This window comes from Pseudomonas sp. ACM7, assembly GCF_004136015.1.
Classification (GTDB): domain Bacteria; phylum Pseudomonadota; class Gammaproteobacteria; order Pseudomonadales; family Pseudomonadaceae; genus Aquipseudomonas; species Aquipseudomonas frigoris.
On sequence record NZ_CP024866.1, the window covers coordinates 2,618,865 to 2,676,535 of the forward strand.

Below are 57,671 nucleotides of genomic sequence, written 5' to 3' on the forward strand. Positions count from 1 at the left end.
TTACATCAAGTCGGTGGAGGAGTGGATTCCGCTCCCGGGTTCGATCGAAGCCATCGCGCAGTTGAGCAAGGCTGGCTGGACGGTAGCGGTGGCTACCAACCAGTCGGGCATCGCTCGCGGCTATTACGACATCGCCACCCTGGACGCCATGCACGAGCGCTTGCGCGAGCGGGTGGCGGAGCAGGGCGGTGAAGTCGGGCTGATCGTATATTGCCCGCACGGGCCGGACGATGGCTGCGATTGCCGCAAACCAAAACCCGGGATGTTGAAAACCATTGCCGCGCATTACAACGTATCGCTGACCAATCTTTGGTTCGTCGGCGATACCCTTGGTGACCTGGAGGCCGCCAAAGCCGTCGATTCTCAGCCAGTTTTGGTAAAGACCGGGAAAGGCGAAAAGACTTTGGGCAAGACCCTACCGGTAGGCACCTTGATTTTTGACGATCTGGCGGCGATTGCCGCAGAACTTATCCACAACTAAGGCTCTTCTGACATCCTGGCCAAGGACTGATCGGGAGTGCGCTTGAATAGGCGGGCAGTGCCCGCAACGGTAAATGTCGCCATGTCGATACTGCAGGCCATCAGATCCTTCCTCTTTTACCTGCTGCTGGGCACCAGCTCCTTGCTCTGGTGCAGCCTGAGCTTTTTTATCGCGCCTTTTCTGCCGTTCAAGGCGCGGTATCGCTTCATCAATGTTTACTGGTGCCGCTGCGCCTTGTGGCTGAGCAAGGTTTTCCTGGGCATCAGCTACGAAGTGAAGGGCGCCGAGAACGTACCTGACCAGCCCTGCGTGATTCAGTCGAACCACCAGAGCACGTGGGAGACGTTCTTTCTATCCGCCTACTTTGAGCCATTGAGCCAAGTGCTCAAGCGCTCATTACTGTTTGTGCCGTTCTTCGGCTGGGCCATGGCCATGCTGCGACCAATCGCCATCGACCGCGACAATCCGAAAGCCGCGCTCAAGCATGTGGCGAAGAAGGGCGATGAACTGCTGAAAGACGGCGTCTGGGTCCTGATCTTCCCAGAGGGAACGCGCGTTCCTTACGGCACCATCGGAAAATTCTCTCGCGGTGGTACCGCTTTAGCCGTCAACGCCGCACTTCCAGTGCTGCCGATTGCGCACAATGCTGGCAAGTTCTGGCCGAAAACCGGTTGGGCGAAGAAGCAGGGCGTCATCACCGTGATCATCGGTGAGCCGATGTACGCCGTGGGCAGTGGGCCGCGCGCCATTGCCGATCTGAATGACCGGGTGCAGAGCTGGAATGAGCAGATGCAACGGGAAATGGGCTCGCTGCCAGCAGCCCCTGCGGCCCCCTCCGCCAACGATCAGGTTGCTGTCTGAGATTCTGTGGATAACCTGTGTACCGTTTTGTCGAAAAGTAGCGTTTTTTGTTTTTAAGCTTATGATTTATATACATATTTCCTAAACACATAAAACGCCGGAAATGGTGCATAAGTTTTTTTCGGGCGCAAAAAAACCGGCTGATATAGCCGGTTTTTTTATGCCTGCGATTTGCTGGATTTCAGGCTTCGAACAAACGGCACGTGGGGCCTGCTTTCACGGAATCGCAGAAATAAAAAAGGCCAACGCTGAGTGTTGGCCTTTTTCGTTTGGCAGGTTCGCTGGATCAGAAGTCCAGGTTGGAAACCGCCAGGGCGTTGCTTTCGATGAAGTCACGACGAGGCTCGACCGCATCACCCATCAGGGTGTTGAAGATCTGGTCCGCGCCAATGGCGTCTTCGATGGTCACTTTGAGCATCCGGCGCTGTGCTGGGTCCATGGTGGTTTCCCACAGCTGATCCGGGTTCATCTCACCCAGACCTTTGTATCGCTGGATGGTGTGACGCTTGGTGCTTTCGGCCATCAGCCATTCAAGGGCTTCCTTGAACTCGGTGACCGGCTTCTTGCGCTCGCCACGCTGGATATACGCGCCGTCGTCCAGCAAGGTGCTCAATTGAGCGCCCAGCGATACAACGGTCTTGTAGTCGTTACTGCCGAAGAAGTCGCGGTTGAAGGTGACGTAGTTCGACAAGCCGTGGGAGATCAGTTCGACCTCTGGCAGCCAGACGTTACGTTCACGGTCTTCACGCAGGCTGGCTTTGTAGACCAGGCCGGACTTCTCGACGGTGCGCAGGCGAACTTCGTACTGGGCCATCCAATCCTGCATCGCAGCGTGATCGGACAATTGCTCCAGGCTAACAGCAGGCAGGTAGATGAAGTGCTCGGTCAGCTCCTGTGGGTACAGGCGCGACAGACGCTTGAGGGTCTTCATCACCAGACGGAAGTCATTCACCAGACGCTCGAGGGCTGGTCCGGAAATACCCGGGGCTTCCTCGTTCAGGTGCAGGCTCGCATCTTCCAGGGCCGACTGCGTCATGTACTCTTCCATGGCGTCGTCGTCTTTGATGTATTGCTCTTGCTTGCCTTTCTTGACCTTGTACAGCGGTGGCTGGGCGATGTAGATGTAGCCGCGCTCGATCAGCTCCGGCAACTGACGGAAGAAGAAGGTCAGCAGCAGGGTACGGATGTGCGAACCGTCGACGTCAGCATCGGTCATGATGATGATGTTGTGGTAACGCAGCTTCGCGATGTTGTACTCATCGCGTCCAATGCCACAGCCCAGCGCGGTGATCAAGGTGCCCACTTCTTGCGAAGAGATCATCTTGTCGAAGCGCGCCTTCTCGACGTTCAGGATCTTTCCCTTGAGAGGCAGGATGGCTTGGGTCCGGCGGTTACGTCCCTGCTTGGCGGAGCCGCCAGCAGAGTCACCTTCCACGAGGTACAGTTCGGAAAGAGCAGGGTCTTTTTCCTGGCAGTCAGCCAGTTTGCCCGGCAGGCCGGCGATATCCAGCGCGCCTTTACGGCGGGTCATCTCACGGGCTTTACGCGCCGCTTCACGAGCGCGAGCCGCATCGATCATCTTGCCGACGACCAGTTTGGCTTCGTTCGGGTTTTCCAGCAGGAAGTCGGAGAAGTACTTGCCCATTTCCTGTTCGACTGCGGTCTTCACTTCGGAAGAAACCAGCTTGTCTTTGGTCTGGGAGCTGAACTTCGGATCCGGCACTTTAACCGAAATGATCGCGGTCAGGCCTTCACGGGCATCGTCACCGGTGGTCGCGACTTTGTGCTTCTTCGCCAGACCTTCGGCTTCGATGTAGGTGTTCAGGTTACGCGTCAGAGCGGAACGGAAACCCACCAGGTGAGTACCGCCATCGCGCTGTGGAATGTTGTTGGTGAAGCACAACAGGTTCTCGTTGAAGCTATCGTTCCACTGCAAGGCGATTTCCACGCCGATGCCGTCTTCGCGCTGGATGTTGAAGTGGAACACCTGGTTGACCGGGGTCTTGTTGGTGTTCAGGTATTCAACGAACGCACGCAGGCCACCCTCGTACTTGAACAGCTCTTCCTTGCCGCTGCGCTCATCCTTGAGGACGATGCCGACACCGGAGTTGAGGAAGGACAGTTCACGAATCCGCTTGGCCAGGATGTCCCAGCTGAAGTGGATGTTCTTGAACGTCAGGTCGGACGGCTTGAAGTGAATCTGGGTGCCGGTGCTTTCACTCTCACCGACGATTTTCATCGGTTCTTTTGGAACACCGTGAATGTAGGTCTGTTCCCAGATTTTGCCGCTGCGGCGAACGGTCAAGACCAGCTCTTCGGACAGGGCGTTCACCACCGACACACCTACACCGTGCAGGCCGCCGGATACTTTGTAGGAGTTGTCGTCGAATTTACCACCAGCGTGCAGCACGGTCATGATGACCTCGGCTGCCGAGACGCCTTCTTCTTTATGCACGTCTACCGGGATACCACGACCGTTGTCGCGAACGGTGATGGATTCGTCCGGGTGGATGATGATGCTAATGTCGTCGCAGTGGCCAGCGAGCGCTTCATCGATGGAGTTGTCGACTACCTCGAAGACCATGTGGTGCAGACCGCTACCATCGTCGGTGTCACCAATGTACATACCGGGACGTTTGCGTACGGCATCCAGGCCTTTCAGCACTTTAATGCTCGTTGAGTCGTAGGTATTCGTATTTTCTTCGCTCAATGCCTTCACTCCCGATGGTCGTGGGTCTGGGTGATACGGCCCTGTTCCACGTGGAACAGAGCGACTGGCGTATCCGTCTGCCAGCCTTCCCTCAATAATTCGTGATCTACACAGGTGATAAACACCTGGCAGCGTAAGTCTTCCAGCAAGCGGCAAAGCGCGCGGCGGTGGTGCTCGTCCAGTTCGGACGGCAGGTCATCCACCAGATAAATACACTGGCCTCGTCGGGCCTGGCTGACCAAGTGCCCTTGGGCAATCCGCAATGCACAGACCACCAGCTTCTGCTGACCGCGAGACAAGATGTCCGCGGCGTTATGTGCGCCCAATCTAAGACGCAAATCAGCACGCTGTGGTCCGGCTTGGGTATGACCCATTTGCTGATCCCGCTGAAGGGACCCGGCGAGCACTGCACTCAACTCGCGGTCTTTGTCCCAACCTCGGTAATAGCTGAGCGTTAAGCCCTCGAGCTCAACCAGTTCGCTCAAGGTCTGTTCAAAGACTGGTTTCAAGGCTTTGATATAAGCGCGGCGGTATTCATCAATTTCAGCGCTGGCCTGGCACAGCTCCCTGTCCCAAACCGCTTGCGAAACGGCGTCAAGTGTACCATGCCGCAGCCAAGAGTTTCTCTGGCGCAGGGCCTTCTGCAAGCGCTGCCAGGTGGACATGAATCGTGGTTCCACGTGGAACACGCCCCAGTCGAGAAACTGCCGACGAATCTTCGGTGCGCCTTCCAGCAATCGAAAACTGTCAGGGTTGATCAACTGCAGCGGCAGGATTTCCGCCAGTTGCGCCGCGCTGCGAGCATTCTGCCCGTCGATGCGAATCTGGAACTCCCCTTGACGGTCTCGGGAGATCCCCAAGGCGCTGTGCCCACCCTCGGCCATCTCCACCTGACCAAACACCGTACAGGCGAGCTGCTCGTACTGGATGACCGGTAACAGGCGGGTGCTACGAAACGAACGGGCAAGCCCCAGCAGATGAATGGCTTCCAGAACACTGGTTTTGCCGCTGCCGTTGGCGCCGTAAAGAATGTTGATTCGGGGGGAGGGGGAGAAGGTCACCGGGTGCAGATTGCGCACCGCGGTGACAGAGACACGACTTAAGGACATCTAGCTTCTGCTGAGCATGATTACAGACGCATCGGCATGACAACGTAGGCCGAGTCGTCGTTGTCGGACTCTTGCACCAGCGCACTGCTGTTGGAGTCGGACAGGATCAGACGAACCTGCTCAGTGGTCATGACGCCCAACACGTCGAGCAGGTAGCTCACGTTGAAGCCGATTTCCAGATTTCCGCCGTTGTACTCGACGCCCACTTCTTCTTCCGCTTCTTCCTGTTCCGGGTTGTTCGCCTGGATCTTCAGTTGACCATTGGCCAGTTGCAGACGGATGCCGCGGTACTTCTCGTTGGACAGAATCGCGGTACGGCTGAACGCTTCACGCAGGGCCTGACGATCGCCGAGTACCAGCTTGTCGCCGCCCTTAGGCAGAACACGCTCGTAGTCCGGGAATTTGCCGTCGACCAGTTTCGACGTGAAGGTGAACTCGCCAGTGGTCGCACGAATGTGGTGCTGACCCAGTACGATACTGACGATGCCGTCCGGCTCAGTCAGCAGGCGCGCCAGCTCAAGGATACCTTTACGTGGCACGATGACCTGATGGCGATCCGGCTGACCGATATCAGCCTGCATCGAGCACATGGCCAGACGGTGACCGTCGGTGGCCACGGCGCGGATGATGCCAGCCGAGACTTCCAGCAGCATGCCGTTGAGGTAGTAACGCACGTCCTGCTGGGCCATCGCGAAGCTGGTGCGCTCGATCAGACGACGCAGTTTGCTTTGCTCAAGGCTGCACGTCAGCGAGCCGGGGCCTTCTTCCACAGTCGGGAAGTCATTGGCCGGCAGGGTCGACAGGGTGAAGCGGCTACGGCCGGCCTTCACCACAAGCTTCTGCTCGTCGACCTTGATGTCGATCAGCGCATCGTTCGGCAAGCTTTTGCAGATATCCATCAGCTTGCGCGCAGGCACAGTGATGGAACCTGGATCGGCAGGCTCTTCGAGTTGTACACGACCGACCAACTCGACTTCCAGGTCGGTACCGGTCAGCGACAATTGCTGGCCTTCGACAACCAGCAGCACGTTGGAGAGCACCGGCAAGGTCTGTCGGCGCTCGACGACGCCTGCGACCAGTTGCAGGGGTTTCAACAGGGCTTCGCGTTGAATGGTGAAATGCATGGTCTAGTCCCTTGCCTTAATAAGCTGCGCTGGTGTTCATCAAGTGGTCAGTGTACGCAGCAGGTTCTTGTAGTCCTCGCGGATGTCCGCGTCGGATTCCTTAAGTTCGTTGATCTTGCGGCAGGCGTGCAAAACAGTCGTGTGGTCCCGGCCGCCAAACACGTCGCCGATTTCCGGCAAGCTGTGGTTGGTCAGTTCTTTGGACAACGCCATGGCGACCTGACGCGGACGAGCTACCGAACGCGAACGACGTTTGGACAACAAGTCGGAGATCTTGATCTTGTAGTACTCGGCGACCGTGCGCTGAATGTTATCCACAGAGACCAGTTTGTCTTGCAGTGCCAACAGATCTTTCAGGGATTCGCGAATCAACTCGATGGTGATATCGCGGCCCATGAAGTGCGAGTGGGCGATCACGCGTTTGAGCGCGCCTTCCAGCTCACGGACGTTGGAACGAATACGCTGGGCAATGAAGAACGCCGCGTCATGGGGCAGATCGACTTTGGCCTGATCGGCCTTTTTCATTAGGATCGCCACACGGGTTTCCAGTTCCGGCGGCTCGACGGCTACCGTCAGGCCCCAGCCGAAGCGGGATTTTAGGCGCTCTTCAAGGCCTTCAATTTCTTTCGGGTAGCGGTCACTGGTGAGAATGACCTGCTGGCCACCTTCAAGCAGGGCGTTGAAGGTGTGGAAAAACTCTTCCTGGGAACGTTCTTTGCGAGCGAAGAACTGAATGTCATCGATCAACAATGCATCCACCGAACGGTAGAAGCGCTTGAACTCGTTGATGGCGTTCAGCTGCAGGGCCTTGACCATGTCGGCCACGAACCGCTCGGAATGCAGGTACACAACCTTGGCATTCGGATTCTTCTTTAACAGGTGGTTACCCACAGCGTGCATCAAGTGGGTTTTACCCAAACCGACACCACCATAAAGGAAGAGCGGGTTGTAACCGTGCTTGGGATTGTCCGCCACTTGCCAGGCCGCAGCCCGGGCCAGTTGGTTGGACTTGCCCTCGACGAAGTTTTCGAAGGTGAAGGTGCGGTTCAGGTAGCTGGTGTGCTTGAGCGCGCCTTCGACCTGCACCGTACGCTGTTCGGCGCGAATCGGAGCTTGTTGCGAACTGGCCCCGGCCATCGGGTCGAAGCTGTCGCGCGATGGCTCTTCATTAACCTCGGCAACTTTTTGCGTCGCACGCTTGGTCGGAGCGGCTAACTGGGCTGGCGCCGGGGCGCTGACAGGTGCTTGAGCGGCCTGAGCCTGTGAAGCAGCGGCGGCCAACGGAGCATTCGGGGCGGCACGCGGTGCCGAACTGCGTTTGCTGCCTATTAATAAGGACAGCGCCGGCGCCATGCCATTGCCATGCTCATCCAGCAGTTCAAGGACGCGGCCCAGGTACTTTTCGTTGACCCAGTCGAGAACAAAACGATTCGGTGCGTAGACACGCAACTCGTCGCCTTCGGCTTCGACCTGTAGTGGACGGATCCAAGTGTTGAATTGTTGGGCAGGCAGCTCATCGCGCAAAAGCTCCACGCACTGCTGCCAAAGTTCCACTGACACGGATATCCCCTAAGTTGAAAGCCGGTGAGGCAAAAACAAGCCGCCATTGTAGCCGACCAAGCCCCGACTTATCCACACGAAGGTTGTGCAACTCCCATGAAGAATCAGTGATTTATACGAAAAAAAGACGACCAGCGGTCTGTGCATAAGCTCTGTGGATAACCGGGCCTAAGGTCGTTGTACAAGTGGGGGCGAAACCCGGTGGATAACCACGCTGTGGATAAGTACCTCTTTCACACACAGCTTATCCGACAGCGCAGCACAGGGTTACCACCGTTTTCCACCGTAGTTGTCATTCTCTGTACATCACGACTTTAAAGGGCTGATGGCAGTTATCCACAGATGATCGTGTCCCTAGCTTTTATAAGCTTTACAGAAAAGCTTTAAATACTTTCCTTCTTAATTTCTATATCTAGCCAAGGAGCTCGGCAGGAAAAACGTCTGGAGATCTATTTATAAGGAATCGCTGGTTGGAAATTGACCTAGAGGCTTGCTTTCTCTAGAATCCCCGGTCTCTTAAAACGGGGGCCATTCCGGCCCGTTGTGGACGAACCAGGTAACACGACAATGAAACGTACTTTCCAACCAAGCACTATCAAACGCGCTCGTACCCACGGTTTCCGTGCTCGCATGGCTACCAAAAACGGTCGTGCCGTCCTGTCGCGTCGTCGCGCCAAAGGTCGTGCGCGTCTGGCAGTTTGATAATCCGGCACTGGAGGTGAGTCAGGACTTCAGTCGGGAAAAGCGTCTGCTTACTCCCCGGCATTTCAAGGCAGTCTTTGACTCCCCTACCGGCAAGGTTCCGGGGAAAAATCTCCTGCTCCTTGCGCGCAACAACGATCTTGATCACCCCCGTCTCGGGCTGGTTATCGGGAAAAAGAGCGTAAAGCTCTCCGTCGAGCGCAATCGCCTCAAACGTCTGATGCGCGAATCGTTCCGTCTGAACCAGGACTCACTGGCCGGCTGGGACATCGTTATCGTCGCGCGCAAAGGTTTGGGTGACGTAGAAAACCCCGAATTGATTCAGCATTTCGGCAAACTCTGGAAGCGTCTGGCACGCAGCACGCCGGTACCAGCAGTCAAAACCGAAACTGTAGGGGTAGACAGTCCCGATGCGTAAACTGGCACTCGTTCCGATCCAGTTTTATCGCTATGCCATTAGTCCTCTGATGGCCAGTCACTGTCGTTTCTACCCCAGTTGTTCCTGCTACGCGTATGAAGCCATAGAAAATCATGGCCTTCTGCGCGGTGGCTGGCTGGCCTTTCGTCGTTTAGGTCGCTGTCATCCGTGGAATCCCGGTGGTTATGACCCGGTTCCATCTATCCCTACCTCCCGTTCTTCTTCGATGGCCGAGTAATCATGGATATCAAACGCACGATCCTGATCGTCGCCCTGGCAATCGTGTCCTACGTTATGGTTCTTAAATGGAACCAGGACTATGGCCAGGCTGCCCTGCCGACTCAGAATGTTGCTTCCAGTACTACCGCACCGGGCCTACCGGATACGGCGACTGGCAATAATGCTTCTGTCAGTGACGACATTCCACGCGCCGCAAGCGATACCAGTGCAACTGCACCTGCTGAAACTCCAGTAGCTGCAAGCAAAGACCTCATCCAGATCAAAACGGATGTGCTCAACCTGGCAATCGATCCACAAGGTGGTGATGTCGCGCAGTTGACGCTGCCGCTGTATCCACGTCGCCAGGACCATCCGGAAATTCCATTCCAGTTGTTCGATAACGGCAACGAGCGGACTTATCTGGCCCAGAGCGGTCTGATCGGCACCAACGGTCCGGACGCCAGTCCTGCCGGTCGTCCGGTTTACTCCTCGGAGAAGAAGATTTACCAACTGGCTGACGGTCAGGACCAATTGGTCGCAGACCTGAAGTTCAGCAAGGACGGCGTCAACTACATCAAGCGTTTCACCCTGAAACGTGGCCTGTACGACGTAACCGTTTCCTACCTGATCGATAACCAGAGTGCCCAGCCCTGGTCCGGTGCAATGTTCGCGCAATTGAAGCGTGACGCCAGCTCCGATCCTTCTTCCAGCACCGCCACCGGCACCGCGACTTACCTGGGCGCCGCCCTGTGGACAAGTAACGAGCCGTACAAGAAAGTGTCCATGAAGGACATGGACAAGGCTCAGCTGAAAGAAACCGTTAACGGTGGTTGGGTTGCATGGTTGCAGCACTACTTCGTGACCGCGTGGATTCCGGCGAAAGGCGAGAACAACCTCGTCCAGACCCGTAAAGACAGCAAAGGCAACTACATCATCGGCTACACCGCTCCGGCAATGACTGTCGCGCCAGGTGCAAAAGCCGAGACCAGTGCCGTTCTGTATGCCGGTCCGAAAAGCCAGGCCGTACTGAAAGAGTTGTCCCCAGGTCTGGAACTGACCGTCGACTACGGCATCCTGTGGTTCATTGCCCAGCCAATTTTCTGGCTGCTGCAACACATCCACGCGCTGGTCGGCAACTGGGGCTGGTCGATCATCTTCCTGACCATGCTGATCAAAGGGATCTTCTTCCCGCTGTCGGCTGCCAGCTACAAATCCATGGCGCGCATGCGTGCAGTGGCACCGAAACTGGCGGCGCTGAAAGAGCAACATGGCGACGACCGGCAGAAGATGTCGCAATCCATGATGGAGCTGTACAAGAAAGAGAAGATCAATCCGCTGGGTGGTTGCTTGCCAATCCTCGTGCAGATGCCGGTTTTCCTTTCGTTGTACTGGGTTCTGCTGGAAAGCGTTGAAATGCGCCAAGCGCCGTTCATGCTGTGGATTACTGACCTGTCGATCAAGGATCCGTTCTTCATTCTGCCGATCATCATGGGTGCAACCATGTTCATCCAGCAGCAGCTGAACCCGACTCCTCCGGATCCGATGCAGGCCAAGGTGATGAAGCTGATGCCAATCATCTTCACCTTCTTCTTCCTGTGGTTCCCGGCTGGTCTGGTGCTGTACTGGGTAGTGAACAACTGCCTGTCGATCGCCCAACAGTGGTACATCACTCGTAAGATCGAAGCGGCTACCAAAGCAGCTGCCTGATTTACACTGTGGATAACCACTCAAAACGCCCCCTAGTGGGGCGTTTTGCTATCTGTCACTTTTGTCTGGATAACGGTTTATGAGCGTTCCTCGTGAAACCATCGCCGCCGTCGCCACCGCTCAAGGTCGCGGGGGTGTGGGCATCGTCCGTATTTCCGGGCCGCTGGCGAGTGTTGCGGCCAAGGCCTTCAGCGGTCGTGAACTCAAGCCAAGGTTTGCCCACTACGGCCCGTTCCTCAGTGAAAACGATGAGGTGCTGGATCAAGGCATCGCCCTGTATTTTCCCGGCCCGAACTCATTTACCGGCGAAGATGTGCTGGAACTCCAGGGCCACGGCGGTCCGATAGTTCTGGATATGCTGCTCAAGCGTTGCCTGGAACTGGGCTGTCGGTTGGCCCGGCCGGGTGAATTCAGCGAGCGCGCGTTCCTCAATGACAAACTCGACCTGGCTCAGGCCGAGGCCATCGCTGACTTGATCGAGGCGAGTTCTGCACAGGCTGCACGAAATGCGCTGCGTTCCTTGCAGGGCGCATTCTCCGAGCGTGTGCATAACCTCACCGAGCAACTGATTGGCCTGCGCATCTATGTCGAAGCGGCGATCGACTTCCCTGAAGAAGAAATCGACTTCCTCGCCGATGGTCACGTACTGAGCATGCTCGACAAAGTGCGTGACGAGTTATCCACCGTACTTCGGGAAGCCGGGCAGGGTGCCTTGCTGCGTGACGGGATGACCGTGGTGATCGCCGGCCGGCCGAATGCCGGTAAATCCAGCCTGTTGAATGCACTGGCCGGTCGTGAAGCCGCGATCGTCACCGAGATCGCCGGTACCACCCGGGACATTCTTCGTGAACATATCCACATCGATGGTATGCCGCTGCACGTGGTCGACACCGCAGGTCTGCGAGATACCGACGACCAGGTAGAAAAAATCGGTGTCGAACGGGCGCTGAAAGCAATCGGCGAGGCTGATCGCGTGCTGTTGGTGGTCGATGCTACGGCTCCTGAGGCACTTGATCCGTTCGCGTTATGGCCTGAATTTCTGGAGATCCGTCCCGATCCGGCGAAAGTCACGCTGATCCGAAACAAGGCTGACCTCACTGGCGAAGCCATTGCCCTGGAAGTCAGCGAGGATGGCCACGTCACCATCAGCCTGAGCGCCAAATCTGCAGGTGAAGGGCTGGAATTGCTGCGCGACCACCTCAAGGCCTGCATGGGCTACGAACAGACCTCGGAAAGCAGCTTCAGTGCTCGCAGGCGTCACCTTGAAGCGTTGCGTCACGCCAGTGCTTCCCTTGAGCACGGCCGTGCACAGCTGACCCTGGCGGGTGCCGGCGAACTGCTAGCCGAGGATTTGCGACAAGCCCAACACGCTTTGGGTGAAATCACTGGTGCATTCAGCTCTGATGACCTGCTGGGACGGATCTTTTCCAGCTTCTGTATCGGTAAATAATCTTCCCCGTTGTCCACAGACAGGCCATTCGTGCCTGTCTGTTCCCTCCTTTTCTTGAATTCTCTTCCAGTGCTGAGCAGATTCTTTCTGCTTGAGCGGATTTCCCGTGCCCTGGATTTGCTTATTCAGCAGTTTTCTGTGGATTAAGCCCTGTGAATAACTGCCTCTAAGGGCAGTTGATAACAGTGCCCCAAAACTGAAGATAACCGCCCCTGTGGATAAGCACCCCTTTAATCCACAGGCTTAAACCGGTTATCCAAGGGCCTCCTTGGCACATGACCACAGGGTTTTGAATCTCTGTACACATTTAATATAAAGGCCTGTAGAGATCTATCCACAGAAATGTGCCTCAGTAGAAATAAACATAAAAACAAAGATTTAATAAATTTCTTTCTTTTTAATTTCTATAACCGCGACTTCTCCACAGCTGGTTAAATTTTGTGCAAAGGGTTCTTTAGGAAGGGCGAAGTCCCTATACTTGCCGCCCAGGTCCAAAAACCTGAGCTCAAACTATTCCTGATTACCTAACTGAAGCAGGCACGAGGTGCGTGGTGGATTTCCCTTCCCGTTTTGAAGTGATCGTCATCGGCGGCGGTCATGCCGGTACCGAGGCAGCACTGGCCTCAGCACGCATGGGTGCAAAAACCCTGTTGCTGACGCATAACGTGGAAACCCTCGGTGCCATGAGTTGCAACCCCGCTATCGGTGGGATCGGCAAAAGCCATCTGGTCAAGGAAATCGATGCCCTGGGCGGCGCGATGGCCATGGCTACCGATAAAGGTGGTATTCAATTTCGCGTATTGAACAGCCGCAAAGGCCCGGCCGTGCGTGCAACCCGCGCTCAGGCTGATCGGGTTCTGTACAAGGCCGCTGTCCGCGAAATCCTTGAAAACCAGCCGAACCTGTGGATATTTCAACAGGCCGCCGACGACCTGATCGTCGAGCAAGAACAAGTGCGCGGTGTTGTCACCCAAATGGGCCTGCGTTTCTTCGCGGACTCCGTGGTGCTGACCACTGGCACCTTCCTCGGTGGACTTATCCACATCGGCTTGCAGAATTTTTCCGGCGGCCGTGCCGGTGATCCGCCGTCGATCGCCCTGGCGCATCGCTTGCGTGAATTGCCGCTGCGCGTTGGTCGCCTGAAAACCGGTACACCGCCGCGTATCGACGGTCGTTCTGTGGATTTCTCGGTGATGACGGAGCAAGCCGGCGATACACCGATCCCGGTGATGTCGTTCATGGGTTCCAAAGAGCAGCACCCGAAACAGGTCAGTTGCTGGATTACCCACACCAACACCCGCACCCACGAAATCATTGCCGCCAACCTGGATCGATCGCCGATGTATTCCGATGCCGGGTTGATCGAAGGTATCGGCCCGCGTTACTGCCCGTCGATCGAAGACAAGATCCATCGCTTTGCCGACAAGGAAAGCCATCAGGTTTTCATCGAACCGGAAGGCCTGACGACCAACGAGCTGTACCCGAACGGGATATCCACATCCCTGCCATTCGACGTGCAACTGCAGATCGTGCAATCGATCCGCGGTATGGAAAACGCGCACATCGTTCGCCCGGGCTACGCCATCGAATACGACTACTTCGACCCGCGTGACCTGAAGTACAACCTGGAAACAAAAGTCATCGGCGGTCTGTTCTTCGCCGGGCAAATCAACGGCACTACCGGGTACGAAGAAGCCGGCGCCCAGGGTTTGCTGGCCGGGGCCAACGCCGCACTACGTGCTCAGGGCAAAGATGCCTGGTGTCCGCGTCGCGACGAGGCGTACATCGGAGTGTTGGTCGACGACCTGATTACCCTGGGTACCCAGGAACCGTATCGGATGTTCACGTCCCGCGCCGAATACCGCCTGATCCTGCGCGAAGACAACGCCGACCTGCGCTTGACCGAAAAAGGTCGCGAACTGGGTCTGGTGGATGACGCGCGTTGGGCTGCGTTCTGCATCAAACGCGAGAGCATCACGCTGGAAGAGCAACGCCTGAAAAGTACCTGGGTTCGCCCGGGCACCGAGCAAGGCGATGCGATTTCCGAGAAGTTCGGCACGCCGCTGACCCACGAATACAACTTGCTCAACCTGCTGAGCCGTCCGGAAATCGACTACGCTGGTCTGATTGCCGTGACCGGCGGCGGCGCAGAAGATCCACAAGTCGCCGAGCAGGTCGAAATCAAGACCAAATACGCCGGTTACATCGATCGTCAGCAGGATGAAATCGCTCGTCTGCGGGCCAGCGAAGACACAAAACTGCCTGTGGATATCGATTACACGAATATTTCCGGTCTCTCCAAAGAGATCCAGAGCAAACTCGGTGCGACCCGTCCAGAGACTTTGGGCCAGGCGTCGCGTATCCCGGGTGTGACGCCGGCAGCGATTTCGCTGTTGATGATTCATTTGAAAAAACGCGGCGCGGGCCGTCAGTTGGAGCAAAGCGCTTGAGTTCGTTGGTCACCTCGCAACACGCAGAAGAGTTATCCACAGGTGCTCGCCAGCTCGGTGTCACGCTGACAGAAACCCAGCACGCGCAGCTGCTGGGTTATCTGGCCCTATTGATAAAATGGAACAAGGCTTACAACCTGACTGCCGTACGCGATCCGGATGAAATGGTTTCCCGTCACTTGCTCGATAGTTTGAGCGTGATGTCGTTCGTCGAAAACGGTCGATGGCTGGACGTCGGCAGCGGTGGTGGCATGCCGGGTATTCCGTTGGCCATCCTGTTTCCAGAGTCCCAAGTGACCTGCCTGGACAGCAACGGCAAGAAAACCCGCTTCCTGACCCAGGTCAAACTCGAACTCAAACTGGATAACCTGCAAGTTATCCACAGCCGCGTCGAAGCTTTTCAGCCTGATCAGCCATTCAACGGGATCATCTCCCGGGCGTTCAGCAGCATGGAGAACTTCAGCAACTGGACTCGCCACCTCGGCGACACCGATACGCGTTGGCTGGCAATGAAGGGCGTTCATCCCGCCGATGAGCTGGTAGCATTGCCGGCAGACTTCCACCTCGATAGCGAACACGCCCTGGCCGTACCCGGTTGCCAAGGCCAACGCCATCTGCTGATACTGCGCCGCACGGCATGATTGGGAACACAAGCAAGAATGGCTAAGGTATTCGCGATAGCGAACCAAAAGGGTGGTGTGGGCAAGACCACCACCTGTATCAACCTCGCAGCTTCCCTGGTCGCTACCAAGCGCCGGGTGCTGTTGATCGATCTCGATCCACAAGGCAACGCCACCATGGGTAGCGGTGTGGATAAACACGGCCTGGAGAACTCGGTCTACGACCTGCTGATCGGCGAATGCGATCTGGCCCAGGCCATGCACTATTCCGAGCACGGTGGTTACCAACTGCTGCCGGCCAACCGCGACCTGACCGCGGCCGAAGTGGTTCTGCTGGAAATGCAGATGAAGGAAAGCCGCCTGCGCAGCGCGTTGGCGCCGATCCGTGAAAACTACGATTACATTTTGATCGACTGTCCGCCGTCGTTGTCGATGCTCACGCTTAACGCACTGGTTGCGGCTGACGGGGTGATTATCCCCATGCAGTGCGAGTACTTCGCGCTCGAAGGCTTGAGCGACCTTGTGGATAACATCAAGCGCATCGCTGAGTTGCTGAACCCGAACCTGAAAGTCGAAGGCCTGTTGCGGACGATGTATGACCCGCGCCTGAGCCTGATGAACGATGTTTCGGCGCAGCTCAAGGAACACTTCGGCGAGCAGCTCTACGACACGGTGATTCCGCGCAACATCCGCCTGGCTGAAGCACCAAGCTATGGCATGCCGGCGCTGGCGTACGACAAATCATCGCGGGGCGCCATTGCCTATCTGGCATTGGCGGGCGAGATGGTTCGTCGTCAACGCAAAAACTCACGCACTGCCGCTGCTCAGGCAACTTAAGGAATCCCCATGGCCGTCAAGAAACGAGGTCTCGGACGTGGACTGGATGCACTGCTGAGTGGTCCGACTGTCAGCTCGCTGGAAGAACAAGCGGTGCAGGCTGATCAGCGTGAGCTGCAGCACCTGCCCCTGGACCTGATCCAGCGCGGCAAGTACCAGCCGCGGCGGGACATGGATCCTCAGGCGCTGGAAGAGCTGGCGCAGTCGATCAAGGCTCAGGGCGTGATGCAGCCGATCGTGGTTCGTCCGATTGGCAGCGGTCGCTTCGAAATCATCGCCGGTGAACGCCGCTGGCGCGCCAGCCAGCAGGCTGGCCAGGAAACCATCCCGGCGATGGTTCGCGATGTGCCGGATGAAACCGCAATCGCCATGGCGCTAATCGAGAACATCCAGCGCGAAGACCTCAATCCGATCGAAGAAGCGGTGGCTTTGCAGCGTTTGCAGCAGGAATTCCAGCTGACGCAGCAACAAGTGGCCGAAGCCGTGGGCAAATCCCGCGTGACCGTGGCCAACCTGCTACGCTTGATCGCGTTGCCGGAAGTCATCAAAACCATGCTGTCACACGGCGACCTGGAAATGGGTCATGCCCGTGCTTTGCTCGGTTTACCGGAAAATCAACAGGTTGAAGGGGCGCGACACGTTGTCGCACGGGGGCTGACTGTGCGCCAGACTGAAGCACTGGTTCGCCAGTGGTTGAGTGGTAAACACGAACCTGCTGAACCGGTAAAGCAGGACCCGGATATTGCACGACTCGAACAGCGTCTGGCTGAGCGCCTAGGCTCTGCGGTGCAGATTCGCCACGGGAAAAAGGGGAAGGGGCAGTTGGTGATCGGTTACAACTCCCTGGATGAGCTTCAAGGTGTACTTGCACACATCCGCTGAAACATTTCCTCATGTAGCGTGGAGTCGGAAATCACTACCTGACAGTTGAATAGGGGCAGAACCGCCCCTATACTCTGCGCGCATTTTGTCGGCACAAATTATGCCAAGTTATTGAATTATGGCAGCCGATCATTGGGGAGCAAAAACGATGGAAAGCCGCACGCCAAACCGCTTGCCGTTCCATCGCCTGGCAGTTTTTCCGGTCTTACTGGCTCAATTTGTCGTTTTGGTACTGGCCGCTTTGGCGCTCTGGTACTGGCATGGAGTCGTTGCCGGGTACTCAGGACTTTGCGGAGGCCTGATAGCCTTGCTGCCCAATGTTTATTTCGCTCACAGGGCATTTCGGTTTTCCGGCGCCCGAGCAGCTCAAGCCATCGTCCGGTCTTTTTATGCCGGCGAGGCGGGCAAACTAATTTTGACGGCAGTGCTCTTCGCATTGACGTTTGCAGGTGTGAAGCCATTGGCGCCGCTAGCTGTATTCGGCGTCTTCGTGTTGACCCAACTGGTCAGCTGGTTCGCGCCCCTGCTGATGAGAACAAGACTTTCGAGACCTTAGGGCGTTTGAGGCAACCATGGCAGAGACAACCGCTTCGGGCTATATCCAGCACCACTTACAGAACCTGACCTTCGGTCAGCACCCAACTGGCGAGTGGGGTTTTGCCCACACCGCAGCAGAAGCCAAAGAAATGGGCTTCTGGGCTTTCCACGTCGATACCCTCGGCTGGTCGGTCGCGTTGGGTCTGATCTTCGTTCTTCTTTTCCGCATGGCGGCAAAGAAGGCGACTTCCGGTCAGCCTGGCGGCCTGCAGAACTTCGTAGAGGTTCTGATCGAGTTCGTCGACACCAGCGTGAAAGATACCTTTCACGGCCGTAATCCATTGATCGCGCCATTGGCTCTGACGATTTTTGTCTGGGTGTTCCTGATGAACGCCGTCGACCTGGTACCGGTTGACTGGATTCCTAAGCTGGCTGCCTTCATTACTGGCGACCCGCACCTGGTCTTCCGTGCTGTTTCTACCACTGACCCGAATGCGACCCTGGGCATGTCCCTGTCGGTATTCGCGTTGATCATTTTCTACAGCATCAAGGTCAAGGGCATCGGCGGCTTCATCGGCGAACTGACCCTGCACCCGTTCGGCAGCAAGAACATCTTCGTTCAAGCCCTGCTGATTCCGGTGAACTTCCTGCTGGAGTTCGTGACGCTGGTTGCCAAGCCAATCTCCCTGGCACTGCGTCTGTTCGGCAACATGTACGCCGGCGAGCTGGTCTTCATTCTGATTGCTGTGATGTTCGGCAGCGGTCTGCTCTGGCTTAGTGGCCTGGGCGTAGTTCTGCAGTGGGCGTGGGCTGTGTTCCACATCCTGATCATCACCCTGCAGGCGTTTATCTTCATGATGCTGTCCATCGTTTACCTGTCGATGGCGCACGAAGAGAACCATTAAGACCAGTCTCAGACTAGTCTGATGTCCCACTCGGTCAAACGAGTGGGTGCCCGAACAGGGCTATGAAACGATTTGTTTTACCGCTTTAAAATCTAAAAAACCTAAACCATACGACGTAAAAGTCGGGAGGAAAGATGGAAACTGTAGTTGGTCTAACCGCTATCGCTGTTGCACTGTTGATCGGCCTGGGCGCACTGGGTACCGCAATTGGTTTCGGCCTGTTGGGTGGCAAGTTCCTGGAAGGCGCAGCGCGTCAGCCAGAGATGGTTCCAATGCTGCAAGTCAAAATGTTCATCGTTGCCGGTCTGCTCGACGCCGTAACCATGATCGGTGTTGGTATCGCTCTGTTCTTCACCTTCGCGAACCCATTCGTTGGTCAACTCGCTGGCTAATTACTCGAACCTTCGAGTAATTGGTGTGATGTGCAACGAACGAGCGAGGTGTTGGCGTGAACATTAATGCAACCCTGATTGGCCAGTCCGTTGCGTTCTTCATTTTTGTACTGTTTTGCATGAAGTTCGTGTGGCCTCCGGTCATCGCGGCTTTGCACGAACGTCAGAAGAAGATCGCGGATGGACTGGATGCTGCCAGCCGAGCAGCTCGCGACCTGGAGTTGGCCCAAGAGAAAGCGGGTCATCAACTGCGCGAAGCAAAAGCTCAGGCAGCTGAAATCATTGAGCAAGCCAAGAAACGCGGTAACCAGATCGTTGATGAGGCCGTTGAAAAAGCCCGTATCGACGCTGACCGTGTGAAGGTTCAGGCTCAGGCCGAGATCGAGCAGGAACTGAACAGTGTCAAAGACGCGCTGCGTGCCCAATTGGGTGCTCTGGCCGTTGGCGGCGCCGAGAAGATCCTGGGTGCCACAATCGATCAAAACGCGCACGCGGAGCTGGTAAACAAACTGGCTGCTGAAATTTAAGCGAGGGCGATCATGGCAGAATTGACCACGTTGGCCCGACCTTACGCTAAGGCAGCCTTCGAGCACGCCCAGGCCCACCAGCAACTGGCCTCTTGGTCAGCCATGCTCGGCCTGGCTGCGGCAGTGTCGCAAGACGACACCATGCAGCGCGTGCTCAAGGCCCCGCGACTGACGAGCGCAAACAAGGCCACCACGTTTATTGACGTGTGTGGCGACAAGTTCGATGCCAAGGCACAGAATTTCATTCACGTCGTTGCCGAAAACGACCGTCTCCCGCTTTTGCCGGAGATCGCCGCTCTGTTTGACCTGTACAAGGCCGAACAAGAGAAATCGGTAGACGTGGACGTAACCAGTGCTTTTGCATTGAACCAAGAACAGCAAGACAAACTCGCCAAGGTTCTCAGTGCACGGCTCGGCCGGGAAGTGCGACTGCACGCTGCGGAGGATGCCACCCTTATTGGTGGTGTCATCATCCGCGCCGGCGACTTGGTAATCGATGGCTCGATTCGCGGCAAACTCGCGAACCTTGCCGAAGCATTGAAATCTTGAGTTTGAAGGGGCAGCAGAGCAATGCAGCAACTCAATCCTTCCGAAATAAGTGAAATTATCAAGGGCCGCATCGACAAGCTCGATGTGACCTCCCAAGCCCGTAACGAAGGCACTGTCGTCAGCGTATCTGACGGTATCGTGCGGATTCACGGTCTGGCCGACGTAATGTACGGCGAGATGATCGAGTTTCCGGGCGGCGTCTTCGGTATGGCTCTCAACCTGGAGCAAGACTCTGTAGGTGCCGTTGTATTGGGCTCTTACCAGTCTCTGGCTGAAGGCATGAGCGCCAAGTGCACTGGCCGCATCCTCGAAGTTCCGGTTGGTAAGGAACTGCTGGGTCGCGTAGTCGACGCACTGGGTAACCCAGTTGACGGCAAAGGTCCGCTGAACAACACCGAGACCGATGCGGTCGAGAAAGTTGCTCCAGGCGTGATCTGGCGTAAGTCGGTAGACCAGCCTGTACAGACTGGCTACAAGGCTGTCGATGCCATGATTCCTGTCGGCCGTGGCCAGCGTGAGCTGATCATCGGTGACCGTCAGATCGGTAAAACCGCTCTGGCGATCGACGCGATCATCAACCAGAAAAACAGCGGTATTTTCTGCGTCTACGTAGCTATCGGTCAGAAACAATCGACCATCGCTAACGTGGTTCGCAAGCTGGAAGAAAACGGCGCACTGGCTAACACCATCGTCGTTGCCGCGAGCGCTTCGGAATCTGCAGCACTGCAGTTCCTGGCACCGTACTCCGGTTGCACCATGGGTGAATTCTTCCGCGACCGCGGTGAAGACGCGCTGATCGTTTATGACGATCTGTCCAAGCAAGCAGTGGCTTACCGCCAGATTTCCCTGCTGCTGCGCCGTCCACCAGGCCGTGAAGCTTACCCAGGCGACGTGTTCTATCTCCACTCCCGTCTGCTGGAGCGCGCATCCCGCGTTTCGGAAGAGTACGTAGAGAAGTTCACCAATGGCGCAGTGACCGGCAAAACCGGTTCCCTGACCGCACTGCCGATCATCGAAACCCAGGCTGGCGACGTTTCCGCGTTCGTTCCGACCAACGTGATTTCCATCACCGACGGTCAGATCTTCCTGGAATCGGCCATGTTCAACTCCGGGATCCGTCCTGCTGTGAACGCCGGTGTTTCGGTATCCCGTGTGGGTGGTGCCGCTCAGACCAAGATCATCAAGAAGCTCTCCGGTGGTATCCGTACCGCTCTGGCTCAGTACCGTGAACTGGCGGCATTCGCCCAGTTCGCTTCTGACCTGGACGAAGCGACCCGGAAGCAACTTGAGCATGGTCAGCGCGTTACCGAGCTGATGAAGCAGAAGCAATACGCACCAATGTCGATCGCTGACATGGCGCTGTCGCTGTATGCCGCTGAGCGTGGGTTCCTGACTGACGTTGAAATCGCCAAGATCGGCAGCTTCGAACAAGCGCTGATTGCTTTCTTCAACCGCGATCACGCCGAATTGATGGCGAAGATCAACGTGAAGGGTGACTTCAATGACGAAATCGACGCTGGCATGAAAGCCGGTATCGAGAAGTTCAAGGCCACCCAAACCTGGTAAGCCGCAGCGGGAGCCGCAAGGCTCCCGCTTGCTAACCTGATAGGTGTTACATGGCAGGCGCAAAAGAGATTCGCAGTAAGATTGCGAGCATCAAAAGCACGCAAAAGATTACCAGCGCCATGGAAAAAGTGGCGGTCAGCAAAATGCGCAAGGCACAAATGCGTATGTCTGCTAGCCGTCCTTACGCGGAGCGCATCCGCCAGGTTATTGGTCATTTGGCCAACGCTAACCCGGAATATCGCCACCCCTTCATGATCGAGCGTGAAATCAAGCGCGTCGGTTATGTCGTAGTGAGCAGTGACCGTGGTCTGTGTGGTGGCTTGAACACCAACCTGTTCAAGGCCCTGGTCAAGGACATGGCGGTAAACCGCGAAAACGGCGTCGAGATCGATCTGTGTGTTGTTGGTAGCAAGGGTGCGGCTTTCTTCCGCAACTTCGGCGGTAACGTCGTTGCAGCTATCAGCCACCTGGGTGAAGAGCCGTCGATCAATGATCTGATTGGCAGCGTCAAGGTGATGCTGGATGCCTACCTGGACGGCCGTATTGATCGCCTGTCCGTGGTGTCCAACAAGTTCATCAACACCATGACGCAACAGCCTACTGTGGAGCAGTTGATTCCACTGGAGGCGACCCCGGATCAATCGCTCAAGCACCACTGGGACTATCTCTACGAACCGGATGCCAAAGAGCTGCTTGACGGCTTGATGGTCCGTTACGTCGAGTCGCAGGTCTACCAGGCGGTGGTCGAGAACAACGCGGCTGAACAAGCTGCGCGGATGATCGCGATGAAGAACGCTACCGACAACGCCGGTGATTTGATCAGCGATTTGCAGCTGGTCTACAACAAGGCGCGTCAGGCTGCGATCACCCAAGAGATCTCGGAAATCGTCGGCGGCGCTGCCGCGGTTTAACGGTTCAAATATTCAGAGGATCCAGCTATGAGTAGCGGACGTATCGTTCAAATCATCGGCGCCGTTATCGACGTGGAATTTCCACGCGACAGCGTACCGAGCATCTATAACGCGCTGTTGGTACAAAGCGCGGCAGGGACCACTCTGGAAGTTCAGCAACAGCTGGGCGACGGCGTGGTTCGTACCATTGCGATGGGTTCCACCGAAGGCTTGAAGCGCGGTCTGGAAGTCAAAGACTCCGGCGCAGCCATCTCCGTACCGGTCGGTAAAGCGACCCTGGGCCGGATCATGGACGTACTGGGCAACCCGATCGACGAAGCTGGCCCGATCGACACCGAAGAGCGCTGGGGCATTCACCGTCCTGCGCCAACCTTCGCTGAACAAGCTGGCGGCAACGACCTGCTGGAAACCGGCATCAAGGTTATCGACCTGGTTTGCCCGTTCGCCAAGGGTGGTAAAGTCGGTCTGTTCGGTGGTGCCGGTGTAGGCAAAACCGTAAACATGATGGAACTGATCCGTAACATCGCCATCGAGCACAGCGGTTATTCCGTGTTCGCCGGTGTGGGTGAGCGTACTCGTGAGGGTAACGACTTCTACCACGAGATGAAGGATTCCAACGTTCTGGACAAAGTGGCACTAGTTTACGGTCAGATGAACGAGCCGCCGGGTAACCGTCTGCGCGTAGCACTGACCGGCCTGACCATGGCCGAGAAGTTCCGTGACGAAGGTAACGACGTTCTGCTGTTCGTCGACAACATCTATCGTTACACCCTGGCCGGTACTGAAGTATCCGCACTGCTGGGCCGTATGCCTTCCGCAGTAGGTTACCAGCCGACCCTGGCCGAAGAGATGGGTACTCTGCAAGAGCGTATCACTTCGACCAAAAACGGTTCGATCACTTCGATCCAAGCGGTATACGTACCTGCGGATGACTTGACTGACCCGTCGCCAGCGACCACTTTCGCCCACTTGGACGCCACCGTCGTTCTGTCCCGTGACATCGCTTCCCTGGGTATCTACCCAGCGGTCGATCCACTCGACTCGACTTCGCGCCAGCTGGACCCGAACGTAATCGGCCAGGACCACTACGACACCGCTCGCGGCGTACAGTATGTTCTGCAACGTTACAAAGAACTGAAGGACATCATTGCGATCCTGGGTATGGACGAGCTGTCGGAAGCCGACAAGCAGTTGGTAAACCGTGCTCGTAAGATCCAGCGTTTCTTGTCGCAGCCGTTCTTCGTGGCTGAAGTCTTCACCGGTGCTTCGGGTAAATACGTTTCCCTGAAAGACACCATTGCTGGCTTCAAAGGCATCCTCAACGGTGACTACGACCACCTGCCAGAACAAGCGTTCTACATGGTCGGCGGCATCGAAGAAGCGATCGAGAAAGCCAAGAAACTGTAATCCCGGCGCCCGGCAACGGGCGCTAATTTAGGTTGAGGCAATCAGATGGCTATGACAGTCCATTGCGATATCGTCAGCGCGGAAGGGGAAATCTTCTCCGGCCTGGTCGAGATGGTGGTTGCGCACGGTGCACTGGGTGATCTTGGTATCGCCCTGGGTCACGCGCCGCTGATCACTAATCTCAAGCCGGGCCCGATCCGCCTGATCAAGCAGGGCGGGGAAGAGGAGGTGTATTACATCTCCGGCGGTTTCCTCGAGGTTCAGCCGAACATGGTCAAGGTACTTGCCGACACTGTGCAACGTGCTGCCGACCTGGACGAAGCCTCCGCTCAGGAAGCCGTTAAGGCTGCCGAGAAGGCCTTGCATGACCGTGGTGCAGAATTCGATTACGGTTCTGCTGCTGCACGTCTGGCCGAGGCTACAGCTCAGCTGCGCACCGTCCAGCAGATCCGCAAGAAGTTCGGCCACTAATAGGCCACCGCTTGTTGTGCGATTGATTAAAAAGGGTAGCTTCGGCTACCCTTTTTTCTTTTTAGATATTCATAACCTGGTCGCAGCCGCTGACCTCCCAGGATTGGTAGCCAGTCATGTCTTTAGAAATCGTTATCCTCGCTGCTGGTCAGGGCACTCGCATGCGTTCGGCACTGCCGAAGGTTCTGCATCCGATTGCCGGCAACTCGATGCTCGGCCATGTTATCCACAGCGCCCGGCAACTTGATCCACAGCGCATCCACGTCGTCATCGGCCATGGCGCCGATGCAGTGCGCGAGCGCCTGGCGGCTGATGATCTTAATTTCGTCCTGCAGGACAAACAGCTTGGGACTGGCCACGCGGTAGCTCAAGCGGTGCCTTTTATTGAGTCCGACACCGTCCTGATTCTTTATGGTGACGTGCCATTGATCGAAGTCGAGACCCTGCAGCGTCTGCTCAAGCAAGTAGCGCCGCAGCAACTGGGCTTGTTGACAGTAGAACTGGACGACCCGACCGGCTATGGCCGCATCGTCCGCGACGCCGACGGCAAAGTGACAGCCATCGTCGAGCAGAAGGACGCCAACGAAGCCGAACGAGCGATCACTGAAGGCAACACCGGCATTCTGGCGCTGCCGTTCGCGCAATTGGCTGGCTGGATGAGCCGTCTATCGAACAATAACGCCCAGGGCGAGTACTACCTGACCGACGTGATCGCCATGGCAGTCAGCGACGGTCTGGTGGTGGCAACCGAGCAACCCCACGACGCCATGGAAGTGCAGGGCGCCAACGACCGCAAGCAGCTTTCCGAGCTTGAGCGTCACTATCAGCTGCGCGCTGGTCGTCGGTTGATGGCTCAGGGCGTGACCCTGCGTGATCCGGCTCGTTTTGATGTACGCGGTGAAATCACCGTCGGCCGCGATGTGCTGATCGACATCAACGTGATCCTCGAAGGCAAGGTCATTATCGAGGACGACGTGGTGATCGGCCCGAACTGCGTGATCAAGGACAGCACCCTGCGCAAAGGTGTGGTGATCAAGGCCAACAGCCACATCGAAGGCGCGATTCTCGGCGAAGGCAGCGATGCCGGCCCGTTCGCTCGTTTGCGTCCAGGTACTGTGCTGGAAGCACGCGCCCATGTGGGTAACTTTGTTGAGTTGAAAAACGCTCACTTGGGCGAAGGCGCCAAGGCCGGTCATCTGACCTATCTGGGTGATGCCGAGATCGGCGCGCGTACCAACATCGGCGCGGGCACCATCACCTGCAACTACGACGGTGCCAATAAGTGGAAAACCGTGCTGGGTGAAGATGTGTTCATCGGTTCCAACAACTCGTTGGTTGCGCCTGTGGATATCTCTTCGGGTGCGACCACGGCGGCGGGTTCGACCATTACGCAGAATGTGGATAACGCGCAGTTGGCCGTGGGTCGTGCGCGGCAGAAGAATATCGATGGCTGGAAGCGGCCTGAGAAAATCAAGAAGGGTTGAGTTATCCACAGATTGAAAGATCAAAAGATCGCAGCCTTCGGCAGCTCCTACAGAGTGAACACGAATTCCCTGTAGGAGCTGCCGAAGGCAGCGATATTTTTATGGGTTATCCACAGGTCTTTTTATCGCCCCACGCTTGACGAAGTTTCACCAATAGGTTTTGATTGCTTTCGTTATCTTTCGAATCGAAACTTACCAAATCATGTCGAAACGCAATACACCTCAGCGCCGTCACAACATCCTTGCCTTGCTCAATGAGCAGGGCGAAGTCAGTGTAGATGGGCTGGCCAAGCGCTTCGAAACGTCGGAAGTTACTATCCGCAAGGATCTCGCGGCGCTTGAGACCAATGGTTTGCTGCTGCGCCGTTATGGCGGAGCGATTACCCTGCCTCAAGAGCTGGTGGCCGACCTTGGTCAACCGGTGTCCAAATACAAGCAGGCCATCGCCTGCGCTGCCGTCACACGGATTCGTGAGCATGCGCGAATCATCATCGACAGCGGCAGCACCACGGCGGCGATGATTCCGGAGCTCGGCCAGCAGCCGGGCCTGGTCGTGATGACCAACTCCCTGCATGTTGCCAATGCCTTGAGCGAGCTTGAGCATGAGCCGGTACTGTTGATGACCGGCGGCACCTGGGACCCGCATTCCGAATCCTTTCAGGGGCAGGTGGCCGAGCAGGTACTACGCTCTTACGATTTCGACCAGTTGTTCATCGGTGCCGACGGCATCGACCTAGTTCGCGGTACCACCACCTTCAACGAACTGCTGGGACTGAGCCGGGTCATGGCTGAAGTCGCCCGGGAAGTGGTTGTCATGGTGGAGGCCGACAAGATCGGCCGCAAGATTCCCAACCTGGAACTGCCCTGGAGCAGCGTCCATACCCTTATTACCGATGATCGCCTGCCGCTTGAGGCACGGGATCAGATTCAGGCTCGCGGAATCAACTTGATCCTCGCGGCTGTCAGTCAGGAGACATAGCATGTGTGGAATTGTCGGCGCAGTTGCAGAACGTAATATCACCGCCATCCTGCTCGAAGGCCTGAAACGCCTGGAATACCGTGGCTATGACAGTGCCGGTGTAGCGGTCTACACCCATGACCAAAAGCTTGAGCGCCTGCGTCGCCCGGGCAAGGTCAGTGAATTGGAACAGGCGCTGGCCGAAGAACCGCTGGTCGGCCGCCTGGGTATCGCCCACACCCGCTGGGCCACCCATGGAGCGCCGTGCGAGCGCAACGCTCACCCGCATTTCTCCGGTGATCTGGCGGTGGTGCACAACGGCATCATCGAGAACCACGAAGCCCTGCGCGAGCAACTGAAAGCCTTGGGTTACGTGTTCACCTCGGACACCGATACCGAAGTCATCGCTCACCTGTTGAACCACAAACTCAAGGATCTGCCGGATCTGACCGTGGCCCTGAAAGCTACTGTCAAAGAGCTGCACGGTGCTTACGGTCTGGCTGTCATCAGCGCTCAGCAACCGGATCGTCTGGTCGCCGCCCGCAGCGGCAGCCCGCTGGTCATCGGTCTGGGCATGGGTGAAAACTTCCTGGCTTCCGATCAGTTGGCCCTGCGTCAGGTCACTGACCGCTTCATGTACCTGGAAGAAGGCGATATCGCCGAAATTAGCCGCGACAGCGTGCAGATCTGGGACTTGAGCGGCCAAGTGGTCGAACGTGAGTCGGTGCAGTACCGCGATGGCGCCGAAGCCGCCGACAAGGGCGAATTCCGCCACTTCATGCTCAAGGAAATTCACGAGCAACCGGCCGTGGTGCAGCGCACCCTGGAAGGTCGCATCAGCCACAATCAAGTGCTGGTGCAAGCGTTCGGTCCACAGGCTGCCGAGCTGTTCGCCAAAGTGCGTAACGTGCAGATCGTCGCGTGCGGCACCAGTTACCACGCCGGCATGGTTGCCCGTTACTGGCTCGAAGAACTGGCCGGCATCCCGTGCCAAGTCGAAGTCGCCAGCGAATTCCGCTACCGCAAGGTGGTGGTGCAGCCCGACACCCTGTTCGTGACCATCTCCCAGTCCGGTGAAACCGCCGACACCCTGGCCGCACTGCGTAACGCCAAAGTGTTGGGTTACCTGGCGAGCCTGGCGATTTGCAACGTCGGCATAAGCTCGCTGGTGCGTGAATCCGATCTGACTCTGCTGACCCAGGCCGGTCGCGAAATTGGCGTGGCCTCGACCAAAGCCTTTACCACTCAGTTGGTCGGTCTGCTGTTGCTGACCCTGTCCTTGGGTCAGGTTCACGGCACGTTGGCCAAAGGCGTCGAAGCCACATTGGTTGAAGAACTGCGTCGCCTGCCAACCCGCCTCGGCGAAGCCCTGGCCATGGACGGCACCGTCGAAAAAATCGCCGAGCTGTTCGCCGAGAAAAACCACACCCTGTTCCTCGGTCGTGGCGCGCAATTCCCGGTGGCAATGGAAGGGGCGCTCAAGCTTAAGGAAATCTCCTACATCCACGCTGAAGCCTATCCGGCCGGCGAGCTGAAACACGGCCCGTTGGCGCTTGTGGATAACGACATGCCGGTGGTCACCGTGGCACCGAACAACGAACTGCTGGAGAAGTTGAAATCCAACCTCCAGGAAGTCCGCGCCCGGGGTGGCGAGCTGATCGTCTTCGCAGACGAACAAGCTGGCATGACCAATGGCGAAGGCACTCATGTTGTGCAAATGCCGCACATCCACGACATCCTGTCGCCGATCCTCTACACGATTCCGCTGCAGTTGCTCTCGTATTACGTTGCCGTGTTGAAGGGCACCGACGTTGATCAGCCGCGTAACCTGGCGAAGTCGGTGACGGTGGAATAAGTTATCCACAGGTGATGGAAACTGTTTACGAATAATAAAGGTTGTCACAAAACAATAAAGGTTGTCACAAGTTAATAAAGGTTGTCACAAGCCTCTGCCCCGACCGCATATCGGGGCGGAAGCGGGTCCTGAAATTAAGGATCACAATCCCTTATGCTCCGCTGTGACTGTTGTCCAGGCAGAACCCGCTCCTGACATTTCATCACGCCACGTACCTTCTGTGCCGTTCCGATCGAGTGGGTCGCCCCATGATGAGCGACTGGTAAAATGACATCTGTCCCCGCTGCATTGGCTAAGCCTGCCTCCTCCAAGCTGATGACCCAGCAGAAAATTGATAGAAAAATAAAATCGGGCCGCGGAAAAGGGGTGAGAGAATCCTATGAGCCCTGGATTAAGGTTTGGGATATCAAATCTAAGGGTGTGTCTCACCTCGTGCCAGGAATGAAATTCCTACGTACCCATCATCTGTTGTCCAATGCTGAGCGCGACTACCACATGATCCTTGAGCAGGATCCTTCCATTATTGATATTCGGGAGCAGTTTCCACTTTTCACACAAGCGGAGACCCAGGCTATAGCTTCGAGCCTGAACATTCTTCACCCTGTGTACCCGGGCACTCAAATTCCAGTCGTTATGACAACTGACTTTTTAATAACTTTCGTAGACCCGAAAGGCGAAGAGCGGCTGGCTGCGCGATCTGTTAAATATCGGAAAGAGTTTGAAGAAGCTGACTTCGATGAGAAAAATCGGATTATGGAGAAGCTCGCTATCGAAGAAAAATATTGGGCAATGAGGAAGGTAGAGTGGAAGCTAGTTCTTCACGAAAATCTGCCACTAAACAAGATAGCAAATCTTGTCATCCTTAGAACTTATGCGATTATCCATCCCTCTTTGCCTACAGACAAAAACATAGATAAATTGCTCGATTTTATAGCGGGATGTAAAACTGATCAAATCCCACTCAAGGCACTATTAGAGAAAGCGTCCAGAGTCATCTTTATTGATTATATGGGCGTTAAACGTCTTTTTCACCATCTTCTATGGATAGGCCGGTTGGAGACGGACCTCACCTCTAGGGTGATTAGATTATCTGAACCTTTGCATGTGTGGATTAGTGAATCATCCTTGGTCGTTACAGCACCAGTTGAGGTACCTCATCATGCTTAGCCTAAGAGTTAACTGTATCGTTTCTCCAGTTGAAGGCTCTGAACTATTGGAGAAACCTGTCAGGATTTTGGGCGTAAGAGATGATTTTGTCCTAGTCATTGAACTTGGCACAAATCCGACTAAGCCATGGAGGCTAGAGAAGTCTTTATTGGCCGAAGAAATCGATTCCGGTGCGGCGGTGATCAGTCCAGAGATGGTGCCCGTTCACCTGCTTCGAAGTGACGATGAGTTGAGCGATAATGAAAAAAATAGCCGAGACAAAAATTGGCACCTTGTACGCAGTTTGGTAGAGAATCAGGATGCCCTAGACATATTGACTTCAAATTTCGGCGCTCTAGTTGCGAATCACGCGATGGAGAAGGGAGTTGAACGGAAGCAAATTTATCGACTTCTTTACCGATATTGGAGCATGGGGCAGACTCGTAACGCGTTTTTGTGGAATACCATCGCATGTGGCGGCCGAGGAAAGGAAAAAAGCCGTGGCTCTGGAGTTATTCCTGGTCGGCCAGCTAAATATCTTGGTGTCATTGTTAGCGACGATGGCGCAATTATGCTCGAAAAGCGTCACATGGCCCATATTCGCTTGGCTTACGGGCGTGTTGCCAGCGGCAAGTGCGGCAAGCTAAAGGACGCTCATAAATGGATGCTGAATAAATTCTACAGGGAAACCAAGCCTGATGGTTCAAAGGGGAACGTTGTACGAGGCAGTTACCCGTCTATTTACCAGCTGAGATACAATGGGAAATTATTTTTCGACGACCTTTATAAGCTAAAGAAGCGTGGCGGTGCTATTCGCTACAACAAAGACCATCGGGCGCTAGTCGGGTCTGCATCTCAAGGGTTAGTCGGCGCAGGCCATAGGTACGAAATAGATTCGACTATTGCGGATGTCTATCTGGTACATCGTGTTAACAGGCTATGGTTGATCGGGCGACCAGTACTGTACGTTGTGGTGGACACGTTCACCAGAATGATTGTGGGCATACATGTTGGCCTTGAAGGGCCAAGTTGGAATGGTGCTAGGCACGCTATCTATAATGCCTACACACCCAAAAAAGATTTCTGCAAGCGCTATAACATTGATATTGATGAGGCTGACTGGCCATGCTCTCATCTCCCGGTCGAGCTAGTTGCAGATCGCGCCGAACTTCTCAGCTACGCTGGTGAGACGATGACAAACACTCTGGGTACCGCCGTGAAGATTTTGCCACCTTTTCGGCCAGACTGGAAAAGCATCATTGAGAGCCGCTTTCGTCTGATCAATGAAAACCTGGATTTGAAATTTGTTCCAGGCGGGGTGGACGCTCGAAAAATGGAACGTGGGGATCGTGACTATCAGCTTGACGCGATCCTCGATATCGATGAATTTACCGAAATGGTGATTGTGGGAGTGCTGGCTCACAACAAAAGCCTCCGAGTACCTCATCTTCTGAATCGGGAGATGATTGCCGCAGCAGTAGAACCAACTCCGCTAGGCATTTGGAACTGGTCTATGGAGAACAACCTTCTGAATACCAAGATTGTATCTCCCGCAGAACTAAAAATTGCCTTGCTGCCCTCGCAGGAATGCCGTATCAGCCGAGGTGGAATAAACTTTCAAGGTGTACAGTATACCTGTCAAACAGCAGTCCGCGGGGAGTGGTTGGAGCGTTCTCATAGTCTTCAAACAAAGTATGTTAGAGTCTTCTACGATCCGAACTCTATAGAGAATTGCTGGATAAAATCTAATGCGGGATTCGAGCCTCTTACCATAGTGCCGCAACAACGGCATAAATATGGTGGACTTCGCATGGAGGAGGTCCTCGATATGATCAAGATCTTGAATCAAGTTTCGCCTGCCGCTCGGTATGAAAATGACAACACTGCAGCGCTACTCAAAGGCCGCCAAGAGGACATTCTTGATCGGGCAAAAACCAAACGCGCGAACCAAGGTGACCCGAAATCGAACGCTGAATTCAAACGGGACAAGCGCTCAAAGCGTGCTACAGAAGCTCAGAATGAGCGCGACCAGCATACCGCTGATCTAAATCAGCTCCGCGTTGTGGATAACCGGCCAGTTGCGGTGGAAACTCAAAAACCAACCACCCAGAAATCCGGTTCTGCAAGAAGCTCTGCGTTCCTGAAACTGGTAGTCAACGCGGGTAACGAGACCAATCCATGAGTGACTTCAGCTTTGCTCCTGCTGATTACATCCCGACCGGGATGCCTCAATACGATGGCAACCCCCTGATCGAGTGCCTCCCCAAAATTCTGTCGGACGTTGATGTTGTCAGGCGCATTGGAAATCTTCCAACAAGGCCCGACGAGGCAGAGCGGGCCTTGGATCCTAAGCTTCGTGGACATGGTATCAACAGGCTGAAAGACGTCGTTGTGCCCTTTGAAATCCACCTGCGGCTTGAGGATGTGTTCAGCCAGCTGGTCCGATATGGATATACCGGACGCAATCCGTTGCTTGCGTCATCCGTCAGGCACCGCCTACCTTCCTCTGCTGAGATTAAGGGCCTGGGGTTCATGTCCACAGCTGAGACGATGACGTTGATAGGGTTAAGTGGTATGGGCAAAACAACCGCACTTAACTCCATCGCCAAGCTTTATCCGCAGGTCATCAGCCATAGTAAGTACAAGCAGCAGATCTTCATCGAGACGCAGGTGGTCTGGCTCAAGATCGAGTGCCCGCACGACGGTTCCCTACGAGGGTTTTGCGCGGCGTTCTTCTCGGCATTGGATGCTGCGTTAGGTATCGAGAAGTATTCGGGCAGAGGCGCTACGGGCCGCAGCATCAGTGTCATGCTTCAACACATCAGTCAGTTGTGCAAAACCTACTTCATTGGCGCCCTCATCATTGATGAGATGCAACATCTTTGCTCGTCCCGAGGTGGGCAAGACCGCGAAAAACTACTCAACTTTTTCGTGACGCTATCAAATGACGCCGGCGTCCCACTGGTCCATGTCGGCACAAACGCAATGCTTCCGCTGTTTTCTGGTGTTTTGCGAAATGCCCGGCGAGCGGCGGGAATGGGACCGATATCCTTTGACAGGTTCACCGAGGATGATCCGTTTTGGGCGCATCTGGTGTCACAGCTTTGGGCCTATGACTGGACAAGGTCCCGTGCTCCGTTAACGGACGAACTCCTTTCCAAAATCTACGATCTCACCCAAGGCAACACAGATTTCCTGGCCAAGCTTCTAATGCTTGCTCAAAGACACGCGATTTGGGAAGGCATGGACTCGGTCACGCCTGAGGTTCTGCAGCAGGTGTATGACAATCAGATGAGGCTTCTGCACAAGCCCATTGAGGCTCTACGAAGTGGTGATCCGCTGCAGATAGCCGACTTTGAGGACATGATGCCTACAAAGGATCAGATCGCTCAGATGATGAATTACGATTTGGCGCGTCGAGCCGATCGGACACACCTTTCACTGATTGCTCAGGCTGCGATCGCATCCGCTGTACCTACCGATAAGCCAGCCACGAAGGCTGTTAGTAGGCCGGTGATTCCGGTCGCCGGCGAGTCTGCACCTAGTGTCCATTTTTCCAAGGGCGAGGACGTGCAGACTCAACTTGAGCAGCGTGGTTGGGTTGATAAGGACTCTGCCTGGTGACATGGTTCGCGGGAGCCCAAGTCAATGGAGCGCTTGCTTGTTTTTCCCCGGTCATTTCCCGATGAATCGCTATACAGTTTGGCCGTCCGTTACCACAGGCTGACTGCGAACGACAGTTATCGCCAGACAAGCCAGGAGCTTTTTGGCACGTATTCGAGAACTTGTGGCTCGATCTTACCCTGCTGTTTACACGGACTTTCCAAGCGATTAGCAGGGTTTTATTCGGTAGCAGAGCTGATCGACTGCTTCACGCTTTTGCCCCTCTATCAGCCCTTTCTCGATGATGCGGCGTATGAAGGGGCCAAAGCTGCCATGGCTGGCAATCGTGGCACGGGCTTAAAGATGAGCTTGGGAATTACTGCCTCGCGGTTCCTCAAACACGCGTCTTTCAGGTACTGCGAGAGCTGTGTTCAAGACGATACCCAGAGGTATGGAGTCGCTTACTGGCATCGTATTCATCTGTCACCAGGCACTTGCGTCTGTCCATACCACGGAGAGGTTCTTTGGTCTCTGACCTTCCCGCATAGTTCAGACTGGCGCTGTATGTTGCTACCGGGTGAGTCGGTTGGAACTCCTGTGATGGATTCTTATGGTGCAACGGCTGCTGGTACCGTCGCAGAAATGCAGCTCTGGGGACTCGAACACCCTTCGAGCGTAAGGGCGCTTTTAAACGGGGGCTTCTTGAAACACCGTCTGGTGGAACTAGGTTTTTTTCAATCAGGTAGAATCAGAGAGAAAATATTCAGGCCCTTTTTGATGGAGAGGCTCAAACACTGCCCAAGCACCAATGAGTTTCAGGAGATCACTTACTCATGCGATTGGGTGTTGCGGATGTTGCATCCGCGCAGATCAATCGTGCAACCGTTGAAATTTTACCTCCTTTGTTGGCTGCTTGAGTTGGGATTAGGCGAGCTCCAGTCCTTCTGTCCACTGGCTAAAGCTGGCAACGAATATGTGCCAAGGCGCAACAATACGAACAAGACTCTCGATGATGCTGAGCTTGAGGCGCACCGATCAGTATTTTTAAGCTGTTCGAACTCCAAGTGCCACGATAAGCCTGGTTATCAGTGGCTGTACCGTCATGATAGAGAATGGTTAAAAGAATATGTCACTTCCCACCCTTTTTTGAGGGAGCGCGAAAGCCAGATCGACTGGGAAGCTAGAGACACTGCTCTTGCTCGCGACTTGCTAATTGCAAATGAGCAGATAATGTCCATAAGTGGTAAGCCTCAAAAGATCACGCGATCTTCGTTAGTCAGGCAGATAGGTCAAAGCCATGATTTCCTGAGAAGACCCTCTAAATTCCCCAAAAGTATTCTCTTGATGAACGGCCTACTCGAATCTGATCATGATTATCAGATTCGCAAAGTTAGGTGGGCGGTTAAGAATTTTTTGCTATCTGAACGATGCGCTACAAGTGTGGTATTTAAGTATGCCGGAATCAGAAAGGCTCATATGACTGAAGCTGAAATACTCAGCATTTTGTCCACAGTCTAAGCTAGTTAATAGGAGTGTATCGCTGTACTTGATAACTGCGTAATGAGTTTATTTCCGTACTTAAAAAATCGATGGATTTTTTATTCGTTATTAGATCAAGATATTTTTCCGCACTCTCGCAGGCTAAGAAGGCAAGTATGGCGAACGTATCATCGGATAAAGTTTGATAAGATGCGCTTTTTGCTCGTATTCCCAGTTCACGTCTTATGATCTCAATTAAGTTTTCTTCTTGTATGTATGCGTTTCTATATTTAACCATTAAACTGCCCTGTACGAGTCCGTCAACGATATGCCGTTTGAGAGTGATACCATTGTAGTTCAAAAGTTCAGCGATAAATTTTGAATAAAGACGGTTTGCAGAGTTTGGCTGATATATCGGTTTTTTATATTTCCTACTGCATAGTCCAAATTTAGTTATATCATGCTTGGCGATAGATACTGAGCAGGTTGGACATATATCGATCAGCTCTGATCCATGAACGCTGCAAAGCCGCACAGAGAATTGTACATTTCTACGATGTATGTATGCGGTTCCATGAGTGTCAAAATCTTCGAACACGCAATCAGTACAAATTTTTTTCCATCTTGTAGGGGTGACTATGGTATTAGAGCGAGACCTTCCTAGGGCCGCGGTGAGGGGGTATAAAGTATGTTTATTTAGAATCTCTTCAGAAATATTTTGCTCGATAAAAAAAGGAGGAAACTCAAATTTTGCATAATCTCTAAATTCCGCCTTATGCCCAAAACTGAACCCGAATCCTTCTCTGGGTATTGGCTTTATCAAGAAGTCCTCGAGTTTAAGCGAATTAATGCCGAGCAATTCGTTACCTCTTTTTAATGCCGATGCGACATACTCTCCTGGCAATGGAGTGAAGATCTTCATGTGTTATTTCCGTGTTTAGAGACTTGTAAAATAGTACGGTGAATGAATTCGCGGCCATCTTACGTGATTACTGGCAGAATCATCATTCACTATTTTTTCAACAGTAAGCACACCTCAAAGCTGATAGGTATGCCAAAAGTAAACCAAAGTCCTGGCTGCCCCATCACAAATTGCTTTGAGGTCAGTGCGGTTCCGCCAAAGCCAACCCGGCGCATTTCCTCGTTTTCAGATCCAAGAAACAGAAGCTTGATCGCATTCAGCAGGCTTGTTTTACCAGCGCCGTTTCGCCCCGCGATGACAATCATATTTCGCGCGGCGGTACAACCGCTTAGATCAATTCGGCTGAGTCCTACATATGCGAAAATGTTTTCGACTTCCAGTGAAGTGAACTCAATAGGATCGCTCACGATTTGCTCTGCCTAAGGGCCGCCTGGTCAAGGATTTGACCAACATTGCGAGAAAATTCAGCCTTCGCGCCATAATTTGCAAAAGTGGTAAATTTTTCGGCCAACCCGAGTAGCTCTTCAAGTAGGTCTGGGTCGACGCCAAACTCCGCTGCCGCTTCAGCGATTAGCTCGCGGTCCTTGTTCTCACCGGTCATCCGGCCTCCCTTAATCGCTCTGCCAAATCAGAAGTAAAATCCCTTGAAACGGTCGAACGTAGAGTTATCTATCGGTCCACCTAAGAAGATGCCCAGTGACACTTCCCGTATAGCATGAATTGGGACAATCCACGCTGCAAGCAGCCCTACTTATTCGGTAGCGCTGTTGGAACAATCACCGTAAGCGTCTGGTGAACCCATTGAGCCAAAGTTGAGCGTGGGATCGCCAAGCCGGCTTGACCAAAAATCGATCCTGACGGTAAACAGGCAGATGGGCAGCAAACTTCGCGATCATGGCATGGGCAAGTAGCCCGGCGGTCGGCATACCCTTGTCGATGACCTGCGCCGGAACGGGTGCCTGGACCAGCGTTTCGCAGTCATCACAGACCCATTTGCCACGGACATGGCGCTTTGCGGGGCCGGGTAGATGACTTGTCGGACGGATACACAGTTGCACCCTAATTAGTGAGCTATTATCCAATGATCGCTACGGCCTCGAAGCAAAACTCTCCCCTACGGCTGTGTAGCTGGCTCACGAATTGAGTCGGCATGTGAAGTTAGTTCTCCACTTGGGGTGTTGCTTTCTAAGCGTTGTGCGTCATACGAATTGTGCTCGGCAAAGGGAATTCCATATGCAGAGGCTTAATGATCGGGCGACCTACCGCTGGAGTGGGGACATTGCACAACCAGCTACTACCATTGCTGGCAGACCCGCCAGATCTTTTGAGTTCCAAGCGGAGAGCGATCTCGGGATAGCCCGTGACCAATGGTCAGAGTTGGAGTTGACCAGCGGGAAGCGCATGTTTCCCATTGGACCGATGTCGATGTTCGAGGCTCTGAACACTCTCGGTTTGCCAGTATCCAATCTCCCCCCCGATAAAGAACTGATCGATCTGCTCCTCAACGCAGCCGAGATCGAGCACGGTCTAATGGTCCAGTACATGTATGCTGCGGCCACTGCGGGCGAATCAGACATAGCGGGCTACTTGCGTCGTATCGCAATAGAAGAGATGGGCCACTTTCTTACGGTGCAGAACCTACTCGTCTCCTTTGGCTCCTCACCACATCTTAGAAGCTTGGACTGGGTCGATACGCACTTTTTCAAGCCGTTCGACTTTAAGCTTGAGGCGGCATCTAAATTCTCTCTAGCAAAGTACTGTGCTTCCGAGATGCCAGACCTCAATTCTCCGCACTTCGACGAGCAGCAGCGTCAAGATCTGCCCCAAATTCTAGTGGATGCCACCAACTCCACCGGCGGCGCTAGTGTGGAAGCTCATCGGGTCGGCTTGCTCTACATGAAGATCTACTGGCTGCTTCGTGACTCCGATGAACCGATGCCAGAGGGGCAGGTTGAGCCCTGGGATTCCTTCCCTGTTGATCAAGTGGCGGCCATAGTCCCTGGCGTGCACGTTAGCGATAACCTTCTGCAGGCCGACCGCGCCGTACACAACGGCCTTCTGGAACATTGGGAAAGGCCCGGTCGCGCACTGAAGATATTTCCAGTGCGCAGTCGGGCTGAAGCCCTTCAAGCAATTGTCGAGGTCTCGGCGCAGGGTGAAGGTTTCAGCAGCAGTCCGAACGGCCATTTTGACAAATTCGTTAAGGCATGGCGGTCGGCCAAGCTCACCGATCCGGTCACTTCATCATTTACCCAGAATCCTTGGTATAGGGAGCCCGGTGCTGCATCTGTCACGCATGACGGGGACGAAATCACTAATCCCCTTGCCGTGGCTTTCGCGCGGCTCGGAGATAGATCGTATGAGGTTGTGGTTCTGACAATCGCGCTCTATCTGCTGCTACCAACTGGTGCGCCGGATAGTGTGCGTCGCCGACTGGCTAATGCGTCCATTGAGTGCATGAAACAATGCTTGGCGACCGCGACTCGCAATCTGGGCGAGCTCCCCGCAACGCTGGGTGCACCCGGAGTGCCAAAGAAATGCGGAATGCCGTATATGCGAGGGCCATTGCTGATAAGTGATAGCGCATCGGCCGTATTTACCCGCATTGAGGTGCTAAAGACAGAGGTGATTCAGATAGCGGGGCAGGTCGCCATGCTGAGTGACACTTCTCAACTTTTCATCGACGAAGCAGCAGCTGTGGCTAAGGCCATGGCCGATTACGTATGGCCTGATGTCGCCGCCGCAGGTGCGCTCGTCTGACAGTTTTCTTCTGCTTCATCTGTTCCAAGGGAGGGGTAAGGTATGCAGACCGTTTACAAGATTCATCCCGGTATCGGCATTGCTCGGGTCGGCCCTAGTCGATCAGGTTTTTACATAGCCGGCGAAACGATGGGGGCTGACAACATCGAGATTGATGGTGCCGGCAACGAAGTTCCGTTCGCCGGCTACAAGGACGCGAGCATGCTGATGCGTCGTCAAGCCGTGCGTTTCCGCGTGTTCGAATACGAACGCGACGAGACGACCGGCCAAGAAGTCCTTCTCCGCGAGATCACGGCGGCGGACGCACAGATCAACTGGTCGGTACGACTTGCGGCGACGAAGGCAGCACAGTTTCAAAAGGATGAGATCGATTTCGAGGGCGAGGTAACCCTGATTCAGGGCAGTACCCCACGTAATGAGGACGTACCAATTGACTCATTGCGTACCGAAGTCGCGCTCGCAGTTTCTGGAGCAAATTTTCGGTATACAAAAGGGGCTGAGCCACAGGGAGCAATTTGTAACAAACCCATTTATCTTGGCGAGGCGCGCACCGATGCAGAGGGGCGCCTGATCATCCTTCCCGGCTTTGGCGATGCATTTAGTTGGCCGGACCCTATCGGCCAAGAACGCGCCTTGGTCGATTACTACGACAACCCTGGCTGGTATGACGATATAGCTGACGGGGCAGTCGACGCGACTGTTCAGATCGGTGCCGCGGCTCCGGTCACGGCGGAAGGAGCATGGGTCATCACCGCGCCGCCCGACTTTGCGCCTAATACACTGGCTGTTTCTACGCTTTATGACATCGCCTTACAAGCCATAAATATACAATTGCCGAGTCCCCTCACTTTTACGCAGGACATTAAACCGCTGATTGATAGAGCCGCCGACTTGGCCCAGACCAATGAGAACCAGGATCGGTGGTGGCGCGTCCACACGCTGCTTTTGATGCCTGGTGATATTTCCGATAATGGAAACAGTGATGCTGCTCGCAAGAGGCGCGGAGACATTTACGACGCGGTAAAAGCGGCATGTGACGGCATGGAGAAGTACAGCCTGACCAGTCGTCAGAAAACCATACTTAATCGATATCGCAGCGGCGACTTCCAGCCTGCCGCTGATACGGGACGGCAACCTCTGACTCTACCCGAGGAGTTGGACCGGGCAGCCTTAGAGCGATGTGTCGGCGGTGGTTTCTTGCCAGGCATAGAGGCCGGGCATTCGCTACGCCTGCCAGATGTCTTTTCTGGCCTCTGCCGACTGACCCGTGAGCAGTTTACAGATTGGGACGGGACAAGGAAGAATCTGCTTCCTGGGCTACTTTCAGGACGGATGGCGTGTCCCTGGCAAGCCGACTTTATGCAATGTCAGGGCGCATGGTGGCCCTCACAACGCCCGGATATTGCTGGACGAACTGACGTGGACAAAGGACCGCTCTGGGCGCGCAAGCTTGTTGTGGGGAAAAACCCCGAGGCTCCCCAGAGCATGCTGAACATGGTGAATTACTTCGGCCAATTAGGGGTGGTCATAACAGATCAAAATGGAACGTCCGTCGAAGTGGGACGCGACCCGCAGCTTGACTTGTTACCCTGAAGTAGATTGATCGTCCATGCATAGAGTTTTCGACTTCGTGGTGATCGGCGGCGGCCCCGCAGGATGCGGTGCCGCCCTCGCTTTGGCGCGATCTGGAGCGCGGGTGGCTTTGTTGGAAAGGGCGCCCATCCCCGGGTTTAAGCCGGGCGAGATCATGGACCCTACACTGCATGGCGCCTTGGCTGGGCTGGGCATAGGGGATTCCTTCAAACAACTTCAGTTCCCGATGCTCTCAGGTAATGTCGCTTTATGGGGCGGGAACGGGGTGCATGAGAATCCTGCTGTACTTAACGCCTTCGGTCATGGTGTCTTGGTTGATCGTGTAGCGTTTGAGCGCTGGTTGCTGGACGAAGTGATTGCGAGCGGCGCCGAAATCCGTTTGGGCGCAACGGATCTTCACACTGAGCGTCGGGGTGGGGGGTGGGAGGTGCGCGGCGCCGGATTCATCATTCAGACTGGCTTCGTCATCGAGGCTACTGGACGCGCTGCCGGACAGATTGCGCCGGCCTCACGACGCTATACTGACCAAAAAGTCTGTTTGCTAGCCTATCCAGATGCTCCATCGGGGTTCCATGATTGTAGGCTGCACATCGAAGCCGTTGAGTTCGGCTGGTGGTATTCCGCTCTGCTGCCGGGACGTAAGCTTGTCGTGGCGTTATGCCTCGAGCGCGACGTCCTTGCTAATCAGGATAGATCCTCGCGAAGTACATGGTTCTGGGCGGAGCATCGACGGACCAAGCTGCTACCCCAAGTGACACATAGCTCTATAGACGGGAGGGAACTACCTGCAGTCCGCGGCTACCCGGCGAGCAGTTCTTTGCGCTCCCAGTTATGCGGGCCAGGCTGGGTTGTTATCGGTGACGCAGCCGCAAGCTATGACCCCTTGCTAGGCCGCGGGGTGCCATTAGCCTTGGTCAAGGGGGCCGCCGTGGCGCGCTTGCTTACCGACGGTTCGGATCTTGACCACCAAGCCGCCCGCTACGCTCAAGCAGAGCGACATGCTTTTGATGTTTACCTCGCTGAGCAGCGAGCCATCTATGGTCGAGTGGCGAATTTAGGTCTTTCTCTACGCTAGAAAGGAGCCAGATCAGCGCCTTTAGCCGGGTAAAACTGATCTGGCTAGTACGTCGATATCTCGATTGCACTCGCGCAAAATTTATCGATGGCGAGCCGCAGCTGCTCGAGCGTGCCCTGAATAGGCAATACTTGGGTCTGCCCCCAGTACTGTTCGGACCTGACTTCCCAAGCTGCTAATCAGCGACCATGTAACCTCGTCATGCGGTCATGCGCGCAACTTTCTCGGCCCGTGGAATGGGCAAGCTGGTGTGCGCCGATTTTGCTTGCTACAAAGCCGGTTCGAGAAACACACTACCGAAATTGCAATCACCCACCCTGATTGTGCCCGGAGAAGGTGTCAGCAGATTGAAGATCAAGCGGAGGTGTTACCAGTAGGCGCTTTGGGAACGGTGTTTAGTTCGTCGATTACACGTTCGGCTCTTTAAGCTGGCTGGCTGTTGGCTCGGTCAGCGCGTTCGGCTCGCCTGCACTCCTGTGGCGGCAGTGCCCGTATCCAGGATATATCCCGAAGCCAAGCTGAGTATCTCGAACTACTCTGAGTGGTAGGAGTAAACCCTGATTCCAGAGATCGAAACGGAAGGATATGGCGAAAATCCCTCAGACTGGGTGTTTAAAAAAACGAGGGCGACCTCGGTTAGAGGCGCTATTTGCTCGATACGAGATACATATCACGAGCTGGGATTTCAGCTGGTCGTTCTACCTATCTGACCCTAGAGATCGATGGCAAGGGAAGAACCATGCCAAGGAAATGGCGACCTTAATTTTGAGGGGCCGTGTTATTGAGCCAGAGGGATTCAAATATCCAGAAGCGCTCATTCGTCTAGTAGCTGATCCATGGCTGGATACCTTGGTAGAACAACCAGCGGCCATCGGCTCGGTCCATATCAATGATAAACAGTTTACGGGCTATGTATGTTTTCCCAGCAATCAGATGCCTATGCTGGTAAGCGCGGCAAATCGATTGTTATATATCGAACTCAATGGGACGCCGTTGAGGTATCGCAAGGCTTTAATCAAAGAGCTTCATCTGAGTACGTCTCCAGAATAGTTCGGCCGCACGAGAATCAGTTCGTAAGTGTCCGGCAAAGCCACCTTCCGAACTTCAGCATTAAGGGCGATGCCGATGCGTAAGCATTGGACCTAGAGCATTCCAGCGGCTTAGCTTGTGGGCTCCAGTGCCACTGTTCCAGTGTCCTTTCACACCACGGGGTGTAGGCGCCGTACCTTGCCTAGACCAAACCAGGGTAATGGGGATCAATGATAGAGCCCGTACTCAATGCGTTTCAGATAATCCCGCACTGCCTGGAATCCCACAGCGTTGTCGATAACATCCAGCGGCACGTCGCCTTCCAGATATTTACAAGGCCGTCCAAGCCATTCTTCAGCCAACGTCTGAGCGCCGAAAACATTGATCGCGTGCTCCAGCACACACGCGTACTGAAAGGCTACAGCGCTCTGCTGAGAGTTGAGGCGAACAGGTTGCTTATTGCTGCCCTGACGGTGGACGTTCCTGAGTGACTTGCCCACGATGCGGCTCAGGATATTTTTCTTTGAATAGAGATTACAAATCGAAAGCATCGCTTGCACGTTTTTCAGCTCAAAGCCTTTGGCTGTGAGCTTGTAGACCGCGACCGGGCTGAGCTGCCCAGAGTCAATACGGAGGAGGTATTCCGTTGGTCTGCCAGCAGCGGGTGTCGTCTTGCCGGTACGTGTTTTGGGGGAAGCCATAGCGTGCGCTCCGCAGGCGATTTTTGATGTCATCTTAGCGCCATCTGATGCAGAGTACACTTCGATACTCCTGTGCAGGAAATGGGTGGCAACGTTGGTTAAGTGGACACCATCGCCGTTATAGCTGGGATCGGGTAGGTGACTTCGCCGGATGCTTACATCAGTTCTACTTCATGGCTCCAGCCGACCAGTTCGAAAGCTATTCTAAAATCTGGTTACGCTGTTTCAATTTCTGCTGAACGCTGATGGTAATCACCGGAGCTAACCTGTTGACCTATAACGAGAGGGCTTTGAGCCACCATATTTGATCATGTTTCCCTTAAGTGGTGTCGATCGGGAATGTTGTAGCCTTAAGCTGCGAGGAAATGAAAATGACAATGCCTCATGAACGTACCCGTGCAGTAATACAAACGAGGGAATTTTTGGTCGAGCTATCTCGTGAAGACTCCCTTCCTGAGCGTGTTCGTCGCGATGCTCGTTTTCTTTTACGTCATTTTCCAGCCGAGCGGGATGTACTTCTGGCAGGTCAAATTGAGGAGCAGTCGCAGACGCTCCCTATAGGGGTTTTAGGCCCGATCTTTAGCTCGTCGATTTCACATTCTGCTCTTTGAGCTTTCGCCATGGCCGATGGTTGCCGTTTTCACAGCAAAAAGCCCCGCCTGACCGAAGCTAAGCGGGGCCCTTCCGACACTTGGGTAAGGTCAGGGGATCAATGATTCTGAAAATACTCTCCCAGAGACGCCATATCCTCTAGCTCTTCATCGTCGTACACCGACTCGCCGTCATGCTCTGTGCACTCTCCGCGATGGTTGATTTCTGAGGACCGATAGACATAGTCATCGCCGCAGAATTTGCAGTACGCGTAGGCCGACTCGTCCTCATCGGCATAGGCCTTGCAAACCCAGCCTGTAGGCGCTGATGAGGAATTGCCCCAGCTGCCGAGAAATCGCTGACCCAAGCAGTCTTCAAGGCTATGGCCGTCTGTGCTGGGTATCTACCTATTTATGTTGGGGCAGTCTTGCCCCAGCAGGCGGGGCAGTTCCGCATCAGCGCCAACATACTAGCTATCCCACGCAGAAATGATGTCTCGATCCAGAGCCAGTGGCCGACTGATGAGCAAAGAGGAGATTCGATCCACTGCAATCCGCAAAGCCCAGAAAAACTAGTAGGTGCATCTGCCGTCAGTCAGTTTGCATTTGCACTGACCACTCAATTACCTTTGACTTGACCAGTGGTTGAGAACGCAGTCGCCTGCCCCGTGAAGCGCTTGCTAATGTTGATGCCTGTCGGGTAATAGACCATCAAGCTGTCCAGGCCTAGGCTGATAGTCTCAGCACTAATACCCCGCTGCCGGTATCGCACTGATGGAGTTGAAGTGGACGCGCTAGGCGCTCTCCGACATTACCCAGTTGTATGAGTTTCTAGCCACCGCAAACCAATCTACTGCCGCCCATATGGTTCAGCAACTGCTCCAACCACGTTGCTGACTGATCCGCGTATTGGCAAACGCCCGGAAGAGTTTGGCTTCTGAGAAATTTCCTACGAGTGCCAAGGAATCGCCCTGCTCTGTAACAAAGATTCTGCTGTCACTATCTGTCGCCTTGACTCAAAGGTATCGGTAGTCGGCACACGACACCCAGAGGATATCCTCAAAAATTACTGGCGCGCAGCACGACTGCGCGAGTGGGGTTGGGAGCAGATTATGAACGGTCGATGTGAAGCATTTCCACCAACTGAGCTCCTCCTGTAATTCCAATGTAACGGGTTTCATGAATGCGTCCCCACTAATTGTTCGATGATCTTGGTGTAGGATTCCGAAACAAATGCGACAGGTCTTGAGCTGATCCGAAGAGTGTGGTGCTGGGTTGTTTCCCCTAAGGCTCGCTACTAAACACTCGATTACCCCGCTCTAGCAGTCCGAAATAATCAGAGCCTACTCAGGCCATTCCAAGCCCAATATCCAGGCAAACGGCAATTCATTCGATTGACGCCAGAATACTGGCCAACTAATATCTCGCCACTATTGTGCCACTGCTCTCCGTTTCGAGGGATCGAACATGTACCCACCCGCCCTCGTGGCGAGGTTGTGCCTGGCTTTGCTGTGCCTTTCTCCGCTGAATCTTGCTCACGCCGCCCCCACCCCCGGTGAAACCGATCTGATCCGCGAACGCCAGGATCGCTTGCTCGAAGAGCAACGTCGGCGTCTCGAAGAGCTCAAGGAATTACCCGGCAAGGCAGTCAAACCCGCCGCCCCGACCGCGCCCGCCGATACCCGTTGTTTCCCGATCAAGGACATCGAGCTCAAAGGCGCCGACAGTCTCTCCGAGAGCGAAAAAAGTCGTCTGCTCAAGCCATACATCGGCCAGTGCCTGGGCGTGACCCAGCTCAACGAACTGCTGAAAGTCATCACCGACCACTACATCGAAAAAGGCCTGGTCACCAGCCGAGCCTATTTGCCGCAGCAGGATTTGTCCGGCGGGCATTTGAAGGTGCTGGTGGTCGAAGGCAAGCTCGAAGGCTTGAAAGGCGCGGAGGGCAGCAAGCTGTCGGACCGCGAGTTGGGCATGGCTTTTCCCGGCAAGACTGGCGAGTTGGTCAACCTGCGGGAAATCGAGCAACTGGTCGATCAACTCAACCGTTTGCCATCGAATCAGGCGCAGATGGAGCTGGCGCCGGGCAAGAACGTCGGCGGTAGCGAAGTGCTGGTCAAGAACACCCCGCAAAAGCCGTGGCGTGCCGGGTTGTCCCGCAGCAACGACGGCCAGCGCAGCACCGGCGAGCAGCAGTGGGGCACGACGTTTGATTGGGACAGCCCGCTCGGCCTGGCCGATCAGTTGATGCTACGCGGCGGTCACGATGCGATGACCGATCACCAGCACACCTCCAACAACGCGATGCTCAATTACAGCGTGCCGTGGGGCTGGTGGAATTTCAGTTACACCTACAGCCAGAGCGAATACCGCTCACAAGCTCAGGCCAACGGTTTGAATTTCAAGCAGACCGGCGACAGCGAAAACCATCAGCTACGTGCCGAGCGGGTGATCCATCGTGATGCCCTGAGCAAGACGTCCCTCAGCACCGGTGTCTCGTACCTGCGCACCAATAACTTCATCGAAGACAGCAAGCTCAAGCTGAGCAGCAACCGCATCAGCGAAGCGCAGTTCGGCATCAACCACGGTCGACGGGTCGGCAGCGCGTTCGTCAACCTCGACTTGGGGATGCAGGAAGGCATCGGCGCGTTCGACGCTCAGGGCAACGATCACCCGGGCTCCGGCGAGCCGAATGCGCGTTACCGCAAATACACCGCCACCGCGAGTTATTTGCAGCCGTTCAAGCTGTGGGGCGAGTCCTTCAGTTTCAGCAGCCTGATGACCGGCCAGCGTAGCGAAGACGTGCTGTTCAGCCCGCAACGCACCAGCCTCGGCGGGCAGTCGTCGATCCGTGGCTACAAGGATCAATCCTTGTCCGGCGACAGCGGCGGCTACTGGCGCAACGACCTGCGCTGGAGTCGCCCGGTGACCCTGGAATGGCTGCGTCCGGTGTTCGCCGAATACGGCAGCAGCCTCGGCTACGACCAGGGCGTGATCCGTGGCGACCGCTACAACGGCGATCAGCACGGCCGCATGTCCAGCAACTCCGTGGAGCTGTTTGCCCGGGGTCAACATGTGGCCGCCAGCGTGACCTTTGCCCATTCCCTGGAACGCCCGGACACCCTGACCGAGCGTGAAGCGCCGATCTATTTCCGCGTGGATTTCTTCCTTTAATTACGCTTCTTCGAGAACACTGATATGGACGTTCGCCACTACGCCTTCCTCGCTGGCCAGCCCTCGGCTGCGGTCAAAGATCGTGAGCACTTCTGGGGCATGCCCAAACGCGGGTTGGCGTTCCTGTTGGCCAACGTCATGTTCTGGCAACCGATGTGGGCGCAGGCGGACGGGATTGTGGTGGCTACGCCGGGTACCAGTCTCGGTCAGGCGGGCAACGGTGTACCGATTATCCAAATTGCCACGCCCAACGGCAGCGGCCTGTCGCACAACCAGTTTCACGATTACAACGTCGGCACCCAGGGCGTGATCCTCAACAACGTCGCCAACCAGACCGGCGCGACGCAATTGGGCGGGATCATTGTCGGTAACCCGAATCTCACCAATCGGATTGCGGCGCAAACCATCCTCAACGAAGTGGTCGGCGGCAGCCCCAGTCAGTTGCGCGGTTACACCGAAGTGGCGGGGCAGTCGGCCCGGGTCATCGTCGCCAACCCTTACGGTATCAGCTGTAACGGCTGCGGATTCATCAACACCCCGCGCGTGACCTTGACCACCGGTAAACCGGTGCTGGACAACGGTCGACTGGATCGCTTCCAGGTCGATCAAGGCAGCGTTGCCATCGACGGTGCCGGGCTGAATGCCAGCAACGTCGACCGCTTCGAAATCATCACCCGTAGCGCCAAGATCAACGCCGAGATTCAGGCGAAAAACCTGACCATTGTCGCCGGTCGCAACGACGTCAATGCCGACAGCCTCAACGCCACCGCCCGCGCCGATGACGGCAGGGGCAAACCAGGGTTGGCCATCGATTCCTCGGCCCTCGGCGGCATGTACGCCGGGGCGATCAAATTGGTGGGCACCGAAGCCGGCGTCGGGGTGAAACTCGATGGCAAACTGATCGCCAGCGGTGGCGACATCCAGCTCGATGCCAATGGGCATCTCAGCCTGGCGCAGACATCGGCCACGAACGGCGCAGTCAACGTCAAAGCTGCGAGCCTCGATGCGCGCGGCCCGGTCTACGCCGGCACGGCGCTGAACGTGCAGACCCAAGGCAACCTGACCAATCAGCAAACCTTTGCCGCCCGGGACAGCATCACCCTGAGCGCCGGCGGAGTGCTGACCAACAACGGCATCATCGAAGCCGGGGTCAACGCCGACACCAGCCGCAACGCCACGGGGGATGTGAGCCTCAGCGCGCAGAACCTCAACAACACCGGCAAGAGCGTTATCGCCAGCCGCACCCTGACGGTCAATACCAGCCAGACCCTGAGCAACCAGAACGGCACGTTGAGCGCCGCGCAAACCGCCAACATCACCGCCGGGACGTTGGATAACCAGAACAATGGTCGTGTGTTGAGCAGTGGCGCGCTGAGCGTGACGGCCAATCAGGTTTTCAACACCAAAGGGGTGATCAACAGCACCGGTAATTTGACGGGCACGGTTGGTCAGTTGAACAACAGCAATGGCGAGATTTCCAGCGCCGGCATCACCCGGCTCAACGCGATCACATTGAACAACCGCAGTGGCCAGGTCCTGGGCGATCTGGGTTTGAACATCGACCTCAGCGGTGCACTGGATAACCGCGACGGTGTATTGGGTTCGGCCAAGAGCGTCGATCTCAAAGCCGCGAGTCTCGACAACCGCGACGCTGGCGTGGTGGTCAGCGACGGTGGCCTCACCATACGTATCAACGGTTTGCTGGATAACCAGAACACGGGTGAAATCAGCGCCAAGGGCGCCATCGATGTGCGCACGGGCAAACTCGACAACCGCGGTGGCACAGTCAGCGGTAAAGACACGCTGACTGTAACCGGCGATTCTGCCGATAACCGTGGCGGGGTGATCCAGGCCGACAAACAGCTGAAACTGCAAATTGGCCAACTGGATAACCGCGATAAAGGTTTGATCAGTGGCAAGGCCGGTATCGCCTATGACGGTATTCGCCTGGACAACAGTGGCGGCTTGCTCAGTGCCGTCGGCCCGGTCACCCTCAACGCCGATGAAGTGCAAAATGCGGCGGGGCGGATCTCCAGCCAAAATGACCTCACCGCTACCATTGGCCTGCTGCAACAACAAGGTGGGGCGCTGGTCGCCCAAGGCAACCTGAGTCTGACCGGCACAACCCTCGATAATCAAAATGGCGGTCTGGTCGGCACCACCAAAGCGCTGACCCTGAAGGTCGACGACATCAACAACCGTGCCGGCGAGCTCTCCAGCAGCCTGTTGCTGACCATCAAAGGTCAGCGCCTGGACAACAGCGACGGCGGGAAAGTGCTCGCCGCTACCGATCTGCAAATGATCGTAGCCAAACTGATCAATCAGAACAAAGGCCTGATCGTCGCCAAGGGCGCAACGACATTGACCGGTACCACGCTGGATAATACCGGCGGCACCTTCGACAGCCTCAAAAGTTTGGTGATCACCCTCGACGATGCCTTGCTCAACAGCCAAGGGCTGATCAGCAGCGAAGGGACGTTGACCGTCGACGCGGCCAGCCTCGACAACAGCGCCGGCAGCCTGGGCAGTGGCGGTGCGTTGTCTGTCACCAGTCGTGGCGCCTTGCTCAATCTGGGCGGCTCGATCAGCACCGACAACACCTTGACCCTTGACAGCGTCAGCCTGGATAACAGCCAGAAAGGCCTGATATCCGGCAAAAACGCCACCCACATCACCACCGGCAACGTTGATAACAGTCAGGGCGGTCGCCTCATCAGCGGCGCCACCCTGGCGCTCACCGCCAAGCAGGTTAACAATGCCACTGGACGGATTGCCAGCCAGCAAGCGTTGACTGCCTCGGTCACCGGGCTCGACCAGCAGGGCGGTGAACTGTTCAGCCAGACCAGCCTGAACCTGGACCTGAACAACGGTCAACTGAACAACCAGAGCGGCCTGATCAACGCGCCGTTGCTAGTGTTGAAAAACCTCAAGGGCGTTAACAACCAGCACGGTGAAATCTCCAGCGCTCAAGCCTTCACACTGACCGCTCAGAACCTGGACAACAGCAATGGCAAGTTGCTGAGTAATCAGGGGCTGACCCTGCGCATCGCACAAACCCTGAACAACCTCAAAGGCGTGATTTCCGCCGCCTCCCTCGATAGCCACAGCGACAGCCTCAACAACAGCGAAGGCTTGATCAGCAGCCGTGGCCGGCTGGAACTCACCACCGACAACACGCTGGATAACCAGAAAGGTGCGGTCATCGCTGACGGTGAACTACTGCTCACCGCCGACAGCCTGGACAACCTTGGCGGCGACATTGCCAGCAAGGCCGACGCCACGGTTCAGGTCAAAACCCTGAATAACCAGAAAGGCAAGGTGATCACCACCGGTGTGCTCAAGCTTTCCGCCGATACCCTCGACAACCGCCAAAAAGGTCTGTTGGGGTCCACCAAAGCCATGACCCTGACAGTCGATACTCTCGATAACCGTGGCGGTGAAGTCAGCACCAACGCCGATTTGTCGGTCACCGGTACAAAACTCGACAACAGCGATGGCGGCCAGGTTTTCACCGGTCAGGCGCTGACCCTCACCGTGGACCAGTTGCTCAACCGCAACAAAGGCCTGCTCAGCGCCACCACCGCGCTGAACCTGCAAGGGCGTTTGCTGGATAACAGCGGCGGTAATTTGCTCAGCGTGCAAAACATGCACTTGAACCTGACCGGCGCGTTCGACAACAGCCTGGGCCAGGTCAGCAGCGAAGGTGCGTTGACCGTCAAAACCACGCAACTGACCAATACCGAGGGCAGTCTTTCCAGCGCCGCCGGTCTGAAGCTTACCAGCGACGGCAGCGTCAGCAACCAGGGCGGTGCAGTGGTCACCGATGGTGTGCTCACACTCACCAGTGCCAGCCTCGACAATAGCCAGCAAGGCAACATCAGCGGCAAAGGCGCAGTGACGGTCACCACTGGCGCGTTCGATAACAGTCAGGGTGGCCGACTCAACAGCGCCAGCACCCTGAAACTTGTCGCGGGCCAGATCACCAATCAGGACGACGGCCGTATCGGCAGCCAGGGCGCCTTGACCGCTTCGGTCACCGGGCTGGATCAGCAGGGCGGCAAACTGTTCAGCAACAGCAGCCTCACCTTGGACCTGAACAACGGCCAACTGAATAACCAGAACGGCCTGATCAATGCTCCCGGTACCTTGCTGCTCAAACAACTCAAGGGCGTCAACAATCAGGGCGGTGAAATCTCTAGCGCCGAAGCCTTCACGCTGACTGCGCAAAGCCTGGTCAACAGCAACGGCAAACTGCTGAGTAATCAGGGCCTGACCCTGCGCATCGCCAACGCGCTGGACAACGTCAAAGGCCTGATCGGTGCAGCGTCCCTTGACGTGCACGCCGCCAGCCTGAACAACAGCGGCGGCAGCCTGACCAGCCGTGGCGATCTCGAACTGACCGTCGACGGTTTGTTGCGCAACGATGCCAAGGGCCTGATCAACGCCGCTCAGCTACTCAAAATCGGTAGCGCCGAATTCAATAACCAGAGCGGCACGGTGCTTGGCGCCAGTGCTGTCATTCTCGATGCCATGGCGCTGAACAACCGCGATAGCGGGTTGATCAACAGCCAGGGCAACCTGACCCTGACCGCCACCAGCCTGGACTCCAGCAACGATGGTGAAGTCTCGGCCAAGGGCGATATCGGCCTGACCCTGACTTCCCTGACCCAGAATGGCGGCCGCCTGCTCGGCGAAAAAGCCGTCTCCGTGGAACTGGCCAACGGCGACTTCGACAATCGCAACGGCCTGCTCACGGCCAAGGGGCCACTGACCCTCAAGCACCTGCGCGATCTCAACAACCGGAACGGCGAAATCTCCAGCAACCTCGGTTTCGATGTGATTACCCGTGCCCTGGATAACAGCGCCGGCAAGCTGATCAGCAGCCAGCTACTGACGGTCAACGGCACCAGCCTGGTCAACCAGAAGGGTCTGATTTCCGGCTGGCAGGGCCTGACCGTCAACGGCGACAGCCTTGATAACCGCGACAACGGCACTCTCTCGAGTCGCGATGGTAATGTTGCCGTGGACCTCAAGGACGCCTTGCTCAACAGCAATGCCGGGGCATTGGTCAGTAAGGGCAGCCTGAGCGTTGAAGCGAAGAGCCTGGAAAACAGTAACAAAGGCATCCTCAGCAGTGCGGCAGGGCAGACCCTGACCCTGGGCGAGTCCCTCAACAACAACCAGGGCGGGCTGATCGACAGCGGCGCCGCACTGGACATCACCGCCGGCGCATTGACCAATGCGGGCGGTACGATCAACGCGCAAAAGGCAATCAATGCCACGGCCACCGGCCTGGACAACACGGGCGGGAGCATCGCCGGCAATGGCGCTGTGACGCTGGATCTGCTCGGTGCATTGACCAACACCAGCGGCAAACTGGTCGGCGCCGGACCGGTGCTGATCAAGGGCGTTACCGACCTCGCCAACCAGAACGGCCAACTCGCCAGTCAAAGCACCCTGACCCTCTTGACCGGTTCGCTGGACAACAGCAACAACGGCACCCTCGCCGCCAAGGACGCCTTGCAGATCACCGCCAGCGGCGCGGTACGCAACGACGTCAACGGTTTGATCTACAGCCAGAACGCCGGCCTGAACTTGCAAGCCGCCAGCCTGGCCAACGGCAAAGGTACGATTCAGACCAAGAAGGGCCTGACCCTCGACATCAGCGGCGACCTCGATAACCAGAGCGGCAAAGTTATTGCCGAGAACGGCTTGGTGATGGTCAAAGCCGCCAACATCGACAACCGCGGTGGGGTGCTGTCGAGTATCAAAGGTGCCCTCGAGGCGCGAGCCGTCGGCGTGTTGCGCAACGGCTACGACCTTAACAACAACCGTCAGGGCGGGATCATTCAAGCCCAGGGCCTGACGCTGTCGGCACTGGCCGGCCTGGACAACAACGGCGGGCGGATCTCGGCGCAAGCCACCGACGCAAGCATCACCACCGCCGCGTTCGACAACCGCAACGGCGTGCTCTATGCCAAGGGCCTGGCCGGCGTGATCGGCACCAGTCTGGACAACGGTAACGGTCAGATTGCCGGTAACCGCATCGACCTCAGCCTCAGCGGCGCCCTAGGCAACCGTGCCGGTATCGTTGAAAGCGACACCACGCTGACGGTAAAAGCTGCCAGTGTCGATAACCAGACTGGCCGGCTTCGCTCTCTGGGCACTACCGGTAAGACCAGCTTCCAGATCGGCGGCCTGCTGGATAACCGTAATGGCGTACTCGAGACCGCCAACACCGATCTGACCTTGGCCGTTGGCAGCTTTCTCAATACCGGTGGCCAACTCAATCACGTCGGTCTTGGCCGATTTGATATCTCCACCGCCAACGTCATTGGCGCCGGAGGCGGCATCACCACCGCCGGCACCCTGGATCTGAATGCCGATACCTGGACCAACTCCAGCGTCATCCAGGCCGGGCGCTTGAATGTCAATGTCGGTAATTTCAGTCAGACCGCCAGTGGCAAGCTCCTGGCCTCTGACTACTTGCAAGCTCGTGGCGGCAACTGGACCAACGATGGCCTGATCGCCAGCGATGGTGTGGTGGATATGCAGTTGGGCGGTAGCTATAGCGGCAATGGGCGGATGTCGAGTATTGGCGCTCTTTCCCTGACCGCGGCGCAGTTGAACCTTAGTGCTGCCTCAAGCATTGCTGGTGGTGGTGATTCCATAGTCAAGATCGGCGGACAGCTGACCAACGCCGGGCGACTGACTTCCAATGCTGACCTGACAGTCGAAGCCGGCAATCTTGCCAACTATGGAACGCTGGGGGCCGCTCAAAACCTCAACCTCAATACTCCGTCACTGCTCAATGATCGCGGGCTGATTTTCAGCGGCGCCGACATGACATTGGGCGTTGGCAACTTCAACAACCAGAACGGCGACCTGTACGGTCTGCGTGATGTCGTCGTCAAAGGATACGGCGCAGCAGCCCAGGCCAACCAAGTGTCGAACATCTCCGGCTCTATGGAGAGTGGTGGCAAGTTCACACTCAACGCCGGATCTTTCACCAACCGTACTTCGGGCGACGACGGTACGCAGAACTTTGCCCTGACGCGTACTCTGGTTTCCGGTTTCCTCGCCGTGCAATGCGGTGATTGCAGCGGTGACCACTACGACGTCAATTACATCGCCCGGGAAGTCTTCGAAGGCGGACAGGATAGCGACACCACGGCATCCGCCTTGTTGACCGCAGGCGGTGACTTCGTCTTCAACGGTGGCAATTTCCTCAATAGCAAAAGCACTGTCAGTGCGACCGGCAACATCACCATCAATGCCAACAACCTGAAGAACATTGGTACGGTCAGCGGCAGCATCGAGCGCACACGTATCTACCGGTCCGGCCGGGTCACCGACGGAACGGTCAATCGCTTCATGCCGCAGGTGGTGGCATACAACCAGCGTAACAACCCGGATTTCCCGAACCTCTACTACATCGACGGTTCTGGAGGTTTTAGTTTAGGTACCGCTTTCTCTGCCACAGGCCGTGAGCCCGGCCATGATGGCGGCCTGATTGAAAAGGTCGTGGTCAAAGACGCCGTAACGAATCAGGTGGTGACCAATACCCTCTCGGGTTATTCCTACGGCTCCACCAGCCCGCAATCCCAATACGACCGCAACAACCTGGTAGAACTGCCGACCCGCTTGCAGACCTACACCCTGGTCAGTGACATTGAAACCGCGCGTGATGGTGGAAGCGTCACCGCCGGGCGCAATGCCGTCATCCAGGCGGGCGGCAACGTTTCAATCACGGCTACCCAGGATCTGCAGAACAGTGTCATCCACCAGGACTACGGTTCCACCGGCGGCACCAATAAAGTCGTGGATACCAAGGCAAGCGGTGCCGGCACCACTGTCATAAGGCTCAATAGTCAACTGCCGCCCGATCTCGCCCAGCAACAAGTCAACCCGCTGACATTACCGGGCTTTAGCCTTCCCACCGGGGAGAATGGCCTGTTTCGTCTGAGCACTCAGAACGCGAGTGGCTTGGCGCCGGATGCGGGCACGCTGCAGCCGCCGGGTTGGACTGTGGGCAGTGAAAACGTCGTCACGCAAGGACACGCGGTCGCCGCTGTCAGCGGTGGTCCGCGCAGCTTGCTGGTAAACACCCCGGCGATCCTCACCAGCAGTGATCCCGCCATAGACCCGGTTAGCCACACATCGACGGCGACTGCGAGCGGCGCTAGCACACTCGACGTTTCCGTTAAGTCGACCGGTCCGCGCAGAGGCGGACTGGGCAACGATACCAGGTCCACGATCGGCATTCGCCCCCTGACTCGCGTCACCGGCCTGCCGGACGTGAAAGCACCGGCCAACGGCCACAAATACCTGATCGAAACCAATCCGGTACTCACCAACCTCAAGCAGTTCATGAGTTCGGATTACCTGCTGAGCAACCTCGGCTACGACCCCGACACCAGCGCCAAACGCCTGGGCGACGGCCTCTACGAACAGCGCCTGATCCAGCAAGCGGTCGTCGCTCGTACCGGCCAACGCTACATCGACGGCCAGACCACCGACGAAGGCCTGTTCAAGTACCTGATGAACAACGCCATCGCCAGCAAGGACACCCTCAATCTGTCGATGGGCGTCAGCCTGACCTCTCAGCAAGTCGCAGCGCTGACCCACGACATCGTCTGGCTCGAAGAACATGAAGTGAATGGCGAAAAAGTCTTGGTGCCGGTGCTGTATCTGGCACAAGCCGAAGGCCGCCTCGGCCCTACCGGAGCGCTGATTGCAGGTAACGACGTAACACTGATCGCCGGTCAGAACCTCGATAACGTCGGCACGCTGCGCGCGACCAATAACCTGTCGGCGACGGCGGGCAAGGACTTGGTCAACAGCGGTCTGATTCAGGCGGGTAATCGTCTGGATGTGCTGGCGGGTAATGACGTTATCAACAAGTCGGGCGGCATTCTTGCTGGTCGTGATGTGAGTGTGAACGCGATCATGGGCGACGTGCTCAACGAGCGCACCATCACTTCGCAAGACAACAAAACCCGCTTTGGTACGCAACATCACGATTTCGCTGACAGCGCTGCGCGCATCGAGGCCGCCAACGACCTCACAGTGGGGGCGGGTCAAGACATCAACAATATTGGGGGTGTGCTGCAAAGCGGCCGTGACATGGACCTGAATGCCGGACGAGACCTCAACGTGTCCTCGGCGCAGGTCACCAACAGTGTGTTCAAGGACAGCAAACACAACAGCAGCGACATCACTCAATTGGGTGCGAGCGTCAGCGCCGGTCGTGACCTGTCGGCGCAGGCAGGGCGTGATATCAGCGTGATCGCCAGCCAGATCGACGCCAAGCGCGACATCGCGATGGCTGCGACCGAGAACATGATCATCAGCTCGGCAGCGGACGAAGAGCATTCCCTGTCCAAGAGTAAAAAACTCACGGTTCAGGAAGACCACGTCAGCCAGGTCATGTCGGGCATTACGGCCGGCGGCGATGTGGCATTGAGTGCCGGTGATAATCTCGCCGTGGTCTCCAGCCGCATTACCGCGGGCGACGAGGCGTACCTGGTAGCAGGTGACAACCTCGACATTCTCGCCGCGCAAGACAGCGACTACTCGCTATACGACAAAAAGAAAAAAGGCTCCTTCGGCTCGAAGAAAACCAAGCGCGATGAAGTCACCGATGTGAAGAACATCGGCAGCGAAATCACCTCCGGCGGCAACATGGTGCTCGCCAGTGGCGGTGATCAGCATTACCAGGCGGCCAAGCTCGATAGCGGCAACGACTTGACCATCAGCAGTGGCGGGGCCATCACGTTTGAGGGCGTGAAGGACCTGCATCAGGAGAGCCACGAGAAAAGTAATACCAGCATGGCCTGGAACTCAATGTCGGGCAAAGGCAATACCGACGAGACCCTACGGCAAAGTCAATTGGTGGCTCAGGGGCAATTGGTGATCAGGGCGGTTGATGGCCTGAACATCGATATTAAACAGATCAACCAGAAATCGGTCAGCCAGACCATTGATGCAATGGTGCAGGCAGATCCGCAACTTGCGTGGCTCAAGGAAGCGGAGAAGCGCGGTGATGTGGACTGGCGTCTGATCAAAGAAACCCACGAGTCGTTCAAATACAGCAGTTCGAGCCTCGGTCAGGGCGCGATGCTGGCGATCATTATCATTGTCACTGTGTTGACGGCCGGGGCGGCAAGCGCTGCGGTGGCTTCTGCCAGTACCGCGATGGGAGCCACTGCTGGTGGAACCATGGCAGCCGCTTCTGCAGCCACCGCAGCAACAGCCACTGCTGCTGCCACTTCGGCTACTGCCGCTGGACTGGGTAATGTGATTGCGACGGGCGTTTTGACCTCCATGGCCAGCACCGCGGCCGTCAGCACGATCAACAACAAAGGCAATATAGGAGCAACCTTCAAAGACGTCTTCTCTTCTGAAAACCTCAAAGGTTATGTGCTTGCAGGTGCCACCGCAGGCATTGCAGCACAATTCGGCTTTAACCCTACAGAGTTGACGTTCGATTCGGCCGGTGCCAAGGCACTGGCAATCAAGATTGCAGCCGACACGGTGGCCAAAACGGCAATTATGGGCGGTAGCCTGACGGATAATCTGGTCGATGCAACGTTGGGAGCCGGGATCAGTATTGGTGGGGCGTTAGGTGCTAATCAGATTGGTAACACATTGCTGGAAAATGGAAGCCTTTCGAAGATCGCTTTGCACGCTGCACTCGGTGGCTTGATGGCCGAGGCCATGGGTCAGGATTTTCGTACCGGTGCTTTGGCTGCTGGTGCTAATGAAGCAATGGTGGATTTCCTTGCGGGCAAATTGTTACCCGAGGGCGTGAGCAAAGGAAGTTTGGAGTACCAACAGGGAGTCAGTAAGTTACTGGCGGCATCACAGCTTGTAGGTGTGCTGACAGCCATAGCAACTGGAGGTGA

At 55.9% G+C, this 57,671-nt stretch carries 42 protein-coding genes and 3 pseudogenes (2 of these 45 cut by a window edge); 36 read left to right on the plus strand and 9 right to left on the minus strand.

The features are described from left to right. Together gmhB and CUN63_RS12290 are read left to right on the plus strand one after the other, a co-directional pair. Positions 1 to 481, plus strand: the 3' portion of a protein-coding gene (gmhB, locus tag CUN63_RS12285) for a D-glycero-beta-D-manno-heptose 1,7-bisphosphate 7-phosphatase (RefSeq protein WP_165353315.1). Its footprint begins 59 nt before the window's first position; only the last 481 of its 540 coding nucleotides appear in the window; the start codon falls outside the window, past its left edge; it ends in the stop codon at positions 479 to 481. 81 nt (positions 482 to 562) lie between these two features. Further along, complete coding sequence (locus tag CUN63_RS12290) at positions 563 to 1,342, plus strand: 1-acyl-sn-glycerol-3-phosphate acyltransferase (protein ID WP_129439744.1); 780 nt, start codon at positions 563 to 565, stop codon at positions 1,340 to 1,342. 286 nt (positions 1,343 to 1,628) lie between these two features. On the opposite strand, the gene gyrB is transcribed toward CUN63_RS12290, so the two are convergent. Genes gyrB through dnaA form a run of 4 tightly spaced genes read right to left on the minus strand, consistent with a single transcriptional unit; the run spans position 1,629 to position 7,845 of the window. Next, complete coding sequence (gene gyrB / locus CUN63_RS12295; protein ID WP_129439746.1) at positions 1,629 to 4,052, minus strand: DNA topoisomerase (ATP-hydrolyzing) subunit B; 2,424 nt, start codon at positions 4,050 to 4,052, stop codon at positions 1,629 to 1,631. 5 nt (positions 4,053 to 4,057) lie between these two features. Continuing rightward, positions 4,058 to 5,161: a DNA replication/repair protein RecF gene (recF, locus tag CUN63_RS12300; protein WP_129439748.1), complete on the minus strand. Its 1,104-nt coding sequence runs from the start codon at positions 5,159 to 5,161 to the stop codon at positions 4,058 to 4,060. A 20-nt stretch (positions 5,162 to 5,181) separates the two neighbouring features. Then, positions 5,182 to 6,285: a DNA polymerase III subunit beta gene (dnaN, locus tag CUN63_RS12305; protein ID WP_017341709.1), complete on the minus strand. Its 1,104-nt coding sequence runs from the start codon at positions 6,283 to 6,285 to the stop codon at positions 5,182 to 5,184. Between the two features lie 39 nt (positions 6,286 to 6,324). Then, entirely contained in the window at positions 6,325 to 7,845 is a 1,521-nt protein-coding gene (gene dnaA / locus CUN63_RS12310) for a chromosomal replication initiator protein DnaA (RefSeq protein WP_129439750.1), read from the minus strand. 567 nt (positions 7,846 to 8,412) lie between these two features. On the opposite strand from dnaA, the gene rpmH reads away from it, so the two are divergent. The 25 genes from rpmH to CUN63_RS12440 all read left to right on the plus strand — a co-directional run bounded on the left by rpmH (position 8,413) and on the right by CUN63_RS12440 (position 34,959). Further along, positions 8,413 to 8,547, plus strand: coding sequence for a 50S ribosomal protein L34 (rpmH, locus tag CUN63_RS12315; RefSeq protein WP_003213577.1), 135 nt, complete (start codon positions 8,413 to 8,415; stop codon positions 8,545 to 8,547). A 16-nt stretch (positions 8,548 to 8,563) separates the two neighbouring features. Then, positions 8,564 to 8,965, plus strand: a complete 402-nt coding sequence (gene rnpA / locus CUN63_RS12320; RefSeq protein WP_031319201.1) for a ribonuclease P protein component — start codon at positions 8,564 to 8,566, stop codon at positions 8,963 to 8,965. Further along, entirely contained in the window at positions 8,958 to 9,203 is a 246-nt protein-coding gene (gene yidD, locus CUN63_RS12325) for a membrane protein insertion efficiency factor YidD (RefSeq protein WP_074872215.1), read from the plus strand. Before rnpA ends, yidD begins: the two co-directional genes overlap by 8 nt. A gap of 2 nt (positions 9,204 to 9,205) precedes the next feature. Further along, positions 9,206 to 10,891: a membrane protein insertase YidC gene (yidC, locus tag CUN63_RS12330; RefSeq protein ID WP_129439752.1), complete on the plus strand. Its 1,686-nt coding sequence runs from the start codon at positions 9,206 to 9,208 to the stop codon at positions 10,889 to 10,891. 79 nt (positions 10,892 to 10,970) lie between these two features. After that, on the plus strand, positions 10,971 to 12,341 hold the full coding sequence (gene mnmE / locus CUN63_RS12335; protein WP_033059689.1) for a tRNA uridine-5-carboxymethylaminomethyl(34) synthesis GTPase MnmE: 1,371 nt from the start codon (positions 10,971 to 10,973) through the stop codon (positions 12,339 to 12,341). Between the two features lie 551 nt (positions 12,342 to 12,892). Then, a complete protein-coding gene (gene mnmG / locus CUN63_RS12345; RefSeq protein ID WP_129439754.1) occupies positions 12,893 to 14,791 on the plus strand; it encodes a tRNA uridine-5-carboxymethylaminomethyl(34) synthesis enzyme MnmG in 1,899 nt (632 codons plus the stop codon). Beyond that, positions 14,788 to 15,432, plus strand: a complete 645-nt coding sequence (rsmG, locus tag CUN63_RS12350) for a 16S rRNA (guanine(527)-N(7))-methyltransferase RsmG (protein WP_129439756.1) — start codon at positions 14,788 to 14,790, stop codon at positions 15,430 to 15,432. The genes mnmG and rsmG overlap by 4 nt, the downstream gene beginning before the upstream one ends. Positions 15,433 to 15,450: 18 nt before the next feature. Then, on the plus strand, positions 15,451 to 16,248 hold the full coding sequence (locus tag CUN63_RS12355; protein WP_008155709.1) for a ParA family protein: 798 nt from the start codon (positions 15,451 to 15,453) through the stop codon (positions 16,246 to 16,248). Between the two features lie 9 nt (positions 16,249 to 16,257). Beyond that, positions 16,258 to 17,130 (plus strand): ParB/RepB/Spo0J family partition protein, encoded by an 873-nt coding sequence (locus tag CUN63_RS12360; RefSeq protein ID WP_129439758.1) that lies wholly within the window; start codon positions 16,258 to 16,260, stop codon positions 17,128 to 17,130. Positions 17,131 to 17,278: 148 nt separating this feature from the next. After that, positions 17,279 to 17,686: a F0F1 ATP synthase subunit I gene (locus CUN63_RS12365; protein ID WP_007948092.1), complete on the plus strand. Its 408-nt coding sequence runs from the start codon at positions 17,279 to 17,281 to the stop codon at positions 17,684 to 17,686. A gap of 16 nt (positions 17,687 to 17,702) precedes the next feature. Then, the gene (gene atpB, locus CUN63_RS12370) at positions 17,703 to 18,572 is read left to right on the plus strand and encodes a F0F1 ATP synthase subunit A (RefSeq protein ID WP_129439761.1); all 870 of its coding nucleotides are present in this window, start codon (positions 17,703 to 17,705) and stop codon (positions 18,570 to 18,572) included. A gap of 134 nt (positions 18,573 to 18,706) precedes the next feature. Next, positions 18,707 to 18,964 carry a F0F1 ATP synthase subunit C gene (gene atpE, locus CUN63_RS12375; RefSeq protein WP_002555987.1) on the plus strand — a complete coding sequence of 86 codons (258 nt, stop codon included), beginning with the start codon at positions 18,707 to 18,709 and terminating at the stop codon, positions 18,962 to 18,964. A gap of 56 nt (positions 18,965 to 19,020) precedes the next feature. Further along, positions 19,021 to 19,491 (plus strand): F0F1 ATP synthase subunit B, encoded by a 471-nt coding sequence (locus tag CUN63_RS12380; RefSeq protein ID WP_046044927.1) that lies wholly within the window; start codon positions 19,021 to 19,023, stop codon positions 19,489 to 19,491. 12 nt (positions 19,492 to 19,503) lie between these two features. Beyond that, positions 19,504 to 20,040, plus strand: a complete 537-nt coding sequence (locus CUN63_RS12385) for a F0F1 ATP synthase subunit delta (protein ID WP_033059683.1) — start codon at positions 19,504 to 19,506, stop codon at positions 20,038 to 20,040. A gap of 21 nt (positions 20,041 to 20,061) precedes the next feature. Continuing rightward, complete coding sequence (atpA, locus tag CUN63_RS12390) at positions 20,062 to 21,606, plus strand: F0F1 ATP synthase subunit alpha (protein ID WP_033059681.1); 1,545 nt, start codon at positions 20,062 to 20,064, stop codon at positions 21,604 to 21,606. A 50-nt stretch (positions 21,607 to 21,656) separates the two neighbouring features. Beyond that, complete coding sequence (gene atpG / locus CUN63_RS12395) at positions 21,657 to 22,517, plus strand: F0F1 ATP synthase subunit gamma (protein ID WP_123367463.1); 861 nt, start codon at positions 21,657 to 21,659, stop codon at positions 22,515 to 22,517. 27 nt (positions 22,518 to 22,544) lie between these two features. Beyond that, positions 22,545 to 23,924, plus strand: a complete 1,380-nt coding sequence (gene atpD / locus CUN63_RS12400; protein WP_033059678.1) for a F0F1 ATP synthase subunit beta — start codon at positions 22,545 to 22,547, stop codon at positions 23,922 to 23,924. Between the two features lie 45 nt (positions 23,925 to 23,969). Continuing rightward, on the plus strand, positions 23,970 to 24,395 hold the full coding sequence (locus tag CUN63_RS12405; RefSeq protein ID WP_033059677.1) for a F0F1 ATP synthase subunit epsilon: 426 nt from the start codon (positions 23,970 to 23,972) through the stop codon (positions 24,393 to 24,395). A gap of 116 nt (positions 24,396 to 24,511) precedes the next feature. Further along, positions 24,512 to 25,879, plus strand: a complete 1,368-nt coding sequence (gene glmU, locus CUN63_RS12410) for a bifunctional UDP-N-acetylglucosamine diphosphorylase/glucosamine-1-phosphate N-acetyltransferase GlmU (protein WP_129439763.1) — start codon at positions 24,512 to 24,514, stop codon at positions 25,877 to 25,879. 199 nt (positions 25,880 to 26,078) lie between these two features. After that, positions 26,079 to 26,858: a DeoR/GlpR family DNA-binding transcription regulator gene (locus CUN63_RS12415; protein ID WP_178082700.1), complete on the plus strand. Its 780-nt coding sequence runs from the start codon at positions 26,079 to 26,081 to the stop codon at positions 26,856 to 26,858. 1 nt (position 26,859) lies between these two features. Next, on the plus strand, positions 26,860 to 28,692 hold the full coding sequence (gene glmS / locus CUN63_RS12420) for a glutamine--fructose-6-phosphate transaminase (isomerizing) (RefSeq protein WP_129439766.1): 1,833 nt from the start codon (positions 26,860 to 26,862) through the stop codon (positions 28,690 to 28,692). A gap of 267 nt (positions 28,693 to 28,959) precedes the next feature. After that, positions 28,960 to 29,859, plus strand: coding sequence for a TnsA endonuclease N-terminal domain-containing protein (locus CUN63_RS12425; RefSeq protein WP_256657704.1), 900 nt, complete (start codon positions 28,960 to 28,962; stop codon positions 29,857 to 29,859). A gap of 148 nt (positions 29,860 to 30,007) precedes the next feature. After that, positions 30,008 to 32,020: a Mu transposase C-terminal domain-containing protein gene (locus CUN63_RS12430; protein ID WP_256657705.1), complete on the plus strand. Its 2,013-nt coding sequence runs from the start codon at positions 30,008 to 30,010 to the stop codon at positions 32,018 to 32,020. Beyond that, positions 32,017 to 33,462, plus strand: a complete 1,446-nt coding sequence (locus CUN63_RS12435) for an ATP-binding protein (RefSeq protein WP_129439770.1) — start codon at positions 32,017 to 32,019, stop codon at positions 33,460 to 33,462. The genes CUN63_RS12430 and CUN63_RS12435 overlap by 4 nt, the downstream gene beginning before the upstream one ends. Positions 33,463 to 33,486: 24 nt before the next feature. Next, the gene (locus CUN63_RS12440) at positions 33,487 to 34,959 is read left to right on the plus strand and encodes a TniQ family protein (RefSeq protein WP_129439772.1); all 1,473 of its coding nucleotides are present in this window, start codon (positions 33,487 to 33,489) and stop codon (positions 34,957 to 34,959) included. Position 34,960: 1 nt separating this feature from the next. On the opposite strand, the gene CUN63_RS12445 is transcribed toward CUN63_RS12440, so the two are convergent. From CUN63_RS12445 to CUN63_RS12460, 4 genes and pseudogenes are all read right to left on the minus strand, one after another. Further along, positions 34,961 to 35,842: a hypothetical protein gene (locus CUN63_RS12445; RefSeq protein ID WP_129439774.1), complete on the minus strand. Its 882-nt coding sequence runs from the start codon at positions 35,840 to 35,842 to the stop codon at positions 34,961 to 34,963. A gap of 89 nt (positions 35,843 to 35,931) precedes the next feature. Then, a complete protein-coding gene (locus CUN63_RS12450; RefSeq protein ID WP_165353249.1) occupies positions 35,932 to 36,249 on the minus strand; it encodes an AAA family ATPase in 318 nt (105 codons plus the stop codon). Beyond that, complete coding sequence (locus CUN63_RS12455; protein ID WP_129439778.1) at positions 36,246 to 36,443, minus strand: hypothetical protein; 198 nt, start codon at positions 36,441 to 36,443, stop codon at positions 36,246 to 36,248. The genes CUN63_RS12450 and CUN63_RS12455 overlap by 4 nt, the downstream gene beginning before the upstream one ends. 185 nt (positions 36,444 to 36,628) lie before the next feature. Then, positions 36,629 to 36,855 (minus strand): annotated as a pseudogene (locus CUN63_RS12460) (transposase); the annotation flags it as partial. 388 nt (positions 36,856 to 37,243) lie between these two features. Here CUN63_RS12460 and CUN63_RS12465 point away from each other — a divergent pair. The 4 genes from CUN63_RS12465 (at position 37,244) to CUN63_RS32140 (ending at position 42,320) form a co-directional block, all read left to right on the plus strand. After that, complete coding sequence (locus tag CUN63_RS12465; protein ID WP_165353250.1) at positions 37,244 to 38,602, plus strand: ferritin-like domain-containing protein; 1,359 nt, start codon at positions 37,244 to 37,246, stop codon at positions 38,600 to 38,602. A 42-nt stretch (positions 38,603 to 38,644) separates the two neighbouring features. After that, positions 38,645 to 40,195, plus strand: a complete 1,551-nt coding sequence (locus tag CUN63_RS12470) for a LodA/GoxA family CTQ-dependent oxidase (RefSeq protein WP_129439782.1) — start codon at positions 38,645 to 38,647, stop codon at positions 40,193 to 40,195. A 16-nt stretch (positions 40,196 to 40,211) separates the two neighbouring features. After that, the gene (locus CUN63_RS12475) at positions 40,212 to 41,270 is read left to right on the plus strand and encodes an FAD-dependent oxidoreductase (RefSeq protein ID WP_129439784.1); all 1,059 of its coding nucleotides are present in this window, start codon (positions 40,212 to 40,214) and stop codon (positions 41,268 to 41,270) included. A gap of 750 nt (positions 41,271 to 42,020) precedes the next feature. Next, positions 42,021 to 42,320: a hypothetical protein gene (locus CUN63_RS32140; protein ID WP_256657706.1), complete on the plus strand. Its 300-nt coding sequence runs from the start codon at positions 42,021 to 42,023 to the stop codon at positions 42,318 to 42,320. 206 nt (positions 42,321 to 42,526) lie between these two features. Here CUN63_RS32140 and CUN63_RS12485 read toward each other — a convergent pair whose 3' ends face one another. Further along, entirely contained in the window at positions 42,527 to 43,000 is a 474-nt protein-coding gene (locus CUN63_RS12485) for an antitoxin Xre/MbcA/ParS toxin-binding domain-containing protein (protein ID WP_129439788.1), read from the minus strand. Positions 43,001 to 43,377: 377 nt separating this feature from the next. Between CUN63_RS12485 and CUN63_RS32145 the strand changes: the two genes are divergently transcribed. From CUN63_RS32145 to CUN63_RS12515, 5 genes and pseudogenes are all read left to right on the plus strand, one after another. After that, a complete protein-coding gene (locus CUN63_RS32145) occupies positions 43,378 to 43,611 on the plus strand; it encodes a BPSL0761 family protein (protein WP_306108960.1) in 234 nt (77 codons plus the stop codon). Positions 43,612 to 44,239: 628 nt separating this feature from the next. After that, positions 44,240 to 44,320, plus strand: a pseudogene (locus CUN63_RS32150) (CopG family transcriptional regulator); the annotation flags it as partial. A gap of 80 nt (positions 44,321 to 44,400) precedes the next feature. Beyond that, a pseudogene (locus tag CUN63_RS32155) lies at positions 44,401 to 44,522 on the plus strand (type II toxin-antitoxin system RelE/ParE family toxin); the annotation flags it as partial. A gap of 535 nt (positions 44,523 to 45,057) precedes the next feature. After that, positions 45,058 to 46,764: a ShlB/FhaC/HecB family hemolysin secretion/activation protein gene (locus CUN63_RS12510; protein WP_129439794.1), complete on the plus strand. Its 1,707-nt coding sequence runs from the start codon at positions 45,058 to 45,060 to the stop codon at positions 46,762 to 46,764. A 24-nt stretch (positions 46,765 to 46,788) separates the two neighbouring features. Further along, positions 46,789 to 57,671 carry the 5' portion of a filamentous hemagglutinin N-terminal domain-containing protein gene (locus CUN63_RS12515; RefSeq protein WP_129439796.1) on the plus strand. 988 nt of this gene lie beyond the right edge of the window, so the window shows 10,883 of its 11,871 coding nt (coding positions 1–10,883); it begins with the start codon at positions 46,789 to 46,791; the stop codon falls past the right edge of the window.

Bases quoted from the DNA above. Each gene is read 5' to 3' on its own strand.
- CUN63_RS12290 (WP_129439744.1), top strand. From the start codon at position 563: ATGTCGATACTGCAGGCCATCAGATCCTTCCTCTTTTACCTGCTGCTG.
- recF (WP_129439748.1), bottom strand. From the start codon at position 5,161: ATGTCCTTAAGTCGTGTCTCTGTCACCGCGGTGCGCAATCTGCACCCG.
- dnaN (WP_017341709.1), bottom strand. From the start codon at position 6,285: ATGCATTTCACCATTCAACGCGAAGCCCTGTTGAAACCCCTGCAACTG.
- rpmH (WP_003213577.1), top strand. From the start codon at position 8,413: ATGAAACGTACTTTCCAACCAAGCACTATCAAACGCGCTCGTACCCAC.
- yidD (WP_074872215.1), top strand. From the start codon at position 8,958: ATGCGTAAACTGGCACTCGTTCCGATCCAGTTTTATCGCTATGCCATT.
- yidC (WP_129439752.1), top strand. From the start codon at position 9,206: ATGGATATCAAACGCACGATCCTGATCGTCGCCCTGGCAATCGTGTCC.
- mnmE (WP_033059689.1), top strand. From the start codon at position 10,971: ATGAGCGTTCCTCGTGAAACCATCGCCGCCGTCGCCACCGCTCAAGGT.
- CUN63_RS12355 (WP_008155709.1), top strand. From the start codon at position 15,451: ATGGCTAAGGTATTCGCGATAGCGAACCAAAAGGGTGGTGTGGGCAAG.
- CUN63_RS12360 (WP_129439758.1), top strand. From the start codon at position 16,258: ATGGCCGTCAAGAAACGAGGTCTCGGACGTGGACTGGATGCACTGCTG.
- CUN63_RS12365 (WP_007948092.1), top strand. From the start codon at position 17,279: ATGGAAAGCCGCACGCCAAACCGCTTGCCGTTCCATCGCCTGGCAGTT.
- atpB (WP_129439761.1), top strand. From the start codon at position 17,703: ATGGCAGAGACAACCGCTTCGGGCTATATCCAGCACCACTTACAGAAC.
- atpE (WP_002555987.1), top strand. From the start codon at position 18,707: ATGGAAACTGTAGTTGGTCTAACCGCTATCGCTGTTGCACTGTTGATC.
- CUN63_RS12385 (WP_033059683.1), top strand. From the start codon at position 19,504: ATGGCAGAATTGACCACGTTGGCCCGACCTTACGCTAAGGCAGCCTTC.
- atpA (WP_033059681.1), top strand. From the start codon at position 20,062: ATGCAGCAACTCAATCCTTCCGAAATAAGTGAAATTATCAAGGGCCGC.
- atpG (WP_123367463.1), top strand. From the start codon at position 21,657: ATGGCAGGCGCAAAAGAGATTCGCAGTAAGATTGCGAGCATCAAAAGC.
- atpD (WP_033059678.1), top strand. From the start codon at position 22,545: ATGAGTAGCGGACGTATCGTTCAAATCATCGGCGCCGTTATCGACGTG.
- CUN63_RS12405 (WP_033059677.1), top strand. From the start codon at position 23,970: ATGGCTATGACAGTCCATTGCGATATCGTCAGCGCGGAAGGGGAAATC.
- glmU (WP_129439763.1), top strand. From the start codon at position 24,512: ATGTCTTTAGAAATCGTTATCCTCGCTGCTGGTCAGGGCACTCGCATG.
- glmS (WP_129439766.1), top strand. From the start codon at position 26,860: ATGTGTGGAATTGTCGGCGCAGTTGCAGAACGTAATATCACCGCCATC.
- CUN63_RS12425 (WP_256657704.1), top strand. From the start codon at position 28,960: ATGACATCTGTCCCCGCTGCATTGGCTAAGCCTGCCTCCTCCAAGCTG.
- CUN63_RS12435 (WP_129439770.1), top strand. From the start codon at position 32,017: ATGAGTGACTTCAGCTTTGCTCCTGCTGATTACATCCCGACCGGGATG.
- CUN63_RS12440 (WP_129439772.1), top strand. From the start codon at position 33,487: ATGGAGCGCTTGCTTGTTTTTCCCCGGTCATTTCCCGATGAATCGCTA.
- CUN63_RS12445 (WP_129439774.1), bottom strand. From the start codon at position 35,842: ATGAAGATCTTCACTCCATTGCCAGGAGAGTATGTCGCATCGGCATTA.
- CUN63_RS12455 (WP_129439778.1), bottom strand. From the start codon at position 36,443: ATGACCGGTGAGAACAAGGACCGCGAGCTAATCGCTGAAGCGGCAGCG.
- CUN63_RS12465 (WP_165353250.1), top strand. From the start codon at position 37,244: ATGTTTCCCATTGGACCGATGTCGATGTTCGAGGCTCTGAACACTCTC.
- CUN63_RS12470 (WP_129439782.1), top strand. From the start codon at position 38,645: ATGCAGACCGTTTACAAGATTCATCCCGGTATCGGCATTGCTCGGGTC.
- CUN63_RS12475 (WP_129439784.1), top strand. From the start codon at position 40,212: ATGCATAGAGTTTTCGACTTCGTGGTGATCGGCGGCGGCCCCGCAGGA.
- CUN63_RS32140 (WP_256657706.1), top strand. From the start codon at position 42,021: ATGGCGACCTTAATTTTGAGGGGCCGTGTTATTGAGCCAGAGGGATTC.
- CUN63_RS12485 (WP_129439788.1), bottom strand. From the start codon at position 43,000: ATGGCTTCCCCCAAAACACGTACCGGCAAGACGACACCCGCTGCTGGC.
- CUN63_RS32145 (WP_306108960.1), top strand. From the start codon at position 43,378: ATGCCTCATGAACGTACCCGTGCAGTAATACAAACGAGGGAATTTTTG.
- CUN63_RS12510 (WP_129439794.1), top strand. From the start codon at position 45,058: ATGTACCCACCCGCCCTCGTGGCGAGGTTGTGCCTGGCTTTGCTGTGC.